41 protein-coding genes and 2 pseudogenes are annotated in these 53,842 nt (G+C 69.5%); 21 read left to right on the plus strand and 22 right to left on the minus strand.

Annotation, left to right across the window (positions count from 1 at the left end; all coding sequences use genetic code 11):
* From ON23_RS18700 to efeB, 9 genes are all read left to right on the plus strand, one after another.
* Positions 1 to 300, plus strand: a 300-nt coding sequence (locus ON23_RS18700) for an FAD-dependent oxidoreductase (RefSeq protein ID WP_039779759.1), incomplete at its 5' end; no start/stop codon positions are given.
* Entirely contained in the window at positions 297 to 1,313 is a 1,017-nt protein-coding gene (locus ON23_RS18705) for a polyprenyl synthetase family protein (protein WP_051042859.1), read from the plus strand. The genes ON23_RS18700 and ON23_RS18705, both read left to right, overlap by 4 nt.
* A gap of 2 nt (positions 1,314 to 1,315) precedes the next feature.
* Positions 1,316 to 3,496: a squalene--hopene cyclase gene (gene shc / locus ON23_RS18710; protein ID WP_083904068.1), complete on the plus strand. Its 2,181-nt coding sequence runs from the start codon at positions 1,316 to 1,318 to the stop codon at positions 3,494 to 3,496.
* A 3-nt stretch (positions 3,497 to 3,499) separates the two neighbouring features.
* The gene (gene ispH, locus ON23_RS39700; RefSeq protein ID WP_039779760.1) at positions 3,500 to 4,975 is read left to right on the plus strand and encodes a 4-hydroxy-3-methylbut-2-enyl diphosphate reductase; all 1,476 of its coding nucleotides are present in this window, start codon (positions 3,500 to 3,502) and stop codon (positions 4,973 to 4,975) included.
* Positions 4,976 to 5,977 carry an adenosyl-hopene transferase HpnH gene (hpnH, locus tag ON23_RS18720; protein WP_036503553.1) on the plus strand — a complete coding sequence of 334 codons (1,002 nt, stop codon included), beginning with the start codon at positions 4,976 to 4,978 and terminating at the stop codon, positions 5,975 to 5,977. It begins immediately after the preceding gene.
* A gap of 48 nt (positions 5,978 to 6,025) precedes the next feature.
* On the plus strand, positions 6,026 to 7,819 hold the full coding sequence (locus ON23_RS18725) for a 1-deoxy-D-xylulose-5-phosphate synthase (protein ID WP_051042860.1): 1,794 nt from the start codon (positions 6,026 to 6,028) through the stop codon (positions 7,817 to 7,819).
* Positions 7,816 to 8,943 (plus strand): flavodoxin-dependent (E)-4-hydroxy-3-methylbut-2-enyl-diphosphate synthase, encoded by a 1,128-nt coding sequence (gene ispG / locus ON23_RS18730; RefSeq protein ID WP_039779761.1) that lies wholly within the window; start codon positions 7,816 to 7,818, stop codon positions 8,941 to 8,943. Before ON23_RS18725 ends, ispG begins: the two co-directional genes overlap by 4 nt.
* A gap of 82 nt (positions 8,944 to 9,025) precedes the next feature.
* Complete coding sequence (efeU, locus tag ON23_RS39705) at positions 9,026 to 11,257, plus strand: iron uptake transporter permease EfeU (RefSeq protein WP_039779763.1); 2,232 nt, start codon at positions 9,026 to 9,028, stop codon at positions 11,255 to 11,257.
* Between the two features lie 37 nt (positions 11,258 to 11,294).
* Positions 11,295 to 12,530, plus strand: coding sequence for an iron uptake transporter deferrochelatase/peroxidase subunit (gene efeB, locus ON23_RS18740; protein WP_039779764.1), 1,236 nt, complete (start codon positions 11,295 to 11,297; stop codon positions 12,528 to 12,530).
* A gap of 48 nt (positions 12,531 to 12,578) precedes the next feature.
* Here the strand turns inward: efeB and ON23_RS18745 are convergent, their stop codons facing one another.
* The 4 genes from ON23_RS18745 to ON23_RS18760 form a co-directional block, all read right to left on the minus strand.
* Entirely contained in the window at positions 12,579 to 13,823 is a 1,245-nt protein-coding gene (locus ON23_RS18745) for an MFS transporter (protein ID WP_063821295.1), read from the minus strand.
* A gap of 2 nt (positions 13,824 to 13,825) precedes the next feature.
* Positions 13,826 to 15,046 (minus strand): cytochrome P450, encoded by a 1,221-nt coding sequence (locus ON23_RS18750; protein WP_039779765.1) that lies wholly within the window; start codon positions 15,044 to 15,046, stop codon positions 13,826 to 13,828.
* Positions 15,047 to 15,203: 157 nt separating this feature from the next.
* Positions 15,204 to 15,968: a response regulator transcription factor gene (locus ON23_RS18755; RefSeq protein ID WP_083904071.1), complete on the minus strand. Its 765-nt coding sequence runs from the start codon at positions 15,966 to 15,968 to the stop codon at positions 15,204 to 15,206.
* A gap of 275 nt (positions 15,969 to 16,243) precedes the next feature.
* On the minus strand, positions 16,244 to 17,230 hold the full coding sequence (locus ON23_RS18760; protein WP_039779766.1) for an LLM class F420-dependent oxidoreductase: 987 nt from the start codon (positions 17,228 to 17,230) through the stop codon (positions 16,244 to 16,246).
* Between the two features lie 196 nt (positions 17,231 to 17,426).
* Here ON23_RS18760 and ON23_RS18765 point away from each other — a divergent pair, with 196 nt between their 5' ends.
* Positions 17,427 to 18,665: a serine hydrolase domain-containing protein gene (locus tag ON23_RS18765; RefSeq protein ID WP_039779768.1), complete on the plus strand. Its 1,239-nt coding sequence runs from the start codon at positions 17,427 to 17,429 to the stop codon at positions 18,663 to 18,665.
* Between the two features lie 50 nt (positions 18,666 to 18,715).
* Here ON23_RS18765 and ON23_RS36940 read toward each other — a convergent pair whose 3' ends face one another.
* Complete coding sequence (locus ON23_RS36940) at positions 18,716 to 20,686, minus strand: type I polyketide synthase (RefSeq protein ID WP_083904072.1); 1,971 nt, start codon at positions 20,684 to 20,686, stop codon at positions 18,716 to 18,718.
* 589 nt (positions 20,687 to 21,275) lie between these two features.
* Positions 21,276 to 26,894, minus strand: a pseudogene (locus ON23_RS39320) (type I polyketide synthase); the annotation flags it as partial.
* 298 nt (positions 26,895 to 27,192) lie between these two features.
* Here ON23_RS39320 and ON23_RS39325 point away from each other — a divergent pair.
* From ON23_RS39325 to ON23_RS18795, 4 genes are all read left to right on the plus strand, one after another.
* The gene (locus tag ON23_RS39325) at positions 27,193 to 27,516 is read left to right on the plus strand and encodes an ArsR/SmtB family transcription factor (protein WP_223273207.1); all 324 of its coding nucleotides are present in this window, start codon (positions 27,193 to 27,195) and stop codon (positions 27,514 to 27,516) included.
* Between the two features lie 180 nt (positions 27,517 to 27,696).
* Positions 27,697 to 28,929 (plus strand): MFS transporter, encoded by a 1,233-nt coding sequence (locus ON23_RS18785; protein ID WP_051042863.1) that lies wholly within the window; start codon positions 27,697 to 27,699, stop codon positions 28,927 to 28,929.
* A gap of 2 nt (positions 28,930 to 28,931) precedes the next feature.
* Positions 28,932 to 29,579, plus strand: coding sequence for a nitroreductase family protein (locus ON23_RS18790; RefSeq protein ID WP_218001106.1), 648 nt, complete (start codon positions 28,932 to 28,934; stop codon positions 29,577 to 29,579).
* A 39-nt stretch (positions 29,580 to 29,618) separates the two neighbouring features.
* Positions 29,619 to 29,939, plus strand: a complete 321-nt coding sequence (locus ON23_RS18795) for an ArsR/SmtB family transcription factor (protein WP_039779771.1) — start codon at positions 29,619 to 29,621, stop codon at positions 29,937 to 29,939.
* Here ON23_RS18795 and ON23_RS18800 read toward each other — a convergent pair.
* The 8 genes from ON23_RS18800 to ON23_RS18835 all read right to left on the minus strand — a co-directional run bounded on the left by ON23_RS18800 (position 29,926) and on the right by ON23_RS18835 (position 39,155).
* Positions 29,926 to 30,444, minus strand: coding sequence for a hypothetical protein (locus ON23_RS18800; RefSeq protein WP_039779772.1), 519 nt, complete (start codon positions 30,442 to 30,444; stop codon positions 29,926 to 29,928). The two genes, ON23_RS18795 and ON23_RS18800, sit on opposite strands and share 14 nt — an antisense overlap.
* Positions 30,441 to 31,853, minus strand: coding sequence for an acyltransferase family protein (locus ON23_RS18805; protein WP_063821296.1), 1,413 nt, complete (start codon positions 31,851 to 31,853; stop codon positions 30,441 to 30,443). The genes ON23_RS18800 and ON23_RS18805 overlap by 4 nt, the downstream gene beginning before the upstream one ends.
* Positions 31,854 to 31,968: 115 nt before the next feature.
* Positions 31,969 to 32,979 carry an SGNH/GDSL hydrolase family protein gene (locus ON23_RS18810; RefSeq protein ID WP_051042864.1) on the minus strand — a complete coding sequence of 337 codons (1,011 nt, stop codon included), beginning with the start codon at positions 32,977 to 32,979 and terminating at the stop codon, positions 31,969 to 31,971.
* Positions 32,980 to 33,032: 53 nt separating this feature from the next.
* A complete protein-coding gene (locus ON23_RS18815; protein ID WP_039779773.1) occupies positions 33,033 to 33,905 on the minus strand; it encodes a cyclase family protein in 873 nt (290 codons plus the stop codon).
* Positions 33,906 to 34,040: 135 nt separating this feature from the next.
* Positions 34,041 to 35,621 (minus strand): ATP-binding cassette domain-containing protein, encoded by a 1,581-nt coding sequence (locus tag ON23_RS18820; RefSeq protein WP_039779774.1) that lies wholly within the window; start codon positions 35,619 to 35,621, stop codon positions 34,041 to 34,043.
* Positions 35,618 to 36,475: an ABC transporter permease gene (locus tag ON23_RS18825; RefSeq protein WP_210743704.1), complete on the minus strand. Its 858-nt coding sequence runs from the start codon at positions 36,473 to 36,475 to the stop codon at positions 35,618 to 35,620. Before ON23_RS18825 ends, ON23_RS18820 begins: the two co-directional genes overlap by 4 nt.
* Entirely contained in the window at positions 36,472 to 37,506 is a 1,035-nt protein-coding gene (locus ON23_RS18830; RefSeq protein ID WP_063821297.1) for an ABC transporter permease, read from the minus strand. The genes ON23_RS18825 and ON23_RS18830 overlap by 4 nt, the downstream gene beginning before the upstream one ends.
* On the minus strand, positions 37,503 to 39,155 hold the full coding sequence (locus ON23_RS18835) for an ABC transporter substrate-binding protein (RefSeq protein ID WP_039779776.1): 1,653 nt from the start codon (positions 39,153 to 39,155) through the stop codon (positions 37,503 to 37,505). Before ON23_RS18835 ends, ON23_RS18830 begins: the two co-directional genes overlap by 4 nt.
* Positions 39,156 to 39,548: 393 nt before the next feature.
* On the opposite strand from ON23_RS18835, the gene aroF reads away from it, so the two are divergent.
* From aroF to ON23_RS18860, 5 genes are all read left to right on the plus strand, one after another.
* Complete coding sequence (gene aroF / locus ON23_RS18840; protein WP_051042866.1) at positions 39,549 to 40,604, plus strand: 3-deoxy-7-phosphoheptulonate synthase; 1,056 nt, start codon at positions 39,549 to 39,551, stop codon at positions 40,602 to 40,604.
* Positions 40,601 to 42,229 (plus strand): HAL/PAL/TAL family ammonia-lyase, encoded by a 1,629-nt coding sequence (locus tag ON23_RS18845; protein WP_051042867.1) that lies wholly within the window; start codon positions 40,601 to 40,603, stop codon positions 42,227 to 42,229. The genes aroF and ON23_RS18845 overlap by 4 nt, the downstream gene beginning before the upstream one ends.
* A gap of 11 nt (positions 42,230 to 42,240) precedes the next feature.
* Positions 42,241 to 43,680: a phenylacetate--CoA ligase family protein gene (locus ON23_RS18850; protein ID WP_039779778.1), complete on the plus strand. Its 1,440-nt coding sequence runs from the start codon at positions 42,241 to 42,243 to the stop codon at positions 43,678 to 43,680.
* A 14-nt stretch (positions 43,681 to 43,694) separates the two neighbouring features.
* The gene (gene asnB / locus ON23_RS18855) at positions 43,695 to 45,518 is read left to right on the plus strand and encodes an asparagine synthase (glutamine-hydrolyzing) (protein WP_039779779.1); all 1,824 of its coding nucleotides are present in this window, start codon (positions 43,695 to 43,697) and stop codon (positions 45,516 to 45,518) included.
* Between the two features lie 79 nt (positions 45,519 to 45,597).
* Positions 45,598 to 46,296 carry a DUF8020 domain-containing protein gene (locus ON23_RS18860; protein WP_039779780.1) on the plus strand — a complete coding sequence of 233 codons (699 nt, stop codon included), beginning with the start codon at positions 45,598 to 45,600 and terminating at the stop codon, positions 46,294 to 46,296.
* 51 nt (positions 46,297 to 46,347) lie between these two features.
* On the opposite strand, the gene rlmN is transcribed toward ON23_RS18860, so the two are convergent.
* Positions 46,348 to 47,457: a dual-specificity RNA methyltransferase RlmN gene (rlmN, locus tag ON23_RS18865; protein WP_039779781.1), complete on the minus strand. Its 1,110-nt coding sequence runs from the start codon at positions 47,455 to 47,457 to the stop codon at positions 46,348 to 46,350.
* Positions 47,458 to 47,592: 135 nt separating this feature from the next.
* On the opposite strand from rlmN, the gene ON23_RS18870 reads away from it, so the two are divergent.
* Positions 47,593 to 47,955, plus strand: coding sequence for a LapA family protein (locus tag ON23_RS18870; protein WP_039779782.1), 363 nt, complete (start codon positions 47,593 to 47,595; stop codon positions 47,953 to 47,955).
* A 9-nt stretch (positions 47,956 to 47,964) separates the two neighbouring features.
* Here ON23_RS18870 and ON23_RS18875 read toward each other — a convergent pair whose 3' ends face one another.
* From ON23_RS18875 to pyrH, 3 genes are all read right to left on the minus strand, one after another.
* Positions 47,965 to 48,852, minus strand: a complete 888-nt coding sequence (locus tag ON23_RS18875) for a phosphatidate cytidylyltransferase (RefSeq protein WP_051042868.1) — start codon at positions 48,850 to 48,852, stop codon at positions 47,965 to 47,967.
* A gap of 103 nt (positions 48,853 to 48,955) precedes the next feature.
* Positions 48,956 to 49,513 (minus strand): ribosome recycling factor, encoded by a 558-nt coding sequence (gene frr, locus ON23_RS18880; RefSeq protein ID WP_039779802.1) that lies wholly within the window; start codon positions 49,511 to 49,513, stop codon positions 48,956 to 48,958.
* Between the two features lie 63 nt (positions 49,514 to 49,576).
* A complete protein-coding gene (gene pyrH, locus ON23_RS18885) occupies positions 49,577 to 50,311 on the minus strand; it encodes a UMP kinase (RefSeq protein WP_030513088.1) in 735 nt (244 codons plus the stop codon).
* A gap of 197 nt (positions 50,312 to 50,508) precedes the next feature.
* On the opposite strand from pyrH, the gene ON23_RS18890 reads away from it, so the two are divergent.
* Positions 50,509 to 50,826 (plus strand): hypothetical protein, encoded by a 318-nt coding sequence (locus tag ON23_RS18890; protein WP_039779784.1) that lies wholly within the window; start codon positions 50,509 to 50,511, stop codon positions 50,824 to 50,826.
* Between the two features lie 60 nt (positions 50,827 to 50,886).
* Here the strand turns inward: ON23_RS18890 and tsf are convergent, their stop codons facing one another.
* The 4 genes and pseudogenes from tsf to ON23_RS39710 all read right to left on the minus strand — a co-directional run.
* Positions 50,887 to 51,711: a translation elongation factor Ts gene (tsf, locus tag ON23_RS18895; protein ID WP_036503639.1), complete on the minus strand. Its 825-nt coding sequence runs from the start codon at positions 51,709 to 51,711 to the stop codon at positions 50,887 to 50,889.
* Positions 51,712 to 51,834: 123 nt separating this feature from the next.
* Positions 51,835 to 52,701: a 30S ribosomal protein S2 gene (gene rpsB, locus ON23_RS18900; RefSeq protein ID WP_039779785.1), complete on the minus strand. Its 867-nt coding sequence runs from the start codon at positions 52,699 to 52,701 to the stop codon at positions 51,835 to 51,837.
* Positions 52,702 to 52,968: 267 nt separating this feature from the next.
* Positions 52,969 to 53,334: a DUF202 domain-containing protein gene (locus tag ON23_RS18905; RefSeq protein WP_051042869.1), complete on the minus strand. Its 366-nt coding sequence runs from the start codon at positions 53,332 to 53,334 to the stop codon at positions 52,969 to 52,971.
* A pseudogene (locus tag ON23_RS39710) lies at positions 53,331 to 53,651 on the minus strand (YidH family protein); the annotation flags it as partial. The pseudogene ON23_RS39710 and the gene ON23_RS18905, both read right to left, overlap by 4 nt.
* Positions 53,652 to 53,842 lie beyond the last annotated feature (191 nt).

A 53,842-nucleotide genomic window follows, 5' to 3' on the forward strand; every position in this document is an offset into this window, starting at 1 on the left:
GCCCGGACGGCACAGGTAACCGACTTCTTCGTCACGCGCGAACGCCATGCGACGTTCCGGCCCGCGCCGGGCAGCGCGCGGCTGCGTCCGCCCGCGGCCACCGCGCTGCCCGGCCTGACGCTGGCCGGGGCGTGGACCGACACCGGCTGGCCCGCGACCATGGAGGGCGCCGTGCGCAGCGGGGAAGCCGCTGCGGCCGAAGTCATTTCGCATCTGGCGGGGTTGCGTCCCCGCGCCGGTGCCGCCGAGCGCACCGGTACGCCCGAACCCCGCACGCGGATATCGGAGGTGATCAGATGACAGTGACAACCCTGTCCACGGTCGATGCCGACGGTCATGCCGTCCGGTCGGCGCTGTCCGACGCCGTCGGACGGCTCGACGATGCGATCCGGCCGGTGGTCGCCTATCACCTCGGCTTCTGCGACGAACACGGCCGCCCGGTCGTCGCCGACGGCGGCAAATCGGTGCGGTCACGGCTGACCATGCTCGCCGCCCACGCCGCCGGCGGCGACGGACTCTGCGGAATCCCCGGTGCGGTGGCGGTCGAACTCGTGCACAACTTCTCGCTCGTGCACGACGACCTGATGGATCGCGACGCCACCCGCCGGCATCGTCCGACGGTGTGGGCGGTGTGGGGAGATCCGGTCGCGGTGCTGGCCGGTGACGCGATGCTCTCGCTGTCGCACGAGGTGCTGCTCGATTCCGGCTCGCCGCATGCGATGGCGGCGGCCCGGCTGGTCGGGAAGGCGACCCGGGATCTGATCATCGGCCAGGCCGCCGACGTCGACTTCGAACATCGCAACGACGTGGGCCTGGCCGAATGTATCCGCATGGCCATGGGCAAGACCGCGGCACTGCTCTCGGCGAGTGCCGCGGTCGGTGGCGTGCTGGCCGGGGCGCCACCGGCGACGGTCGCGGCGCTGCAGGCCTACGGCGACAACATCGGTCTCGCCTTCCAGCTCGTCGACGATCTGCTCGGCATCTGGGGTGATCCGGCGGTGACCGGCAAACCGGTGTTCTCGGATCTGCGCTCGCGCAAGAAGTCGCTGCCGGTCACCTGGTGCCTGGAATCCGGCCGCCCGGCCGGGCAAGCGCTCGCGCAGTGGCTGGCGCAATCCGGCGAACCGAGCGAGCACGATCTGCGGGCCGCCGCCGACATGGTCGAGACCGCCGGTGGCCGGCGCTGGGCACGGGCCGAGGCCCGTCGGCGGGTGCGCACCGCCCAGCAGGCCCTCACCGCGGTCACCCTCACCCCCGAATACCGCCGAGAGCTCTGTGACCTGGCGGATTTCATCGTGGAACGGAGTGCATAGGAATGACAGTCACCCACACCGGCAATGCGGCAGCGAACCGGCGGGCAGCGGCCGATCCGGCGCCCGACGCCGACGAACTGAGCGCGGTCCGGGCCGCCACCGACGCGGCGGTGCGGCTGCTGCGCTCGTCCCAGCACGAACAGGGCTGGTGGAAGGGCGAATTGGCGACCAATGTGACGATGGACGCCGAAGATCTGCTGTTACGGGAGTTCCTCGGCATCTCCACCCCGGACGTGACCGAGCCGGCGGCGCGCTGGATCCGATCGCAGCAGCGCGCCGACGGAACCTGGGCGACCTTCCACGGCGGACCCGGCGACCTGTCGACCACCGCCGAGGCGTGGGTGGCCCTGCGGCTGGCCGGTGACGACCCCGCCGCACCGCATATGCGCGCCGCCGCCGACTTCGTGCGCGCCGAAGGCGGAATCGAGGCATCCCGGGTCTTCACCCGAATCTGGTTGGCGCTGTTCGGGTTGTGGTCCTGGGACGATCTGCCGAATCTGCCACCGGAACTGGTGCTGTTCCCGTCCTGGTTTCCGCTCAACATCTACGACTGGGGATGCTGGGCCCGCCAGACCGTGGTGCCGCTGACCGTGGTGGCCACGCTGCGGCCGTGCCGCCCGCTGCCGTTCGGCATCGACGAATTGCGGACCGGCGCGCCCCCGGCCCGCCGCGCGCCCCTCACCTCCCTCGCAGGAGTATTCCAGCGTGTCGACACGGTGCTGCACACCTACGCGCGACTGCCGCTGAATCCGTTGCGCGATGTGGCGATGCGGCACGCCGCGGAGTGGATCCTGGCCCGCCAGGAGGCCGACGGCGGCTGGGGCGGGATCCAGCCGCCGTGGGTGTATTCGCTGCTGGCTCTGCACCTGCTGGGCTATTCGCTCGATCATCCGGCGATGCGGGCGGGCATCGCGGGCCTGGACGGGTTCGTGGTCCGCGAGCAGACACCGCAGGGCGAGGTACGGCGGCTCGAGGCCTGCCAGTCACCGGTGTGGGATACCGCATTGGCGACGGCCGCGCTGCTGGACGGCGGAGTGGCACCGGACGATCCGGCGGTGCTGCGGGCCACCGACTGGCTGCTGGGTGAGCAGATCACCGCCGGCGGCGACTGGCAGGTGCGCCGGCCACGCCTGGAACCCGGCGGCTGGGCGTTCGAATTCGCCAACGACGTCTACCCGGACACCGACGACACCGCAGAGATCGTCCTTGCGCTGCACCAGGTTTCGCATCCGGATCGCGCCGCACTGGATACCGCGATCGAACGCGCGGTGCGCTGGACGGTCGGCATGCAGTCCGCCGACGGCGGGTGGGGCGCCTTCGACGCCGACAACACCTCGATCCTGCCGACGAAACTGCCGTTCTGCGATTTCGGCGCCGTCACCGATCCGCCCTCGGCCGATGTGACCGCGCATGTGGTGGAGATGCTGGCGGTGCTCGGCCGCAGCGGTGATCGCGCCTGCCGGCGCGGCGTGCGGTGGCTGCTCGACCACCAGGAGTCCGACGGCTCCTGGTTCGGCCGCTGGGGCGCCAATCATGTCTACGGCACCGGCGCGGCAGTCCCCGCGCTGGTCGCGGCGGGCACGAGCCCGCGGTCGACGGCGATCCGCGCGGCGGTGCGCTGGCTGGAAGCCCATCAGAACGCCGACGGCGGATGGGGTGAGGATCTGCGCTCCTATCGCGAGCCGGAATGGATCGGCCGCGGCGAATCCACCGCCTCGCAGACCGCGTGGGCGCTGCTGGCCCTGCTGGCCGCCGAGGAACACGACTCCCCTGCCGTGCGCCGCGGCGTCGACTGGCTGGTGCGCACGCAGCGCCCCGACGGCGGCTGGGACGAGGACCTGTTCACCGGCACCGGATTCCCCGGCGATTTCTATATCAACTACCACCTGTACCGGCTGGTGTTCCCGATCTGGGCGCTGGGGCGCTACCTGCGGCGACAGACCACATCGGGCGGGAAGGTCACCGCGGCTGCGCTATCCGCACCGGTCATATCGCCGGCAACCGACGAAGCGGCCGGGCGCCAGGGCCGGCACGCACGCGCATTCGGCGAGAACCCACTCGGCGGCAGCACCTTCACCGGCTCGCCCGGCGCGAGCACTCACACCGGCTCGGACGGCGAGGACCGCAGCGTTGACACCCCGCGCTCGAACGGGACCGGTCCTGCCGGCCGGGACGGGAGCTGACGTATGACACGGCCTGGAACCGTCTGTGCCCCTCTGCTTTCGGAGTGGGCAGCGCTGCGGGGCGCCGCCACGGCGCCCGTGGTGCACACCGGGCGCGGTCCGCGGCGGCGCTACGACGCCGCCGCCTCGGGTCCGGTCGCGGTGGCGGGTGTGGCGGGTGCGCTGACCACGGAGCTGCGTCCCGGCGATCTCGTGGTGGCCGGCGAGATCCGGCGCAACGGTACCGAATTGCCCAGTCCCGCAGCGGTTCTGCTGCACGGGGAACTACTGCGACTCGGACTGCCCGCACGCCTGGGGCCGGTGTATTCCGCAGAACACGTCGTCACCGGCCGGGCGCGCGCCGCGCTGGCGGAGTCCGGCGCGCTCGCGGTCGATACCGAAACGGCGTTCCTCGCCGCCGATGCCCCCGACGGGCAGGCCGTCGCACTCCGGGCGATCGTCGACACTCCCGACGCGCCGCTGCTGAGCCCGGGCACGTTGTGGCGTGGCGTGCGGGCACTGCGTTCCCTGCGCGCGGCGGCTCCGGCGCTGGACCGGTGGTCGGCGGCGACCGGCGAGCGCGAGATCCTGCTCGCCGGTCCGCGCTCGTTCTGCGCCGGGGTCGAGCGGGCGATCGAGATCGTCGAGCAGGCCTTGGACCGCTTCGGCGCACCGGTGTACGTGCGGCGCCAGATCGTGCACAACAGCCATGTGGTGCGCGAATTGGCCCGGCGGGGAGCGGTTTTCGTCGAGGAGCTCGATCATGTGCCCGAAGGCGCGGTGGTCGTGCTCGCCGCGCACGGAGTGGCCCCGGAGGTCCGCCGCCAGGCCGAACGCCGCCGCCTGCGCGTGGTCGACGGCACCTGCCCGCTGGTGTCGAAGGTGCACGCGGAGGTGCGCGCCTTCGCCGCCGCGGACAAGACGGTCTTCCTGATCGGGCACGCCGAACACGAGGAGGTGGTGGGCACCCGCGGCGAGGCGCCCGAGAACGTCGTCGTGGTCGCCGATCCGGAAGAAGCCACCCGGGTGTCGCCACCGGCTCCCGACCGGGTCGCCTACGTCACGCAGACCACCCTGGCCGTCGCGGAAGCCGAGGCCACGGCCGCCGTACTGCGGCAACGGTTTCCGGCGTTGAGCGGACCGCGCAAGGACGACATCTGTTACGCCACCACCAATCGCCAGCAGGCGGTGCGCGCGGTGGCCCGCGAATCGGACCTGGTGCTGGTGCTGGGTTCGCGCAACTCCTCCAATTCGCTGCGGCTGGCCGAGGTCGCCGCGGCCGAGGGTGTGGCGGCACATCTGGTGGAAGACGCCGGCGAGATCGAATTGAACTGGCTGGCCGGCACCCGCCGCATCGGCGTCACCGCCGGGGCGTCGGCACCGCCGCATCTGGTGGACGACCTGGTCGAGGCCCTGTCCGGGCTCGGCGCCCTCCGGGTTCGCCACACCACCGTGACCGAAGAGAGTGTTCGATTCAACCTGCCTCGGGAGGTGAGCTGAATGGCCATGCCATTCCGTCAATCCGTACGTCTGGGAGCGTATCTCGCAAAACAGAAGCTGCTGCGGCGCGAGAAGTTTCCCATCCTGGTCGAATTGGAGCCGCTGTTCGCCTGCAATCTGAAATGCGCGGGCTGCGGCAAGATTCAGCATCCGCACACGCTGCTCAAACAGCGCATGCCGGTCGAACAAGCCGTCGGCGCGATCGAGGAATGCGGTGCCCCGATGGTGTCGATCGCCGGTGGCGAACCGCTGATGCATCCGCAGATCGACGAGATCGTGCGGCAACTGCTCGACCGCAACAAGATCGTCTTCCTGTGCACGAACGCGGTACTGCTGCCCAAACATCTGCACAAGTTCGCCCCGCACCGCAATTTCGCGTGGATGGTGCACCTGGACGGACTGCGCGAACGCCACGACGCCTCCGTCTGCAAGGACGGTGTCTTCGATCAGGCCGTGGCCGCCATCCGCGAGGCCAAGGCCGCGGGATTCCGGGTGATGACGAATACCACGTTCTTCGATGTGGATTCGCCGCAGGACGTGATCGACGTCCTGGATTATCTCAACGACGAGCTCGAGATCGACCACATGCAGATCGCACCCGGCTACGCCTACGAGAAGGCGCCCGATCAGGAGCATTGGCTCGGCGTGAAGGAAACCCATCAGCTGTTCGCCAAGGCCTTCGCCGACGGGCGGCGCAAGAAGTGGCGGCTCAACCACTCCCCGCTGTATCTGGATTTCCTGGAGGGCAAGGTCGACTTCGACTGCACCGCCTGGGCGATTCCGTCGTATTCGCTCAAGGGATGGCAGCGGCCGTGTTATCTGCTCGACGACGGATATGTGGCCACCTATCGGGAATTGATCGACGACACCGACTGGAACGCTTTCGGCCGCGGCAACGATCCACGCTGCTCGAATTGCATGGCGCACTGCGGATACGAGCCGACCGCGGTGGTCGCGACCCTGGGTTCGTTGAAGGAGACGATCCGCGCCGCCGTCAGCTGAGTCGAACCGACACCGGGTCGAATTCCCACACCGGAAGGTGAGCCACGCATGAAACCCTCGCCGCGCGGGCCGGACCCGCTCGCCGCCCTCACCGGACCCGACGCGCTGGCCGCGTTGTCCGACGACGACCTGCCCGCGCTGGCGCAGCGGTTACGCGATCGCCTCGTCGAGACCGTCACCGGAACCGGCGGCCATCTCGGCGCCAGCCTGGGGACGGTGGAACTGACCATCGCGCTGCATCGCGTATTCCGTTCGCCCACCGATGTTCTCGTCTTCGACACCGGACATCAGAGTTATGCGCACAAGTTGCTCACCGGGCGGGCATCCACCTTCGACACACTGCGGCAGGCCGGCGGCGTCGCCGGGTATCCGAACCGCGCCGAATCCGCGCACGACTGGGTGGAGAACTCCCACGCCTCGGTCAGCCTCGCCTGGGCCGACGGCATCGCCAAGGCCTTCCACCTGCGCGGCGAACACGATCGCCGGGTGGTGGCGGTGATCGGCGACGGGGCGCTGACCGGCGGTGTGGCGTGGGAAGGTCTGAACAATCTGGGTGCGGGCGGGCGGCCGGTCGTGGTGGTGCTCAACGACAACGGCCGCTCCTACGATCCGACCGTCGGTGCGCTGGCAAGCCATCTCGCCGGGCTGCGCGACGGCGACATCGCCTCCGGAAATCTGTTCGACGCCTTGGGTTTCAGCTATCTGGGCCCGGTGGACGGTCACGATATCGGCGCGCTGTGCACGGCCCTGCACAAGGCCGCCGCACTGGCCGAACCCGTTGTGGTGCATGCGGTAACGGTCAAGGGCCGCGGCTTCGGCCCGGCCGAGGCGGACGAGGCCGACCGCATGCACGCGTGCGGGGTGATCGATCCGGTCACCGGTGTGCCGCGTAGCCAACCCGCCCCCACCTGGACCGATATCGTCGAATCGGAACTGGCCGATCTCGCCCGCGACCATCCGGAGGTGGTGGCCCTGACCGCGGCGATGCGGCTGCCCACCGGACTCGGCGAATTCTCCCGCAGCGCACCGGAGCGGGTGTTCGATTCCGGGATCGCCGAACAGCACCTGCTGGCGTCCGCGGCGGGATTGGCGGCGGCCGGTATGCATCCCGTGGTGGCGGTGTACTCGACCTTCCTCAACCGCGCCGTCGACCAGGTCCTGCTCGACATCGCCCTGCACGAACTACCCGTCACCCTGGCGCTGGACCGCGCCGGCGTCACCGGCCCGGACGGACCGAGCCATCACGGCATGTGGGATCTGGCGCTGCTCACCTGCGTGCCGGGGATGCGGATCGCCTGTCCGCGCGATCCCGGCCGGATCCGCGAACTCCTGCGCGAAGCCGTCGCCACGCCCGGCCCCACCACCGTGCGTTATCCGAAAGCCACTGCCGGAGAAGACATTTCGCCGCTGGCGCGGATGGACGGGATGGATATCCTGTATCGCGGGCCGCACAGTCCGCTCGACATCCTGCTGGTGGCGGTCGGCCCGATGGCCGGGCCGTGCCTGCGCGCGGCGCAACTGCTGACCGACAGCGGTTTCGGCGCCACCGTCGTCGATCCGCGCTGGGTGTGGCCGATCAATCCGGGACTGCCGGCGATCGCGGCACGGCATCGGCTCACCGTCTGCGTGGAGGACGGTATCGCTTCCGGCGGGATCGGCACCCACCTGATGCACGCGGTCGCTCGCGACAACGGCGCCGCCCCGGTCCGCACGCTGGGCCTGCCGACCGCATTCATCGCCCACGCCTCCCGCGACAGCATCCTGGCCGAATACGGCCTCACCGGCGAGGGCATCGCCGCGGCCTGCACGCAGTGGTTACCCGCGACCGAGAGGATCCGATGACCGCCGTATTCCTGTCCGAGCCCGCGGCTCCGACCCTGCGACCACGCCGGGAGAGCCGGCGCATCGACGTCGGCTCGGTGCCCGTCGGCGGCGGCGCACCCATCTCGGTGCAATCGATGACCACCACCGTCACCGCCGACGTCGAGGCGACGCTACGCCAGATCGCCGAATTGACCGCTGCCGGTTGCGATATCGTGCGCGTCGCGGTGCCCACCCAGGACGACTGCGCGGCACTGCCGACGATCGCCCGCCGCTCGGCCATCCCCGTGATCGCCGACATCCATTTCAATCCGCGCTACGTCTTCGCCGCCATCGACGCCGGCTGCGCCGGGGTGCGGGTGAATCCGGGCAACATCCGCACCTTCGACGACAAGGTTCGTGAGATCGCCGCCGCGGCCTGTGCGGCGGGGGTGCCGATCCGCATCGGGGTCAACGCCGGTTCGCTCGATCGGCGCATCCTGGACCGGCACGGCGGGCACGCCACGGCCTCCGCTCTGGTCGAATCGGCGCTGTGGGAGGCCGGACTGTTCGAGGAACACGGATTCACCGCTCTGAAGATCTCGGTGAAACACAACGATCCGCTGACGATGATCCAGGCCTACCGGCTGCTCGCGCAGCGCTGCGACTATCCGCTGCACCTCGGGGTCACCGAGGCCGGTCCGCCACTGCAGGGCACCGCGAAATCGGCCACCGCGTTCGGGATCCTGCTGTCCGAGGGGATCGGCGACACGATCCGGGTCTCGCTGTCGGCGCCGCCGGTCGAGGAGGTCGCGGTCGGTCACCACATCCTGGCCGGACTCGGGCTGCGCCCCCGCACCCTCGACATCGTGTCCTGCCCGACCTGCGGCCGCTGCCAGGTCGACGTCTTCGAGCTCACGAAGAAGGTCGAGGCGGCCTTCCGGGATTTTCCGGCGCCGCTGCGCGTCGCGGTGATGGGCTGCATCGTCAACGGCCCGGGTGAGTCGCGGGAAGCCGATATCGGGGTCTCGGCGGGCAATCACAAGGGTCAGATCTTCGTCCGCGGTGAGGTGGTGCGCACGGTGCCGGAGTCGATGATCGTGGAGGCGTTGCTGGAGGAAGCACTGACACTGATCGAGGACGCGCCGGAGACCCAGTCCGGCTAATCCGGACATACCTCGCATACCGCCCCACCTGCGGCAATGAGCACTCGCTACAGGCATGCAGGATTGGACCTGCGGTATAGGTATGCCTTACCTTTGGACGGTGAGCTGGGCCGAGGCTGTACCGAATCTACTGATCTGCCTGCGGGAGGGTCTCGAGGCGGGACTCGTGGTGACGATCCTGCTGGCTGCCGTGCGCAAGACGTCGACCCCGCAGCGCCCGGTCTCCGCGACTCCCGTCTGGCTCGGCCTGCTCGGCGCGGTGTCGGTGGCGGCCAGCTTCGCGGCCGTGCTCACCTACTCCACGAGCGTGCTCTCGAACTCCGGTCAGGAAATCGTCGGCGGCACCCTCAGCGTGATCGCGGTCGGACTGGTGACGGCGATGGTGTTCTGGATGCGGCGCACAGCCGCGTCGCTGTCCGGCCAGCTTCGCGGTGAGGTCGCCCGCGCCACCGCGATCGGGGCGGGCGCGCTGGCCATCACGGCCTTCATGGCGGTCGGGCGCGAGGGTCTGGAATCCACGCTGTTCGTCTGGACCGCGGTCAAGGCATCCGGCACCACGGTCGCACCGCTGGCCGGCGCCGCGCTCGGTTTCGCCGCCGCGGTGGTGCTGTGCTGGTTGCTGTACCGGCAGTCGGTGAAACTCAACCTCGGCGTGTTCTTCAACCGCACCGCGCTCGCGCTGATCGTGATCGCCGCCGGTGTGCTGTCCTACGGCCTGGGCGATCTGCAGGACGCCGGAATTCTGCCCGGACGCCACTGGGTCGCCTTCGACCTGTCGGCGCATATCGACCCGAACTCCTGGTGGGTCTCGATCATCACCGGCATCACCGAGCTCACCCCGCGGATGACCGTGCTGCAGGTCGTGGCGTGGCTGGTCTACCTGGCCGTGGTGATCCCGCTGTTCATCCGCGCGGGACGCCAGGCGCCCGCGAAGGCCCCGGCGAAGCGTCCGGAGCAGTCGGCGCCCACCACCACGGCAGGCACCGCAGCCGCGGCGGCGGAATCCGAGGCCACCGGCTCCAATGCGAGCTCGAAGGATGCCGGTACGACTCCGGCATCGGCAGCCGCGCCGGCCCCGCTGGCGGCGTCGACCGCGGCGCACGACGGCTCCGAGCACACTCCCGACTGGTGGGAGCGAATCGCCGGGCCGCGGCCGTTGCTGGTCGGCGCGGTGCTGGTGGTCGTTCCCGCCGTGGCCGCCGGCGTGGCGATCGCGCTGCTGCCGTCGAGCGGCTCCGGTAAGGCGCAGGCCGTGTCGGTCACCGACGGCTCGTGCGCCTCGGAATGGAAGTCCGGGCGGGCCGGAACACAGACGTTCGAGGTGCAGAACAAGACCTCCAAGGCCGGGGAGATCAACCTGGTGAACTCCGGCGGCGCGGTCGTCGGCGAGATCGAGACGATCGGCCCGGCCACCACCGCCAACCTGACCGCGACCCTGAGCAGTGGCACCTACACCATGCAATGCCTGATGTCCGGTAAGCCGGTGACCTCGTCGGCGGCGGTACAGGTCAGCGGCGAGGCGGGCCAGACCCCGCCGGCCGTCAAACGCGTCACCGAGGACGATCTGCGCGGCCCCAACGACGCCTATCAGGCCTACGCCGCCGGCGTGCTGACCCGGCTCTCCGGCGCCGTGACCGCGATCGGCAACGATCTGCGTGGCGGCAATATCGCTGCCGCACAAGCGGATTGGCTCAACGCCCAGCTGGAATGGGAACGGGTCGGCGCCTCCTACAACAGCTTCGGCGACGCCGGTACCGCGGTCTCGGGCCTGCCCGACGGCCTGCCCGGTGGTGTGAACGATCCCGGATTCACCGGTCTGCACCGGCTGGAATACGGCCTGTGGCACGGACAGCGGCCCGATCAGCTGCTGCCGGTGGTCGATCGGCTCGGCGGCGATATCGCGAACATCCGCAAGAACCTCGGCAGCGACGACCTCGCCGGCGATCCGAAGAATCTGCCGCGGCGCGCACACGAAATCCTGGAAGACGCCCTGCGCGATCATGTTTCGGGCATCGACGACCAAGGCGCGGGTGCGGCGTATCCGATGACGCTCGCCGACATCGACGTGACTCGCGCGGTCCTCGATCAGCTCGGCCCGCTGATCGATCCGCGGGCGCCGCAACTGCGCACCACCCTGCGCACCCGCCTCGACGAGTTGCAGGCGGCACTGCTCGCCACCCAGAACCACGGACAGTGGCAGTCGCCGGATCGGACCCCGCCGGCCGCGCGGCAAGCCGTCAACGCGCGTCTCGGCGCCGCCCTCGAGGAACTCGCCAAGGTGCCGCGGTTGCTCGAAGTGCCGATCTCCCACTGACCATGCCGAATCACCGACCGACCAGTAAGGCTTCACGATGAACGTCAGCCGCCGCCGCTTCCTCTCCGGCGCCGCCGCCGGTGCCGCCGGAACCGCGCTGACCGCGGGCATTCTCGCCGAGGGCGCCCGCAAGGACGCCGACGCCGCCACCGTGGGCACCCCGAAGGCGGAGGCGAGCTACCCCTTCCACGGCGAGCATCAGGCCGGCATCCTCACGCCGGGCCCGTCGGCGAAACAGAACGCCGCCTGCTTCGCCGCCTTCGACGTCACCACCACCCACCGCGCGGAACTGGTGGAGGCGATGAAGACTCTGACCGCGCGCGCCCGCTTCCTCACCGCCGGCGGCGCCCCGACCGACCTCGGCCTCGGTCAGCCGCCGTCCGACAGTGCGGTGCTCGGGCCGGAGGTGATCGCCGACGGGCTCACCGTCACCACCGGTGTGGGCGCGAGCCTGTTCGACGGCCGCTTCGGGCTGGCCGCGGCCAAACCCGCCAAACTCACGCCGATGCGGACCTTCCCCAACGACACCCCGGATCCGGCCTGGATGCACGGCGATCTGCTGATCCAGCTGTGCGCCCACCACCCCGACACGGTCCATCACGCGTTGCGCGACATCACCCGCCAGACCCGCGGCGCACTGCAGCTGCGCTGGAAGATCGACGGCTACAACTCTCCGCCGCGTCCCTCCGGCACCGGCCGGAACCTGCTGGGCTTCAAGGACGGAACGGCCAACCCGACCGGCGCCGACGCCGAATCGCTCATCTGGACCGACGGCGGCGGCGAACCCGAATGGACCCGCGGCGGCACGTACCAGGTGGTCCGGCTGATCCGCATGCTCGTCGAATTCTGGGACCGGGTCTCGATCAACGAGCAGGAGAACATGTTCGGGCGCCGCCGCGATTCCGGCGCCCCGCTCGACGGCAATCAGGAATTCGACACCCCCGACTACGCCGCCGACCCGGAGGGCTCGGTCATCCCGCTGGATTCCCATATCCGGCTGGCCAATCCGCGCACCCCGGAAACCGCCCGCCAACAGCTGGTCCGCCGTTCCTACAACTACGACCTCGGGGTGGAGCGCAACGGCAATATGGCCTCGGGCCACATCTTCACCTGCTTCCAGCAGGATGTCGCCCGCCAGTTCGAGGCCATCCAGACCCGGCTGATCAACGAACCCCTCACCGACTACGTCCAGCCCTTCGGCGGCGGCTACTTCTTCGCGCTGCCGGGGGTGCGTGACGAGAAGGATTGGTACGCGCGGGCTTTGCTGAGCTGAGCGGTCCTGCGGCCGGAAGCGCCGCGCGGCACTCCCGGCCCGGACAGCCTAGGAACCCGCGGGAGTCGGCTGCGCCCCGGAAGACTCCGGCGTCGCGACCGCGGTCCTGCGGCCGAGCAGCAGCGTCACCACCGGGAACACCAGCAGACTGCACACGCCGCACAGCAACCCGACCGACCAGAACGCGGAACCGCCGTCGAGCAGTGCGGCGGCCGCCGCGGTACCCGCCATCATCCCGCCGTACTGCACCGAATAGTTCAGTGCCAGAACGGTTCCGCGCGCATCCGGGCTGAGTTCACTGGCGAGGGTGGTCAGCGCGGACTGGCCGAAACCGACCGCGCCACCCCAGACGATCTGCACCACGATCGCCAGCACGAGCGATCCGGTCGAGAGCGAGAAGGCCAGCACCGACGCCGCGGCTACCAGCGCCGCCACCGCGATGACCCGGCGACGGCCGACGGCATCGGCGAGGCGGCCACCGTAGATGTTGCCCACGACGCTCATCGCCCCGCCGCCGGCCAGCGCCAGCCCGACCCATCCGGTCGTCAGCCCGAAGTTGCTCGCGTAGAACAGTCCGCCGTTGGCGAACATGCCCTGCAGTCCCGCGGTCCACAGGAAGGTGCACAGCAGCGTGAACAGCACCGCCGGATTGCCGAGTGCGGCGCGGAACTGCTGCGCGAAGATGGCCAGCGGCCCCGCGGGTGCGGCGGCGGCCGGCGCACTGTGCGGGACGAACCTGGTCAGCGGCACGAGCAACAGCGCCGCGGCGATGCCGATACCCCAGAATGTCCACTCCCAGGACACGATTCCGGCCAGGAAGGCGCCCGCCGGCACCCCGAGCACCGAGGCGCCCATCATCGCGCCCACGATCACCCCGATCGCCGCGCCCCGGCGTTCGGCCGCCACCGCGCCGGAGACGAAGGCGAGGATGGCCGGCACCAGGATCGCCGCGCCGAGTCCGGAGATCGCGCGGAACACGATGATCGCCGCGAAGCCGGAGGCGAATCCGGTCAGTACCGTGCCGGCCGCGAAGACGGTGAGTCCCGCGGTCATCAGCCGCTTGCGCCCCCAGCGGTCCGAGAGCGGACCGAAGATCGGCGCGGCGATCATGTATGCCAGCGCGTAGGCGGTGACGAGCAGACCGCCGAGCCGGGGCGAGACATGCACGGAATGGGTGATCTGCGGTGCCAGCGGCGAGACGACCAGCGCGTCCAGCCCGACGAAACATCCGCAGATCGCCAATACGGTGAGCCAGCGCCGCTCGGAGACGACGGCGGAATCAGGTTCGGTCACGCTCACCACTCCACCGGAAAAGTGTTGGGCCGCAGCGTGAGCAGGCCACTGGACCAGTCGATGTTCTCCGGCGCGACCGCCAGGCGCAGATTCGGCAGCCGCCGCGCGAGTGTCGCCAGCCCGATCTCCAGTTCCAGCCGTGCCAGTCCGGCGCCGGGGCAGAAGTGACTGCCGTGGCCGAAGGCGACGTGTTTGACATCCTCGCGGGTGAGGTCGAGGCGGTCGGGTTCGGTGACGTGGCGGGTGTCGCGACCGGCGGCGTGCATGATCGGGATGACGCCCTCGCCCTGGCGCACGACGACGTCGCCGATTTCGAGTTCCTCGGTGGCGACCCGGATGAAACCGATTTCCGACGGCGGGGCGTAGCGCAGCAGTTCTTCCACCGCGTGCCGAACGACCTGGCGGTCGTCGACCTGATCGACCAGCAGTCGCCACTGGTCCGGATGCCGCAACACCATGAACGCCGCGCGGCTGAGCGCACTGACCGTGGTGTCGTGCCCGGCGACGAGCAGATTGATCGTCAGCCAGACCAGTTCCTGTTCGGAAAGACGGTCGCCGTCGTCGCGGGCGGTGATCAGATCCGAGAGCAGGTCCTCACCGAGCGCCTCTCGCCGCTGCGCGAGCAGGGAGACGACGTAGGCGGCGGATTCCTCACGCGCGGTGAGTCTTTCGTCGGCGGTGTGCGCGGTGATGCTGACCAGATGGTCGGTCCAGCGCTGGATGTCGGCGCGCCGTTCCCGCGAGGCGCCCAGCAGATCGGTGATCACCCAGATGGGCAGCAGGGCGGCGAAGTCGTGATGCAGATCGGCCGGGCGCGGTCCCGCCTCGAGCTCGTCGACCAGTTCGTCGGCGATCTCCTGGATGCGCGGGCGGATCTGCTCGGCGCGTTTGGGCGTGAACGCGGGCGAGATCAGCCGCCGCAGGCGCCGGTGGTCGGCTCCGTCCTGGCTGAGCAGATTGAAGGGGTTGTCGGCGAAGTCGGGACCGTTGATCACCCGGGGCGCGCCCGGTTCCCGCAGAGCGGCGCGCGACAGCCGAGAATCGGACATCGCGGCGACCACCTCGTCGTAACCGGTCACCGCCCACGCGGTGTCGCCGCTGGGTAACCGCACCTTGGTGACCGGGCACTGGGCGCGCAGTTCCGAGAATCGCTCCGGTGGTTCGCCGAGCGGTCCCAGTGGAAACGGATAGTAGTCGAGCGTCTCGTCGATGGAATTCGACATGGGGATTCCCCCTCCTGGATCGGAAAATGCGACGACGAATGGGAAACTGCCTCGAACGGTGAGTGAGAAGTTCAAAGTTCGATACTTGGCGAACTTTCGAATACCAAGATAACAGCCGATCTTCGACGAGCACAAGAGATCGGCCCCGCCGGAAGACTCAGCCGGCGCGCGAGGCGATGGTCACCGTCGGCCGCAGGTACACGATCGCCTGCGCCCGGGTCCGTACGGACAGTTTGCGCAGGATGTTGGAGACGTGGAACTTCACCGTCTTGTAGCTGACGTGCAACACCTGGGCGATCTCACTGTTGGACAGCCCGTCGGCGACCAGGATCAGGATCTCGTGCTCGCGCTGGGTCAGGCTGTCGAGCGCGGTGACCGGTTTGTGCGCCACCGCGGGGAGGTACGGAGCGGTGGCGTCGAGGACCAGCCGGGTGATCGACGGTGACAACATGGCCTGACCGCGCACCACCGCATCCACCGCGCTCACCAGGTCGACCGCACTCGAGCGGCGCGAGACCAGCCCGCGCGCACCCGCCTGCAGATATCGCAGCAGCAGTGCGCTGTCGGTGCCGTCGGACACCACGACGACGCCGACCTCGCCGCCGGGACGCACCGCGGTCAGGCGCTGAGTCAGGCCGGGGCCGTCCCAGCGCGGCGAGGGGCAGTGGTCGAGCACCACCACATCCGCCTTGTCGGCGGCGACCATCTTCAGTGCCGCTTCGCTGTTGACCGCCGGTCCGACCCAGCCGACATCCGGCATTCCGCGCAGGACGGAGATCAGCCCGCTGCGCATGATCTGCTCGCCGCACACCACGAGAACCCGGGCACGGCCCGAATCCCGCCCGTGGGCGTCGCCGAATTCTCTGGCCGTATTCGGTAGTTCGGTCACGGTCATCAAGGCCCCCAAATTTCCATGGGCCATGAATACAGTGCAGGCCCGGCAGGTGACGAGAGGTGTGGCGGGATGCTCCTATCACAACTCGGGAACAAACCCGACAAATAACGCTAACACCTGGGAACCATTGCGGCAATGTGAGCTGGATTCACGTGGAGTCGAATTCGAGCGCAAACAATTCGCGAACCGGAATAACCGGATTCGAACAGTAACCGGCGAAATACTTGACAAATCCGCGGCGGCGGGAAACCGCACGTAAAATCAGTTGTTCGTCACTTGTGGAAGTACCCTCCCCCCGCGGCTCACCCCCGCGGCGCCAGGTCACGCACGACCTGCAGAACCGCCTCCGGGCCGCCGGCGAACAACTCCGGGGTCGACTGGATCATCAGCACCGGAGTGTCGACCCCGGCCTCGACGTAGCGGTCGATCTGCTCGCGGCAGCGTTCCGGGCTGCCGTGTACCAGGACGCCGTCCACCACGTCGTCGGAGATCGCCTCCCCCGCGCGCCGAAGATCGCCCGCCGCAACATGTTTGCGGACCTGCTCGACCTGATCGCCGCGACCCAGCCACTCGTGGAAGGCGCCGTAGGTCGGCCGGGTGAACAGGTGGGTCAGCATCCGCCGGCCCGACTCGCGCGCGTAGTCGAGATCCTCGGTCGGGCAGACGAAGATGCGGGCGACCAGCTCCCCGCGATCGCGGTCGGCCCCGAGGCCGCGAATCACCGTCGAAATATCCTCGGCGGTGAGGAAATTGGTGATGGCGCCCGCGCCCTCCCGGAAGCCGAGCCGCAACATACCGGTGCGCAGCGCGCCGACCATGAGCTGCGGCGGAATCTCCGCCGGTCGCCCGAGTTCGAAATCCTCGATGGTGAAGGTGTCGAAACGTCCCGCCACCCGGCCGTGTTCGTAGGCGTGACGCAGGAACCGCAGCGTATCGCGCACCCGCCGATAGGGCTCGTCCATCGCGATCCCGTTCATCCCGGTGACCAGCTGCGCTCCGGAGGATCCGATACCCAGCACGACCCTGCCGGGGGCGAGTTCGGCCAGCGCGGCGCCGGTCTGGGCGATGACCGCGGGCCCGCGGGTGTACACCGGCACGACGGCGGTGCCCAGCCGCAGCGACGGCGAACCCCATGCCGCGGCGAGCACCAGCGGTGTGAAGGCATCCACCCCGGCGTACTCCCCGGTCCACGCGTCGGTGTAACCGAGATCGGCCAGCTCGCCCAGTATTCCGCGATGGCGCGGGAGTGGGACGAACGGCAAGGGCAGGGTGATCCCGTAGCGGGACATGACAACCAACTCCACTTCATCTGCGTCGACGACGGCTCGGGCGAGGAGAATTCACCGGCGCGAATTCACCACCGGCACAACATAGTTCGATAGTTGTACATCTATCGAACTAAAGCTACTATTCACGGTGTCGGCTGGCAAGAATCTCGCCGAAAATTCTCTTCTCCGCACTCCGGAAACAGGCAGGGGCCACATCATGAGTGAGATAAAGATCGAAATCGACGCGGCCGAGGCCGGATTGGACCCGGACCGGCTGCGGCGGTTCGACGACTACCTCGACGGCCTGGTGGAAGCGGGCCGCATGCCCGGCTGGGTCGGCATCATCGCGCGCGACGGCAAGATCGCCCACATCGGCACCGGCGGCCACCGCGACCGCGAGGCCGGCCTCGCGATGGAAGCCGACTCCTTGTTCCGCTCCTGGTCGCTGACCAAACCGTTCACCTCCGTCGCGGCGCTGGCACTGTACGAGGACGGGGCCTTCGGGCTCAATGATCCGGTCGCCGACTACATTCCGTCGCTGCGCGATGTGCGCGTGTACACCCGCGGCGGCGGCGCGAACCTGGAGTCGCGGCCCGCGCGCGAACCCATCCGGATCTGGCATCTGCTCACCCACACCGCCGGATTCACCTACGGCTTCCATCATTCCCATCCCGTGGACGAGCTGTACGTCCAACGCGGCTTCGAGTGGAGTGCGCCGCCCGGAATCGACCTGGCGACCGCCGTGGACACCTGGGCTTCGCTGCCGCTGCTGTTCGAACCGGGTACCGCGTGGAACTACGGCGTGAGCACCGACGTGCTCGGCCGGTTGATCGAGGTGGTCTCGGGCAAGTCGCTGGATACCGTTTTCGCCGAACGCATTACGCAGCCGCTCGGATTGCACGACACCAAGTTCTGGATCGAGCCGGAGGAGACCCAGCGGCTCGCCGCGATCTACATGGCCGATCCGGCGACCGGTCTGGCGGTCCGCAACGACGCGATGGGCGGCGACCCCACCCAGCGCCCGACCTGGCTGTCCGGCAGCGCCGGACTGCTCACCACCGCCGCGGACTTCCACACCTTCCTGCAGATGCTGCTGGCGGGCGGAACCTGGAACGGCGCACGGGTGCTCTCGCCGGCCACCGTGCGGTACATGACCACCAATCAGCTGCCCGGCGGCGCCGACCTCGGGAGCTTCGGCCGGCCGGTGCTGCCCGCGCTGACCACGATGGCCGGTCTCGGGTTCGGATTCGGCTTCATGACCGTGCTCGACCCGGCCGCGAGCAAGGTGATCGCGAATCCCGGTGAGTTTTCCTGGTATTCGGCGACCAGCACCTACTTCTTCGTCGACCCGGTCACCCGGATCACGGCACTGGCCTTTCCACAGTTGTTCCCCTCCAAGGCGCTGCCGCTGTTCTCCCGGCTGCGCCAGCTGGTACACGCCGCCGTCATCGAGTGATCGGCGTGGTGACACGAAGGGCGCCGGCCGTGGCCGGCGCCCTTCGCGCGTCAGCGGTCCAGCCATTCGCCCACCGCGCGCGCGGTCGAGGCGGCGTGCTCCTCGAGGATGGTGAAATGGTCGCCCGGCACATCGACGACCGTATGCGGCAGCGTCCACGCCGACCGCCAGTCCAGATCCTCGAGCGCCGCGCCGGTGTGGTCGCGCAGCGGCTCGGACGCCCGGACCAAGAGCGTCGGCGCCGTGATCGGCTCCGGCCGCCAGTGCGCGAAAAGCGGTATGTACCAACCCATCGCCGACAACCGCACGCCGTCGGCGAGCCCGAATCCGGCCTGCCGATCCAGCACGCCACCGATCACCCGATGCTGGGCACGCCGCAGCAGATCCGCATCGGGCAGGTAGGTGTCCAGCAGCACCACCCCGGCGACGCGAAGTCCGTCGCGTTCGAGCCGTGCGGCCACCGCGTGCGCCAGCCAGCCGCCGGACGAGGTTCCGGTCAGCACCACCTCCGCCCGGGCGGCGATCGGCCGGACGATCTCGGTCTGCAGATCGATGACCGCCTCGATCGTCGCGGGCAGACTGTCACCGCTGACGAAGCCGGGAGCGGGTAACGCCGAAACCTTGCGCTGCCCGCGGAATTCGTCGGCGAAACGGGTGTACACCTGCGCACCGGTCATCGCCACCAGCGCGGAGAAGCAGATCACCTGGGGGCCGCCGTCGCCGTCGGCGAGGGTGACCGGATCCGGATGCGGCACCGTGGCCGCGCTGTCGAACATCGGCCGCAGCCGCGCCGCCTCGCGCAGCAGCGCCATACCCTCCGCGAATTTGCCCGATTCGAACGCCTGGTGGAACAGCATGCTGACCGGGTCGGCCGGGGCGACCGGCGGCTCGTCGGTGAGGGCGAGTTCGGATCCGAGCGCCTTGGCCAGCTCGCTGGCGGTGGCGTGGTCGAACAGGAAGGTCACCGCGATCGACAGCCCGGTCGCGGCATTGAGCCGATTGCGCAATTCGACCGTGGTCAGGGAGTCGAAACCCAGCTCGAGCAGATTGCGATCGTCGTCGTCGGCACGCGGGGCGTCGTAGCCGAGCACCGCGGCGATCTCGGCGCGAACCAGTTCGAGCAGGGCGCGGTCGGCCTCGTCCTCGGGCAGGGCGGCGAGGCGTTCGGCGAAATTCCGGCCCGTCGTGGCCTCCGCGGGCTCGGCGGCCGGCTGCGCCTCGGGCAGCTCCGCCAGCAGCGGGAGCGGTCGCGCGGCGGTGAGTACCGGCGCCAGGCGCGTCCAGTCGATATCGGCCACGAGCAGCCCGCTCTCCCCCGCGCGCAGCGCGCGTTCGAGATGGTCGAGTGCCGCGTCGGGGTCCATCGGCAGGACTCCCTGCCGCCGCCACCGCTGCGCCGCACCGGGTTCGGCGGCCATACCGCCGCCGTCCCACGCACCCCAGGCGATCGAGGTGGCGGGCAGGCCGAGTCCGCGCCGATGTGCGGCCAGCGCATCGAGATAGGCATTGGCCGCGCCGTAGACGCCCTGGTCCGCACTACCCCAGACGGCCGCGCCCGAGGAGAACAGGACGAAGGCGTCCAGCTCACCGGTCAGTTCATGGAGATACTGTGCCGCAACGGCTTTCGGCCCGATGACGCGGGCGATGTCGGCGGCGGTCACCTCGGTGACGGGCGTGCTGTCCACGACGCCCGCGGCATGGACGACCGTGCGGAGGTCGGCGATGTCGCCGATCACCCGGGCCAGTGCCGCGCGGTCGGTGATGTCGCAGGCCACGATGGTGACCGCCGATCCGAATTCCGCGCGCAGTGCTGCCGCGTTCGGCGCGGCGGGACCGCTGCGGCTGAGCAGGACCACGTGGTCGGTGCCGGTTCGCAGCAGCCACCGGGCCACCCGGGCGCCGATCGCGCCGGTTCCCCCGGTGACCAGCGCCGAACCCCGGGAACGCCACGGCGCGCGGTCGTTCCGCGCGTGGGCGCGCACCAGCCGGCGCGCGAACAGACCCGACGGGCGCACCGCCATCTGATTCTCCGTCGCGGTGCTCAGGGCATGCTCGAGCGTGGCGACGAGATCCGCGTCCAGTGGTGTCGCGGGCAGGTCGATCAGGCCGCCCCAGCGGTCCGGGCGCGCCAGCGCGAGGCTGTAGCCGAGACCCCACAGCACGCTCTGCGCCGGGTCGGCGAGCGGCTCCCCCGCCACGCCCACCCGCCCCGCGCGTGATCACATACAGCGGAACGGATTCGGGGAGCCCACGCAGCAGTTCCAGGGTTTCGCCGATATCGCTGCGGAACGACAGCGCACCGCGCAACGGCCCGGAGTCGCGGTCGTCGGTGACCTCGAGCCTCGATCGCGACAGCGCGTCCCGCACCTCGTCCGGCGCGCCGACGAGCAACCATCGTCCGGCCGGGCGCGCCGTGGCCGGCGGCAGTGCGCGCCAGTCGACGCGGTAGCGCCAGTCGTCGGCGGTGCGCGCGCGAGGCGGTTCGGCGGACAGCCAATAGCGTTGGCGCCGGAAGGTGTACGTCGGCGCGTCGGCGTCCGGTGCGGCGCCGATGACGCGCGGCCAGTCGACAGGCAGCCCGCGCACCCAGCCGTCGCCGGCCGCGGTGAGCAGCCGGTCCAGCCCGCCCTCCCCGCGTCGCAGCGATCCGACCACGACGCCGTCGGCGCCCACCGTCTCCTCCACCGCACCGACCAGGCCGGGGTGCGGGGAGGATTCGACGAAGAAGCGGAATCCGTCGGCGGCCAGCGCCGCCACCGCTCCGGCGAAGTCGACGGGTTCACGCAAGTTCCGGAACCAGTAGGCCGCATCCAATTCGGCGGTGTCGAGCAGGCCACCGCGCACCGAGGAGTAGAACGCGACCGCGGAGCTGCGCGGACGCAACGACACGAGCCGGTCCACCAGTTCGTCGTGGACCGCCTCCACCGCGGGGGAATGGGAGGCGTAGTCGACATCCACCCAGCGCACCCGAACACCCTCGGCCTCGACACCGTCGGCGACCGTGCGTAAGGGCTGCGAATCTCCGGACAGCACAACGACTTCGGGCCCGTTGACGGCGGCGACGACCACGCCGTCCACGAGCCGCGGCCGGATCCGCTCGGGCGCGGCCCACACCACGGCCATCCCGCCGGAGCCGCTCAGTTTCCGCGCGATCAGCCGCGACCGCGTCACGACGATGTGCACGGCGTCCGCGAGGGTCAGACCGCCCGCGACGAACGCCGCCGCGACCTCCCCCTGGGAATGGCCGGCCACCGCCTCCGCGCCGATCCCCCACGACGCCCACACCAGCGCCACCCCGACACTCATCGCGAACAGCGCGACCTGCACCACGTCGACGCGGTCGAGCGGTTCGGCCCCGTCCCGATCGAGCAGCACGTCCCGGACGGACCAGCCGGCCGCCTCCCGCACCACCACGTCCAGGGTCGACACCCAGGCGCGGAAGACCGGCGACGATTCCCACAGCTGCGCTCCCATCCCCGCCCACTGGCCGCCCTGGCCGGGGAACAGCACGGCCACGCCCTCGACCGGCTCGAATCGAAACCCGAACGCCGCCAGCAATTCCGGGAAGGTCAGCGCGGCAGTGCCGAGCGGCACCGGCTCGTCCTCGTGCGAGGCCGGCGTCGGCACGGCCGCGACCACCCGCGTCGGTGCGTCGGCGATCCGGTGCAGTGCTTCGGCGAGGTCCTCCGGGGTGCGCCCGATCACCACGGCGCGCTCGGCCAGCGTGGCGCGGGTGGCGAGCGCGGCGGCGACCGAGCGCGGATGCGGTGCGTCCGGCCGCCGGGCGAAATCGGCCAGCGCGGCGGCATGTTCGCGCAAACCGTCGGCCGAGGCCGCCGACACGATCCACGGCACCGGCCCGCTGCGCGCCACGGGTGCCGAGTCCGCGACCGCCGGCGCCTGTTCCAGCACCACGTGCGCATTGGTTCCGCCGATGCCGAACGAGGACACCGCCGCGCGCCGCGGGCGGCCGCTCGCCGGCCAGGGCTCGTTGCGGGTCAGCAGTTCCACCTGCCCTGCGGCCCAATCGATCAGCGGTGACGGGCGGTCGGCGTGCAGAGTGCGCGGCAGCACGCCGTGCCGCAGCGCCTGCACCATCTTGATCACGCCGCCGACGCCCGCGGCCGCCTGACTGTGCCCGATATTGGATTTCAGCGATCCCAGCCGCAGCGGATGCCCGCCCGCCCGGTCGCGGCCGTAGGTCGCCAGCAGCGCATGGGCCTCGATCGGATCACCGAGCGCGGTTCCGGTGCCGTGTCCCTCCACCACATCGACGTCCGCCGTGGTCAACCCGGCATCGGCCAGGGCCCGGCGGATCACGCGCTCCTGAGAGGGCCCGTTCGGCGCGGTCAACCCGTTGGACGCCCCGTCGGAGTTGACCGCGCTGCCGCGCAGCACGGCCAGCACGCGGTGGCCGTGGCGCCGCGCATCCGACAGACGTTCCAGCAGGAGCACTCCCACGCCTTCGGCCCAGCCGGTGCCGTCGGCGCCCGCACCGAAGGCACGGCAGCGGCCGTCCGGTGAGAGTCCGCGCTGCTGGGAGAATTCGATGAAGATGCCCGGTGTGGACATGACCGTCGCACCGCCGGCCACGGCGAGCGAGCATTCGCCGCGACGCAGGGCGGCCGCCGCGAGGTGCAGGGCGACCAGCGAACTCGAGCACGCGGTATCCACCGTCAGCGTCGGCCCGGTGAAGCCGTAAACGTAGGAGATCCGGCCCGAGGCCACGCCTCCGGTGGTGCCGGTCAGGACGTATCCGGCAGCCCGTTCGCCGGCCTCGCTCATGCGCGGCCCGTAGTCGGGCGCCATCGCGCCGATGAAGACGCCGGTATCGCTGCCGCGCAGCGCGTGCACGTTCAGCCCGGCGCGTTCGAACAGCTCCCACGAGGTCTCGAGCAGCAGGCGCTGCTGCGGATCCATCGCGGCCGCCTCGCGCGGTGAGATCCCGAACAGTTCGGCATCGAATTGCGGTGCGTCGTAGAGGAATCCGCCCGCGCGTGCCGACGACTTGCCGACCCGGCCGGGCTCGTCGTCGAACAGCCCGGCCAGATCCCAGCCTCGGTCGGCCGGGAACGGGCCGATCGCATCCCGCCCGGCAACCACCAGGTCCCAGAGTTTCTCGGGGGTGTCGGCGCCCCCGGGATACCGGCAGGCCATCGAGACGATCGCGATCGCATCGGCATCGTCGGTGCTGGTGTCCTGGATGCCGTCGCCGGCAAGAGGGGTCGGAAGTTCCTGGGCGGGCGAGTCGTTCAGGAGATTCGTGAGGTGGTCGGCGAGCCGGTCGGGGCTGGGGTGGTCGAACAGGACCGACGCGGGCAGCGACAATCCGGTCGCGAGCGACAGCCGGTTGCGTAGTTCGATCGCCATCACCGAATCGAATCCACTGCCGGTGAAACTCACCGCGGCGTCGGAGATGTCCGCGGCACCGACCGCCGCCGCCTCGGCACGAATGAGCCCGAGCAGTTCCCGGCGGCGACGGGCCGGCGGCAGCGCGTGCCAGCGTGCGCCGGGGTCCGGACGGCCGGGCTCCGCGGCGGTCGCCGCACCGGGCCAGAAGGTGGTGCGGCGGAACGAGTATTCCGGTGCGCGCCGCCGCGGCCCCGGCCCGACGACCGAGGCCCAGTCGACGCCGACGCCGGCGACCCATGCCTGGGCCAGCGACTCCAGCAGGCGGTTCGCCCCACCGTCGTCCCGGCGCAGCGAACTCAGCACCACGACCCGCGGGCCCGCCGCATCCTCCACTGCCCCGGCCAGACTCGGATGCGGCGAGCATTCGACGAAGGTCCGGAGTCCGTCGGCGAGCAGGGCATCGACAGCGCCGGCGAAATTCACCGGTTCCCGCAGGTTGCGGAACCAGTACTCGGCGTCCACTCCGGCCGCGTCCAGGCGCGCACCGGTGACCGAGGAATAGAACGGCACCTGCGTGCGGCGGGGCCGCACCGCGGCCAATTCGGCCACCAGCTCCGCGCGCACGGGCTCGACCTGGGGCGAGTGCGACGCGTAGTCGACGTCCACCCAGCGCACCCGCACGCCCTCGTCGTCGTAACGAGACACCAACGCCGCCAATGCCTCCGGCGCACCGGTCAGCACCGTCGTCGCCGGGCCGTTGATCGCGGCCACCGACACCGCGCCGACCAGACGGGCCCGCACCGCATCCGCCGGTGCCCACACCACGGCCATGCGTCCGGCGCCGCTGAGCCGCCGCGCGACCAGTGCCGAGCGGCCGGCGACCACGCGCACGGCGTCGCCGAGGGTCAGCGCGCCCGCTACGAAGGCCGCCGCCACCTCGCCCTGGGAATGGCCCACCACGGCGTCCGGCGCGATCCCCCAGGACGCCCACACCAGCGCGATTCCGACCATCGTCACGAACAGGGCCGGCTGCACCACGTCGACCCGGTCCAGCGACGGTGCGCCGTCCACATCGAGCAGCACCTCCCGCACCGACCATCCGGCCTCGGCCGCGATCACCTCGTCCGCCACGCGCACCCAGGCGCGGAACACCGCGGAGGTCTCCCACAGACGCGCTCCCATACCGGCCCACTGACCGCCCTGCCCCGGGAAGACGAAGGCGACGGATTCGGCCGCGGCAGCAGGGAAGTCCCACAGCTCCGTCAGCTCCCGGAAGGTCACCGACGGGCCTGCCGGGACGGGCAGCTCGCGATCGTCGGACCAGACGTCCCGCGCGGGGACCACCCGGGATTCGCTCTGCGAAACCTGTCGCAGCCCAGCGGAAAGCTCCTCCGCGTTCGGCGCGAAGACGACCGCGCGTTCGGTCAGGCCGGAGCGAGCGGCGAGCGTGCGTGCGATCTCCGGCAGCGCGGCATCCGAATCGGGGATGCCCGCCCGCAGATCCGCGGCCAGCGCCCGCAGTCCCGCGTCCGAGACCGCCGAGAAGACCCAGGGCACCGGCCGGGGCGCGACAGCCGGACCGGAGGGAGTGTGGCCGCTCGCCGGTCGATCCGCCACGGCCGGCTCCGGAGCCGCGACGACCACGTGGCAATTCGTGCCACCCATACCGAAGGCCGAAACCCCCGCCACACGTTCGCCGTCCGGCCAGGCGCGCCGGTCGGTCACCACCTCGAGTCGCCAATCCTTCCATCGCACAGCGGGATTCGGGGTCCGAAAGTTCAGACTCGGCGGTAGTTCACCGTGGTGCACGGCAAGCACCACCTTCAGCAGGCCGGCGATTCCGGCCGCACCTTCGAGATGCCCGATGTTGGTCTTCGCCGATCCGACCAGCAGCGGGGTGCGGCGCGGCACACCCAGTTCGGTGCCGAGCGCCTCGGCCTCCACCGGATCACCCACCCGCGTCCCGGTTCCGTGCAATTCCACATAGGCCACCGCGGCCGGGTCGACACCGGCCGCACGGTACGCCTCGCGCAGTACGGCACGCTGCCCGTCGACCGTCGGCGTGGTGAGATCCTTTCCCGCGCCGTCGTTTCCGAGCGCACTGCCGCGCAACACGGCGTAGATCCGATCCCCGTCGGCGAGCGCCTGCGGCACCGTCTTGAGGACCACGAAGCCGCCGCCCTCGCCGCGGACGAAACCGTTGGCCCGGGCGTCGAAGGTGTAGCAGCGACCGTCCGGCGACAGCCCGCCGAACCGCGACATCCGCACCGCACTGTCCTCGACCAGATTCAGTTGCACCCCACCCGCCAGCGCGGTGGTCGATTCGCCACGCCGCAGGCTCTCCATCGCCAGATGGACCGCGACCAGCGACGAGGACTGTCCGGTGTCGACGGTCAGGCTGGGACCGCGCAGGCCGAGCAGGTAGGAGATCCGATTCGCGATCACGCCGCGACTGGCGCCCACACCGGTGTGGTGTGCGATCGCCGCATCGCCGCGGCGCTGCTGCACGATGCGGTAGTCGTCGGCCATCGCGCCCACGAATACTCCGGTGCGGCCGACCCGGCGGCCGAGGGCGTCCTCGAACGCCTGCCAGGCCAATTCCAGCATCAACCGCTGCTGCGGGTCCGTCTCGATCGCCTCACGCGCGGAGATGCCGAAGAAGGCGGCGTCGAAATCCGTGACGGTGTCGAGGAATCCGCCTCGCCGCAGCGATTCGTCGGCGGAGCGCCACCGCTCGGGCGGGGTGTCGGTGATCGCGTCGGTGCCGCTGCGCAGCAACTGCCAGAAGGCCCGCGGGTCGGGCGCCTGCGGTAAGCGGCACGACAGTCCGACCACGGCGATGGCGGTCCGGGACGGGGGTAGGGGAACCATGCTCATTCGGCCACTTCCGTTGCTGTGCGAACGACCGCGAGGTCTGTGCGAGCGTCGGCCGGCATCGTCGCCAGGGCCGCGGGTGAGGCCCGGAGGTCCGGCGACTGGACAGCGCCGGTCTGTGCACCCTCGGGCGGCTCGGCTCAGTCTGTCCGAGCAGGGAGGGGCGCGTCTTCGGCCGCAGGCACGGATCGGCGGCCGCGGTACCGGTCCGGGGCCCGGCCCGGCCTCCGGGGCCGCGGACCGGGTCGCCACCTCGTTCGACTATCATCGAAATAGCAGAGGTGAGCGGAAGGCGGTCGTGGTGGCTCGAGTCGTTAATCAGCCGGCGCGCGAGGACATCGAATTGACCGCGGTCTTCCATGCGCTCAGCGATCCGGCACGGTTGCGCATCGTCTGCGATCTGGCCGACCGCACCGACGAGATGTCGTGCAGCGAACTGACGGTCGAGATGTCGAAATCGACCCTGTCCCACCATCTGAAGGTGCTGCGCGAGGCGGGACTCACGGTGACCCGCGTCGACGGTACGCGGCGGATGGTGTCGCTGCGCGCGGACGATCTGGACGCCCGCTTCCCGGGCCTGCTGCGGACCGTCGTCACGGTCGCACCACGCCCCGTTCGCGCCTAGACCGCGAAAAACGTTCCGCGGCAGCGGAAGACAGCCCGGCCGGAAACGCCGGATCTGCCCTCGTCGCCTGGGCACGCGTTCTCACAACCGTTGACGCCCCTACGGGCCTGTGTCACCATGTGAATCACATTTCGATTGTTTTCGAAGTCTCTTACAATCCCCCGAAGTAGGTGTACACGCATGGTTTCACCGACCCCACCCGTCATCGACGATCCGGATCGCGCCACGCGCCGGCTGCTGATCGTCGGTTCCATCTGCGCGGCGCTCGTCGGCCTCGACGCACTGGTCGTCGCGCCCCTCGCCCCCACCATCACCCGCTCCACCGGCGCCTCGATCGACTCCGCCGGACTGCTGGTCACCACCTACGCACTGGTCTACGCGGTGACCGGCCCCCTGTTCGGCCCGGTCTCCGATCGCTGGGGCCGGCGCAATGTGATCCTCACCGGCCTGGTCGCCTTCAGCCTGGGCACGGCGCTGACCGGTGTGTTCTCGAATTTCGCTGTGCTGCTGGTGTTTCGCGGTGTCGCCGGGCTCGGCGCCGCGATGATGGTGCCGAGCATCTTCGCCGCCGTCGCCGACGTCGTCGCGCCGGAACGCCGCGGCCGCGCGATCGGCATCATCATGGGCGCGCTCACCGGCTCCTCGCTGATCGGCGTCCCGCTGGGCTCCTTCGCCGCCGACGCCCTGAGCTGGCGGGTGACGTTCTGGGTGATCGCCGCGCTGGCGGTGCTCGCACTGGTGGCGGTCCCGCTGTCGCTGCCGCAGCTGCCGCCCGCGGCCGCCGACTCCGACGTGAGCCCGCTGCGCGCCTATGTGGGCAAGTTCCGGGCCGCGTTCAGCAATCCGACGGTGATCTTCGTGCTGCTGTCGACGTTCTTCTGGACGGCGGGCAACCAGGGCATGTGGGCCAATATCGGGGTCTATTTCCATACCAACTTCGATCTCTCCACGACCGCGATCGGCCTGGTCCTGCTGGTCATCAGCGCGGTCGGGGTGCTGGGCAACTTCCTCGGCGGACGGCTCACCGACCGATACGGCAAGCGTGCGGTCATCGCCGCCGCCGGTGTATCGGTCGCGGTCGCGCTGGTCGCGTTCTCGAGCCTCAGCGGCGCCCTCGTTCCGCCCGTGGTGATCGCCGCGCTGTGGGTGCTGGCGTTCAACATAGGAGCGTCCTCGATCACGACGCTGGTGAGCGAACTCAGTCCCAGCGCCCGCGGAACCGCTCTGGGCTTGAATTCCTCCGCACTGTACGCGGGTTCGACGATCGGCACCTCGGCATCGGTCGCGGTGTTGTCGGGCACGCACAGCTTCGTCTGGCTGGGCGTCGCCTGCGCGATCTCGTGCCTGCTGGTCTTTCCGATCGTGGTGTTGCTCGTGCGTGAGCGCGCGGTGGCCGAGGCGGTGGCGGCGTAATGGTGACGAGGCTGAATCTCACGACCGACGAACTGCTCACCACCACCCGGGCGGTGCGCAAACGACTCGACCTGACCCGCCCGGTCGAGCGCGAGGTGCTCGAGGAGTGCCTGCACCTGGCCACCCAGGCGCCCACCGGGCGCAATCGGCAACGCTGGGCGTTCGTGGTGGTCACCGATCCGGAAAAGCGTGCGGCCCTGGCGAATCTGTACCGCAAGGGGCTGATGGCGCCGACCGAGGCGGTCCCCGAGGACGGCATCGACTGGCGCGACGACCCGGCTCAGATCCAGCGCGGTCACGACAGCGGCCATCATCTGTTCCGGTATCTGCACCAGGTGCCGGTTCTGCTGGTGCCGTGTGTGCACATCGTGCGGCGCACCCGTCCCGGAGCTGTCGACCTGGCCAACAGTTTCGGCTCGATCCTGCCGGCCACCTGGAGCTTCATGCTGGCCGCCCGGGAACGCGGCCTGGGCACCGTGTGGACCACACCGCATCTGCAGTACGAGCGGGAGGCGGCCGAATTGCTGGGCATACCGTACGAATCGGTGCTGCAGACCGCGCTGATTCCGGTGGCCTACACCATCGGCACCTCGTTCCGCCCGGCGGCGCGCACCGACCTGGACAACGTCGCACACTGGGACACCTGGTGAGCGCGGCCGAGCCGTACGCGACGCCGGTAGACTCGCACAGTGCGCGCGCTCGAACATCCCTCCGTCGACTCGGTCGCCCTGCCCACTCTGCTGCAGGCCCTCGCCGATCCGGTGCGCCTGGACATCGTTTGCAAACTGATGCAGCGCGAGGCGATCACCTGCGGCGGATTCGATGTCCCGGTGAGCATGTCCACCCTGTCGCACCATCTGAAGGTGCTGCGGATGGCGGGTCTGCTGCGCGTCATCCAGGAGGGCAGCTACCGCCGCAACGAACTGCGCTACGACGAGGTCGAGACCCGCTTCCCCGGAGTACTGAGCTCGATTCTGCGCAATGTGCACGAGGGCATCACGGCTTCCTGAACGTCCGCACCAGCGGCCCGGTCGTGCTGGTGACACCGGTCGCGGTGGCACATCCGGCCAGATCGGGCGTCAGGTAGACCCCGGCGCCGTCCACCTGATCACCGAGGAATTCGCCGTCGACGACCGTGCCGGATACGACGATCACCGTCTGCCCGGCCGGTCGGTCGGCGAAGACCGTGCGGAAGCGAAACGTGCTGTGACGTCCGTTGTTCCACTCGATACGGGAGGTGCCGACTCCCGCCGCCGGACCGCAGCCGATCTCCGCCCGGCCGCCGGCGTGGGTGGTGCCGCCGGTGATCGACGCATCGCTCGAAGTGCACGACAGCGTCGCGTCGGTGACGATGGTCGTCGGCCGCGCGGTGGCGGTGAGCCCGGGCGTGTAGGTGACGGTACTGGTTCCGGCGCAGCTTGTTTCGATGTCACCGGCGCGTGCGGACGGCGCGGTGCACAGGGTCACCGCCACCGTCCATGCCAGAACCACCGCCGTGACGATCAGCGCTCTCATCGCTCCACTCCGTCCACCGCAGGCGACTCCCGCACAGCCGCAGGCGGGTCGAGCACCGCCGCGGGCGAGTCCGGCACCGCGGGCGAATCGAGCACCGCCACGGGGGAATCGACCACCGCCGGAGGCGAATCGATCTCAGCGACAGGCGAATCCGACACCGCCGCAGGCGAATCGACCACCGCGATCGACGGTGCGGCGGCACCACCGCGGGCACCCGCTGCGTCCGCCGACCTTCCGGTGTCCGCCGCCACCCCGGCGAGCGAGGTCAGCGTCGCGGTCGATACGGCCGGTAGCGACGACTCCCGCCGGCGCGGACGACTCCACCGGCGCACGATCGGCGATTCCACCGCCGAGTACAGGCCCCAGGCGAGCAGGACATCGACCACCAGCAGCCCCAGCACGACCGCGAGCGCGACCGGGGTGGACCAGGCCGCCTGGATACCGAACAGCCGGACCCGGTAGTGCAGTACCAATTCGTGAATCATGTAGAACGCGAACGAGATATCGCCCAGCCACACCACGAAGCGCGCCCGCCACAGCGACGGGGTACCCCGCACATCGGCGCGCGCGCCCGCCAGGATCAGCAGCGCGATCGGCACGATGGTCACCGCGTCGAGCGCGAACAGGTACGGCGCGTACAGCAGACCCACATATCCCAGCACCGCCAGGCCGGTCGCCGGCGCGAGGGACAGCGGCGCGCGCCGGCCCGACAGCAGCAGTTTCGCCAGCAGGATACCGAGCAGGAAGTCCAGGGTGCGCACCGGCGGGAACAGGTAGACGAACCAGAACTGGTACACCGGCACATCCGGTGCGAACGGAACCCGCGGCCGATCGGGGAGCAATTGCGCGATCAGCGGGAGCACGACGATGACGGCGATCACCGCGATCGTCGCCGCCCAGAGCCGTTCGGCCCGAATCCGGTTCACCGCGGCCAGCAGCCAGGGGAACAGCAGATAGAAGAACGCCTCGCAGCACAGCGACCAGGCGACGGTGTTCATACTGGCGAAGTTCTGCACGATCGGCAGCCAGGTGTGCACGAGCAGCAGATTGGGAATCGCCACCCCCGCGGTGACCGTCTTTCCCGTCCACAGCAGCAGCGCGAACGCGATCGCCCAGGTGAGCACGTGGTTGGGGTAGATCTTCACCGCGCGGCGTCGCCAGAAACCCACCGTGGTGTCGCCGGGTCGCGCCGACCACGCCAGCACGAAACCGCTGAGCACGAAGAAGAATCCGACACCGGCCCACCCGGCCCGTTTCACCAGGAACGAGGCGGTGTCGGCGGCGCCGGCATCGGCGAAGAACCCCTCCAGCGATACATGCGTGCAGAACACGAGAAGTGCTGCGGCGAAACGCATTCCGGTCAGTGTCGGCAGGCGGGGAACCTTGGTCGGTTGCGATGTGTCGGTCACGGAGCACCCTCCTGACGGGCGAAGGAAACGACGGCCCATCAAGTGTCGAAAAGGGTTGTCCGGTCGTCTTCGGGCAACGGACCGGTTCGCCGGCCCGCCCTCGGTCCGGTCCGCGTCAGGACCGGACCGGTGCCGTAGTGGCCAGCGCCGCGGCGAGCCGGGGTCCGAAGCGCTCGGCGATCAGCGCGTCGCCCGCCGCATCCGGATGCAGGCCGTCGACGGTGAGCGCGGCATCGCCGGCCCCGAACAGTTCCGCGCCGGAGACGAGATGCAGATTGTCGTCGCCCAGCCGCTGCAGGACCGCCACCACGTCCTCGACCAGCGCCCGGACGTCGCGCAGCGTGAGGCCGTGTGGATTCGGTTCGTTCTCGCGCTGCACCCACACCGGCGGCGAGAACGCGACCACCGGAACATCCGGATGCGCCGCGCGGATCGTCTCCAGGAATCCCGCCGCGAGCCCGCCCAGGGACCGGGCGGTGAACGGTCCGCGGATGTAGAGGTTCGGCCCCAGTTCCACCGAGATCAGGTCCGCGGGCCGGGCCGCGATGGCACGGGCGACGAACGGGTCCAGATAGGCCTGGGCGGCGAATCCCAGATTCAGCATGCGCCAGCCGTGGGTTCGCGCGATCCGGGCCGGCCAGGTATCGCTGGGCGCCTCGGTGATCAGGCACTGGGTGAGGGAGCTGCCGTAGGTGATCCAGCGCGGACCGTCGGATTCCCAGGGTTCCACGGTCGCGCCGGCCGGCACCGACGGGGCTCCGACCCGCGTCACGGCGCCGCGGTGCGGCAACCACAGCTCGACCCGGGAACGCGTGCCGGGCAACGCCACAACCATATCCTCGGCACCCGAGCCCACCGGGACGCGCTGGGTGAGCCGCCCGTCGACGAAGACGTCGACGAACCGCGGCCGCGGCTGCCAGATCGGAGTGGAGTGCACGGGCAGGGTCACCTCGGCCGCATCGGTCACCAGTCCGAGCCGCACTCCCGTCGCCACGGCCGCGTGCTCGGCCAGTTCCGGAGAGAACGCGGCCGCCAGCCGGTCCGGAGGCAACCGCCACGGCTGCCGCCACTGCCCCGCGTCGCTCACCGCGACCACGCCGTCCCAGTTCACCAGATCATCGGTCACATTTCGATTGTCGTCGAAATCATGAAGAAATGTCCAGTACCGGTGCGGGCCGATCAGAACAGCGCGAAAACTCGTGCGGGCCCGCCGGTTCCGCCGCCGTGTTTGGGCGCGCCCACGATCAGCGTCGCGCCCGCGTCGGGTACCTGATCCAGGTCGGCGAGCGATTCGACGCCATAGCGCCCCGCCGGCAACCAGCTGCGATGCACCGGAACCGCATGGTCGCTACCCCGGTCCAGACCCGTGGAATCGACACCGATACCGACCACCCGGCGTTGCCGGATCAGGAAATCCGCGGCCTCGGCACTGAATCCGGGCCAGCGATACACATTGCGCCGCTCGTCGTAGTTGAGATAGGCGCCGGGCACCGAAATGCGCCGCGACCACCCCGAATCCATCGCCACGAAGGCGCCGTCGGGCAGGGGGCCGTGCGTCGCCTCCCAGGCCCGGATGTCGGCCACGGTCACCGCCGCGGACGGATCCCGCGCCGCCCGATCGGCGATCCGCAGCACCGCCAGCGGCGCCACCAGCTGGTCGGCGGGAATCCGGTCCACCGACAAACCCCCGTCGCTGAAATGCAGGGGTGCGTCGACATGGGTGCCGACATGTTCGTAGGTGACGATCTCGTCGCCGTTGTATCGGTTCTCCGCCATCCGGGCCACCGGAATCAACTGCGGCGGTTTGCTCACCTGTGTCCACACCGGAAAGTCCGGGGTCACGGTGTGGGTCAGATCGACGACCCGGCCGAATCCGCGACCGCGCCCGGACGCCGCCTGCACCGGCGACGCACCCGTCGTGACGACCCCGGCCGCACCGACCACCAGACCCGTGGCCAGCGTCTTCAGGAATCCCCGGCGAGCCGGACGGGGCGGGGCGGCGACCAGGCCGCACGGCGACGCCACACTGTCGATCAGTTCCGGAGCACACACAGCCGATCTCCTTTCGCGACGGTGCCCCCAGTGTGCTGGCGCGCCGGGGCCGCGTCTTCGGCCCGTGGTCCGGATCCACGCCCCGGTCCACGGCCCAGGATCGCCCGGCCTCCAATGGCTTTCGAACCGCCCGTGTCAGTCTCGCACCACCGGGAGCGTCGGCACCGCGGCGAGCAGTTCGCGCGTGTACGGGTCACGCGGGTCGGCGAACAGTTCGTCGGCCGGGCCGGATTCGACCACCCGACCCGCCCGCATGACCAGGATCTCGTCGCTGACGTGGTGGACGACACCGAGGTCGTGGGAGATGAACACCAGTGCCACACCGAGTTCGGCACGCACCCGCAGCAACAGATCCAGGATCTGAGCCTGTACCGACACATCCAGCGCCGACACCGGCTCGTCGCAGACGATCACATCCGGACCGGGGGCCAGTGCCCGCGCGATAGCGACCCGCTGCTGCTGACCACCGGACAGTTCCAGCGGACGACGGGGCAGCACCGTCTCGGACAATCCCACCGCGGCCAGGAGCCGTCGGGCGTGGCCGTCGCGGGCGGCGCGCGGCACCCGGCCCGCCTCCAGGGCCTCGGCCAGGACCCGGCGCACCGTGAAGCGCGGATCGAACGATCCGAGCGCGTCCTGGAAGACCGCCTGGACACTGGTGCCGGGAGCGACCGTCAGGGAACCGGAGTCGAGCCGCTCGAGCCCCAGCAGCACCCGGGCGAAAGTGCTCTTGCCCGAACCCGATTCGCCCACCACACCGACCACCCGGCCCGGCGCGACCACCGAATCGACCCCGTCGAGCGCGACGGTGACCCCGCCGTCGGGCTTACCGAAGCGGCGGTGCGCGCCCGCCAGTCGTACGAGCGGTTCCGTCGTCGTCACCGCCGCCCGGGCGGGCAACTGTGCGGCGAGATCGAATTCGACCGGCGAGAGCCGCGCGCCCCTGGTGTGCGCCGAGGGCACCGCGGCCAGCAGCAGCTTGGTATACGCGTGTTCGGGACGGCCGAGTATTTCGGCCGTCGTGCCCTCCTCGACGATCCGGCCGTCACGCATCAACACGATGCGATCCGCCACCTCCGCGACCACCGCCAGGTCGTGGCTGATCAGCAGCACACCGGTGCCGGCGTCGCGGATGTCACGCAGCAGCGTGAGGATCTGGCGCTGGACGGTGGCGTCCAAGGCGGTGGTCGGTTCGTCGGCGATGAGGAACTGTGGTTGCGCCGCAAGAGCACTCGCGATCAGGACGCGCTGGCGCAGCCCTCCGGAAAGCTCGTGCGGATATTGCCGCAACCGGTTGACCGGATCGGGAACTCCCACCCGTCGCAGCAGCTCCAGCGCACGGTCGGGAATCGAGGCCGCGGGGACGCTGCGGTGCACCCGCAACGCCTCGCCCAGTTCCTGCCCGACCCGCCGCAACGGATCCAACGACGCCAGCGCGTTCTGGGTGACATAGCCGACGGTGCTGCCCCGCACGTTGCGCCAGCGCCGCTGCGACCACCCGCGCGCGTCGTGGTCGCCGATGCGCAGCCGCGCCGCCCGCACGCGGCCGTCGCGCTGAGTGAGCCCGATCAGAGCCCGCGCGGAAACGCTTTTGCCGGAACCGGATTCGCCCACCACGGCCACGCATTCACCCGCCCGCACCCGCAACGAGATGCCGTGGACGACCTCGGTCTCGCCGAAGGAGACGGTGAGATCCTCGAATTCGAGCGCTGTCATCGCGCGGTCCTTCCTTCCGCCAGGCGCTGCCAGTACCGGCTCAGCACCGTGATCGAGACGACCGAGGCGACCACGAACAGACCGGGGAACACCCCGATCCACCAGGCCCGGCCGACGAGATTGCGTCCCTCCGACAGCATCGAGCCCCATTCGGGCGTCGGCGGTATCACGCCCAGGCCGAGAAAACTCAGGCCCGCGCCCGCCACGATCGCGGTGCCCACGCCGAGCGTCGCCAGCACCACCAGCGTCGTCAGCGCATTCGGCAAGACATGCCGCAGCGCGATCCGCGATCGACTCTGTCCCAAGGTACGCGCGGCCTCCACATATCCGCTGTGGCGCACCTCGAGCGCCTGCGACCGAACCAGCCGGGCGTAGTACGGGATGGTGGCCAGCCCGATGGCGATGGCCGAATTGCGCGCTCCCGGCCCGGATACCGCGATCACCACGAGCGCCAGCAGCATCCCGGGAAAGGCCAGCATGGTGTCGGTGAGCCGCATCAGCACCGCGTCCAGCAGCCGCGACGGGCCCGAGGCGAGCAGTCCGATCACCGCGCCCAGGCCGAATCCGATCGCCGTCGCCGCCACCCCGATGCCCAGTGAAATCCGCGTGGCGTGCACGGTTCTGGCGAAGACGTCCCGGCCGAGTTGGTCGGTGCCGAACAGGTGCTCTCCGCTCGGCGGGCGCAGGGTCTGACGACGGGCCATCGCGGTGGGGTCCACCCCGGTCACCAGATGCGGCGCCAGCGCGGCGACGACCAGGAAGGCGAAGACGATCGCGGCGATCCACACCGGCCACGGCACCGATCGCAGTCGGGCCCCGGGACTTTCCCGCAGGACTTCGGACCATCTGCTCACGGCGTTCCCTTTCCGACGGGTTCGGCATCGGCCACGACCGCGCCCGAAACGGCGACGCTCGCCGGCGCGAGGGCCGGCGTGCGCACCGGACGCGCGCGGGGCGCACGCAGCCGCGGATCGAGAACCAGATACAGCAGATCCACCACCAGATTGATCACCACGAACAGCACCGCTGCCAGCAGCACCACCGCGCTCACCACCGGAAAGTCCTTGGTGGTCACCGCGTTCACGGTGATCCGGCCGATGCCGGGCCGCGCGAACAGCGTCTCCACCAGCACGGTCCCGCTGAACAGCGTGCCGAGCATCCAGCTGGTCATGGTGACCGTGGCCAGCGATCCGTGGCGCAGCGCGTGGCGCACGCGCAGGCCGGGCTCGGACAGTCCGCGCGCCCGCAGTGTCGCGACGAACGGCTGTTCCAGGGTCCGGTCCAGATTTCCGCGCAGCACCTGCCCCAATTCACCCGCCATCGGTACCGCCAGGCTCAGCGCCGGCAACACCAGACTCGCCGACCCGTGGTCACCGGCGACCGGGAAGATGTGCAGACGGAAGGCGAATGCCGTGATCAGCAGCAATCCCAGCCAGAACGGCGGCAGAGATACCGCGAGCAGTTCCGCGCCGGACACCGCCGCGCGCACGAACCGCCCCCGGCCGGCCGTCGAGGTCGCCGCGAGCACGGCGACCAGGACGGCGGGCACCAGGGCGCACAGCGCCAGCTCCGCGGTGGGCCGAAGTTGGCTCAGCAGCAGGCTTTTCACGTCCTCCTGCAACTGATAGGAACGGCCGAGATCGCCGGTGAGCGGACGCAGCACGGTGTGCAGATACTGCCGCCACACCGGCTGATCGAGTCCCAGATCGGCGGCGATCTGCGCCCGCACCCGCGGCGACGCGCTGGTCTGGGCACCCAGCAGGGTGTCGACCGGATTTCCCGGCGCCAACCGCAGAGCGAAGAACGTCAGCGTGACCGCGCCCAGCAGTACCAGCGCACCGGTCCAGATCCGGTGGACGAGGATGCGAACCACCTGCCCGGTCACGAGTGCTCCACCCAGGTGTCGTAGAAGTTGCTCCAGCCGTTGGCGTCCAGGCCGAAGCCGTGCACCCGGGCGGCCGCGGTGTAGACACCGGTGAAGACGTAGATCGGCAGGGCGTACGCCTTGTCGAGGATCAGCTGCTGCGCCTGCTTGTAGGCGGCGGCCCGCTGCGCGGGATCGGCGGTGGCACGGCCCTGCTGCAGCAACGCGTCCAGTTGCGGGTCGGCCACCTTTCCGTTGTTGGCGCCACCCTTGGCGACCGAGCGGTCCGACTGGTACAGCGTGGCGAGCACATCCGCATCGGATCGGCCCCAGCTCGCGCCGACCAGGTCGTAGCCGTTGGCGGCGATGATCGTGGTGTAGGTCCCGTAATCGACCGGGGTGAGCCGCAATTCGATGCCGACCTTCTTCAGATCCTGCTGCACCGCCTGGGTGACCAGATCCCGGGACTCCCGCACCAGATTCGAGGCGTAGGGCAATACCAGGCCGAACCGGTGACCGTCCTTGATGCGATAGCCCTGGGCGTCGCGCCCGGTGTAGCCCAGTTCGTCGAGCAGGCGGTTGGCCTTCGCCACGTCGTAGCCCGGCCGCTTCTCCACCGAGGCGTCGTAGCCGGGAGTCGAGGCGGACAGCGGTCCGTACGCGCGCGGGTAGACCCCCAGATAGATGCTGTCGACGATGCCGTCGATATCGATCGCCGCACTCACCGCCTGTCGCGCCCGGATATCGGAGAACGGCTCCTTCGACTGATTGAAGAAGAACGTGTACGGCGCCCCGGGCGCATCACCGCGAACGATCCGGTACGCCGGATCCTGCTGCAGTGCTTGATAATCCGCCGGCGGCGTACCGGCGATCACATCGACCTGCCCACCGCGCAGCGCGCCCGTGCGCACCGCGTCCTCGGTGAGATACCGGACCGACAATTTGTCCAGATACGCCGGACCGGTGTGCCGCGCGGTCGCCGGCGGCCAGGCGTAGTCCGGATTCCGCTCGAATTCGATGCCCTGGCCGTGGGTCACACTCAACTCCCGGAACGGCCCGCTCCCCACCGCATAGCGGCCGCCTCCGCACAGCTCGTCCGGGTGTTCGGCCAGCACCTTCGGTGAGTAGAACCCCAGGTAGGCGGTGCTGGCCGCCTGCAGGAACGGCGAATACGGCTGGGTGAAGCGGACTCGCACGGTGTGGTCGTCGATGATGTCGGTGCCGGCGTAGGGCCCGAGCAGACTCGCCGCGTACTGCGATTTGGTGGCCGGCGCGAGAATGTGTTCGAAGTTGGCCTTCACCGCCGCGGCATCGAATGGGGTGCCGTCGAAGAATTTCACATCCGGGCGCAATGTGAAGACATATTCTTTACCGTCGGCGGAAATCTTCCACGCGCTCGCCAGCCACGGAGCGAAGGTGCCGTCGGATTTCTGCGCGACGAGCGAGTCGAATACATTGCGCTGTAGTTCTCCGACGATGTCACCCGGACTGACATGCGGGTCCATGCACGTCGCGTCGCGGTAGGAGGCGTAGGTCAGCGTACCGCCGGAAACCGGCGTGGCGGATTCGTCGTCCGCGCCGGAACCGCCGGACGAACAGGCTGTGACCAGCGCGACCACCGCCATTACTCCCGCGATCGATCCGGAAATCGACCGACTCTTTTTTCGCATCACACATTCTTTCGTCGGCGCGCCGGGCGCGCATCGGACGGGCTACGGGGAATTTCAGTGAAGTCGACGACAGGTCGGCACACAGCTTTTCGCCGAAGGCGGATTCCAAACATTGACAAAAGCTAACCGCTGGGAGCGCGGTAATTCGACCGGCAAAAGTCCAGTACAGAAATGCGGAGACGGACCCCAGCCGGGGACCGAACCCGGTCTCCGGTACGGGTCGATGCCCGGAAAACACGCCACTGGACCCGAACGCAATAGGGCCGTGGCCGGAAGACCGATATTCCCGGCCGAAACAGAATGATGTGCGATCGCAATTCGATCGTTTTCTTCCCGCCTGGCTCGCACCAATGCTGCTGCCCCAGGGTTCGGCGACCCGAGGAGGCCGACACGATGACCGTCTACGTAGCGCACACCCGCGGCGATATCGATGAAAACCGGTTGCAGGACCTGCTGTCCCGGATCCGGCAACTGCCCGCCGCCGCGACCACCCGGCGCACCCGCGACGGCTTCCTGATCGTGGCGTGGGGCGCCTCCGGTCCCGTCCTGGAGGCCGAACTCACCCGCAGTGAGTACGTGACCCGCGTCCTGCCGGAAGGGACGTCGTTTCCGCTCGCGGCGCGGGCACATCGGCCGGAGGGGTCGGTGGTGCATGTCGGCTCGGTGCCGGTCGGCGACGGCCGGCCGGTGATCATCGCCGGGCCGTGCTCGGCCGAAACCCCGGAGGTGCTGCTGGAAACGGCCCATCGGGTCAAGGCCGCCGGCGCGGCCATGCTGCGCGTCGGCATCTTCAAACCGCGCACCTCCCCCTACAGCTTCCACGGCCTCGGGCACATCGGGCTGCCGCTGCTGCGCGAGGCGCGGGCGCAGACCGGACTTCCGATCGTCACCGAAATCCTCGACGCCCGCGATATCGAGCTCGTCGGCGATGCCGCCGACGTCCTGCAGGTCGGCGCGCGCAATATGCAGAACTTCAGTCTGCTCACCGAATTGGCGCTGACGGGGCGGCCGGTACTGCTCAAGCGCGGCATGTCGGCGACCGTGCACGAGTGGCTCAACGCGGCGGAATATCTGCTCGCGCACGGCAACGACAACGTGATCCTCTGCGAGCGCGGGATCCGCACGTTCGAACGCTCGACGCGGTTCACGTTGGACCTCAACGCGGTTCCGGTGGTCAAGGAACTGTCCCACCTGCCGATTCTGGTCGACCCGAGCCACGGCACCGGCGCGACGCGATATGTGCCGCCGATGTCGGCCGCCGCCCTCGCCGCCGGCGCCGACGGACTGATCGTCGAGGTGCACCCGCGGCCGCACGAGGCGCTCTCCGACGGCGCCCAGTCGCTGGATCTGGCGCAGTTCGACCGGTTCGGCGCGGATCTGCGCGGGCTCGCGAGCGCTCTCGGCCGTGAATTCGTCTCCGCCCCCGAGCTGCTGGCCGAACTGTCATGACCACCACGAGTACCGAACTGGTCCTGGACGGCAACGGTCTGCGACTCACCGACGTGGCGGCGGTGGCGCGCCGCGACGCGCCGATCTCGGTGAGCATCGCACCGGTGGCCCAGGCCGGGATGTCGGAGTCGGTGCTGCTGAAGAACGAACTGCTGGAAACCGGGATACCGATCTACGGCGTCACCACCGGCTTCGGCGACAGCGTCAACCGGCAGATCGCACCGTCGAAAGCCGCTGCGCTGCAGCGCAACCTGATCCTGTACCACCTCAACGGCGTCGGGCCGATCGCGACCCCGGAGGTCGCCCGCGCCACCATGCTGATCCGGGCGAACTGCCTCACCCGCGGGCCGTCCGCGATCCGCCCCGAGGTGGTGGCGACGTTGCTGCGGCACCTCGACGAGGACATCCTGCCGCTGATTCCCGAACGCGGATCACTCGGCGCCAGTGGCGATCTGGTGCCGCTGTGCTATGTCGCGGCGGCGCTGATCGGTGAGGGTGAGGTGCGCTACCGCGGCGAGACCCGGCCGGCGCTCGACGCCTTGCGGGAGGCGGGCATCGCACCGGTCGCGCTGGGCCCGAAGGAGGGCCTGGCGCTGATCAACGGCACCTCGTTCACCGCGGCCTTCGCGGCGCTGGCGCTCGCCGACGCGGCCGAGCTGGCCTACGCCGCCGACGTAGCCACCGCGATGACCTGTGAAGCACTGCTGGGCAACGCTTCACACTTCCATCCGTTCGTACACGCCAACAAACCTCATCCGGGCCAGGGCGCGAGCGCCGCGCTGATCCGGGAACTACTCGCCGGCTCGAAGCTCACCACCAGCTACGAGGAGATCCTGGTCCGCCGCGACACCCTGGACGGCCGCGGGTTCCTGCTGCTGGACCACCGCATCCAGGACAAGTACTCGGTGCGCTGCGCACCGCACGTCAACGGTGTGCTGCGTGACAGTCTCGAATGGACCCGCAGATGGGTGGAGACCGAGATCAACTCCTCCACCGACAATCCGCTCTTCGCTTGGGAGACAGGCGAATTGCATCACGGCGGCAACTTCTACGCCGGCCACGTCGGGCAGGCGATGGACAGCCTGAAGGTCGCCGTGGCCAGTCTCGCCGATCTGCTGGACCGCCAGCTCGCGCTCGTGGTGGACGAGAAGTTCAACGCGGGGCTGACCGCCAATCTCGTCGCTCCGCTGCCGGAGTCCGACCGGCAGTCCGGTCTGCACCACGGGTTCAAAGGCATGCAGATCGCCGCGTCCGCGGTCACCGCCGAGGCACTCGGCCTCAGCGGTCCGGCGACCGTGCTGTCGCGCTCGACCGAATCGCACAACCAGGACAAGGTCAGCATGGGCACGATCGCCGCCCGCGACGCACGGACCATCATCGAGTTGACGCGGCAGGTCACCGCCATCCACCTCATCGCGCTCGCGCAGGCGATCGATATCCGCGGCGCCGCGCAGGCCGCGCCCGCGGTGCGCCGAGTCCACGAACTGATCCGCGCGCACGTCCCCTTCACCGACCGCGACCGCCGCATGGACCGCGATATCGAGCGGGTCGCCCGGCTGATCGCCGACGGATCGGTGCGCGCCGCCGCCGGCGTCGCCGATCCCCTGTTCACTCCCCACGGTTAGGAGCCGTACCGATGTTGCTGTTACGCGATGCGCGCACGCGCGCGAAGAACGAGGCCCTGCTCGACGAACACACCCGCCTGGTTCGCTCGGTTCTCGACGGCACCGCCGACCTCGACGGGGTCCACGCGGCGAAACTGCTGCGAACCGTCCGGGCCGCCGCCGGCTCGCCCATGTACGAGGGACGGCTGCCGGCCGATCTGCTCGCCGAGATCGACTCGGGCACAACCATTTCCGACGAGCGAGTGCTCACCGAGATCCTGCCGTCGCTCCCGCTGCTCGGCAAGCGCGAACTGGGCCGGTTCGGGGCCGAGGCGTTCACCCGGCCGCTGAACGAATTCCTGCACTACTACGAATCCTCCGGCACCACCGGCGATCCCGCCGCCGCACCGAAGGCGCTGGATGATCTGCTGGTCAATACCGTCAACATCGGCGAGATGTGGGCCCGGCTGCTGCAGCCGAAGGATATCGCGCTGATCCTGATCAACGCCCCGTTCGCCCCCGCCGCCTACCAGTTCGAGAAGGCGCTGGAATACCTCGAGGTCATGTCGTTGCGGCCCTGGGTGGACAACATCACCGGCGACTACACCCGGGTGCTGCGGCTGGTCGACCAGCTCGGTGCGAACGTCTTCGTCGGACCCCCGTCGCGGCTGCTGGAAATGGTGCAGTTCGCCCACCGCAACGACCTGCCCGCTCCGCGCTTCGATCGGCTGCTGCTGATGGCCGAGCAGACCGGTCCCAGTTTCCGCCGTCACCTCGAACGCCTGACCGGCGCGCAATCGTACGTATCCTCCTACGGCTCCTCCGAGACCGGAACACCCGCGGTCACCTGTGAGCAGGGTCAGCTCCACCTGCAACCGCAGAGCTTCCTGCTGGAGTTGGCCGACGACAACGGAATTCGCCGCATCGGCAACAGCTCCGATCGCGGTGAACTGGTGCTGACCACGCTCGATCTGCCCGCCCGGCCGCTGCTGCGCTACCGCACCGGCGATCTCGTCGAGATCGACGCGACCCCGTGCCCGTGTGGGGTCCGCACCCCGGTCCTGCTCACCCAGGGACGTTCCCAGGACCTTCTGGTGCTGGACCGCAACGGTATTCGGCAGAACGACCTCGAGGCGGCGGTGTGGGAACAGCCGCTGCCCGCGGCGACGGTATTCAACTACATGGTCGTGGTGCGCGGCCGCCAGGTCGTCTTCCTGGTCACCTACGACGGCGACCCCGCCGGTCCGTGGACCGACGTGCTGACCGGCCGGCTGCGGGAGCTGTTCGGCCGCGAGGAAGTGACCGTGCGCCCGGTGCCGGTCCTGCCGCCGCTGGCCTCGCTCGGCCAGTACCTCGGCTGGAAGCTCTCGCGGGTCCTCGACCTCGACGACGAGAAGAACTGGGACCGGCTGCCCGCCCCGATCGACGCCGTGGTGCGGCAGACGATCGCCGAACTCGCCCCCGGTGCCTGAGGAGACGACGACTCATGTCCGCAATCACCGGCTGGCTCGACCGAGACCGCGATCTGCGCGAACACACCGCGACGGTCCGGGCCATGTCCGACACACTCGCCCACCGCGGTCCCGACGGCGGCGGCATCTGGCTGGAACAGCGAATCGCGCTGGGCCGCAACGTCCTCGCGGTGGCCGATCTGCTCGACAACGGGCAGCCCGTCGTCACCGGCGAGGCCGGACGGCCGATCGCGGTGCTCACACTGTCCGGCGAGATCTACAACACCGCCGAACTCCGCCACGAACTGAGCGTCCGGGGCCACGCCTTCACCGGTGCGACGGACCCGGACGCCGAGGTGGTGCTGCACGCCTACCTGGAGTGGGGCGCCGACGCGGTGCGCCGCCTCGACGGCATGTTCGCCTTCGCCGTCTGGGACGTGCGGCGCGGTGAACTGCTGCTGGCCCGCGACCGGCTGGGCATCGAACCGCTGTACTACGCCGAACACCCCGGCGGGCTGCTGTTCGGCTCGGAACCGAAAGCGCTGCTGGCCAACGAGTTGTTCCGGCCACAGGTCGATGCCGAGGGACTGATCGACATCTTCACCGTGGCGATGCGGCGACCCGGCGACGCGGTCTATCGCGGGCTGCGCGAGGTGCGCCCGGGCTGGATCGTGCGCGCCGACCACAACGGCCTGCACCACCACCGGTACTGGCAGCCGGTCAGCGCACCGCACACCGACGATGTCGACACCACGATCGCCACGCTGCGCGAGTTGCTCACCGATATCGTCGAGCGGCAGACCCGCACCGGCACGGCCGCCGGGCTGCTGTCCGGGGGTCTGGATTCCAGCGTCATCACCGCCTTGGCGGCGCGGGCGCGCGGCGACGCGAAACTGGCCACCTATTCGGTCGACTTCGCCGGCAGCGACACCGATTTCACGCCCGACGCCCTGCACGTCAGCCGGGACGCGCCGTACGTGCGGGCGGTGGTGGACCATGTCGGCACCGACCACACCGAGGTCCTCCTCGACGCGCCCGCCCTGCTGGACGAGATGGGCGAAACGCTGCGGGCGCGCGACATCCCCGGCGTCGGTGATCTGGACGTCTCGCTCTACCTGCTGTTCCGGGAGGTGCGCCGCTACGCGGACGTGGTGCTGTCCGGAGAAGGCGCCGACGACATCTTCGGCGGATACCCGTGGTTCGCCGCCGAGGCCACCGCGTCCAGCGGCAGTTTCCCGTGGGCCGCGGGCAACACCGACCGCAACGCGATGCTGTCGCCCGAACTGCGCGCCCATCTCGACCTGGACGCGGCGGTGGTGGACCGGCACCGCGAGGCCGTCGCCGAACTGGCCCCGCTCGCCGGTGAGGAGGGCCCGGACCGGCGCATCCGGGAGGTCTTCCATCTCGAACTCACCCGCTTCCTGCCGTTCCTGCTCGACCGCAAGGACCGGATGAGCATGCGCACCGGCCTGCTGGTCCGGCTGCCGTTCTGCGATCACCGGCTCGTCGAATATCTCTGGAACGTGCCGTGGGATCTCAAGCGCCACGGCGGCCAGGAAAAAGGGATCCTGCGCGCGGCGGCCGAGCCGTGGCTGCCACCACAGGTCGCCAAGCGACCCAAGAGCGGTTTCCCGTTCGGCCAGAGCCCGCACTATCTCGCCGCGGTGCGCGAGGCCACCCGCGCCATGCTGGCCGATCCGAGCGCCCCCGCGCTGGCGCTGCTGAACACCGGCGCGCTCGCCGAACTCGCCGAGGGCGATCGCTGGCACAGCGGCACCTTCACCCCGCCGCCCTGGCTGCCCCGCGCCCTGCAGCTCAACACCTGGCTGCGCGACTACCGCGTCGAGGTGCGGCTGTAGCCGCATCCGGCACGTACCCACCACCGGCCCCCGTCGAGAACCGATGGTGCGGACCGGTTTCGGGAGAGGAAAGGAAAAGATGAGGAAAATGATCGCGGCGAGCGCACTGCTGGCCACCACACTGAGTGTGGCGCCGGCGCTCGCCCACGCCGATCCGGCCGAGGCCGGGGCGGTGAACTACACCGCCACCACGACTCCGACGTCGACGATCATCCGCACCGACAGCGGTTCGCTGACCGACGAGGCCGGCGTCTTCAGGATCAAGGCGGCCGACGGCACCGTGCTCGCGGGCACCGAATTGTCCTTCCGGGTGGACGATTTCGTCTTCCCGATCGCCGCGGACATCTCGGGCCACACCGCGACCCTGACACCGCAACTGGACCTCGCGCATGCGACATACCGCCCCGTCGCACTGCCGTATGAGGATCAGGCGCCGTGGAAGACGCCCTACGATCGCGAGCAGGCCGCCTGGACCCGCCTGACCAGCACGATCGGTGCGGGTGCCACGATCGGCACCCTGATCGGCGGGCTCAGCGGCGGCGCGATCGGCTGCCTGCTCGGCGGCATCGCCGGAGCCACCGTCGCCTCCGCGACGATCGTCGGCCTGTTCGGCCCGTTCGTTCCGGCGGCGGTGGTGGGCTGTGTCGGCGGCATCGTGGCGATCGGCGCCCTCGGCACCCTGATCGGTCAGCTGCTGGTGACGGCGCCGGTGGCGATTCTGGCCGCGGCGCAATACTTCACGACCATCAACCAGCCGTTCACCAAACCGGCGAGTTAGGCGGCGCGGGCGGGCTTCCGGATCGCCGGAGGCCCGCCCGACGGCCGGTGTCTACCCCTCCGCCGCCAGCTGTCCGCACGCCGCGGCGATTTCCTGCCCCCGGGTATCGCGTACGGTGCACGGCACACCTTGTGCCTCCACCCGCCGAACGAATTCGCGCTCAACGGGTTTCGGTGAGGCGTCCCACTTCGAGCCCGGGGTCGGATTCAACGGGATCAGGTTCACGTGGACGCGGGCGCCCAGCGCCTTGTGCAGCTTCTGGCCCAGCATGTCGGCGCGCCACGGCTGGTCGTTGATATCGCGGATCAGGGCGTATTCGACCGAGACCCGGCGACCGGTCTTGTCGGCGTAATACCGTGCGGCGTCGAGAACTTCGGCGACCGACCAGCGATTGTTGACCGGCACCAACGTATCTCGCAATTCGTCGTCCGGCGTGTGCAGGGAGACGGCCAGCGTCACCGACAGGCCCTCGTCGGCCAGTTTGCGGATCGCGGGGGCCAAGCCGACGGTCGACACGACCACGTTGCGCTGCGAGATACCCAGGCCGTCCGGCGCGGGAGAGGTGATTCGCCGGACCGCGGCCACCACCCGCTTGTAGTTGGCGAGCGGCTCACCCATACCCATGAACACGATGTTCGACAGGCGACCGGCACCGCCGGCCACCTCGCCGTCGCGCAGCGCCGCGGCGGCCGCGCGCACCTGGTCGACGATCTCGGCAGTGGAGAGGTTGCGGTTCAGTCCGCCCTGTCCGGTCGCGCAGAACGGGCAGGCCATACCGCAGCCGGCCTGACTGGAGATGCACAGCGTATTGCGGTCGGGATAGCGCATCAGCACACTCTCGAGCAGGGTGCCGTCACCGGCGCGCCACAGGGTCTTGCGCGTGGTGCCCGCATCACACACCACCTGCCGCACCTCGCTGAGCAGCGGCGGGAACAACGCCTCGGCGATCTTCTCCCGCATCGGCTCGGGCAGATCGGTCATCTGCCGTGGGTCGGCCTGCAGCCGCCCGTAGTACTGCCGGGCGATCTGATCGGCCCGGAACTTCGGCAGTCCGAGTTCCTCCACCGCCTGCCGCCGCTGGGCCGAATCGAGGTCGGCGAGATGCCGCGGCGGCATTCCACGGCGCGGAGCATCGAAAACGAGCGGCAGGGAGGTAGTCATAACCCTTCCAGTGTCGCATTGCCGGTACCGGCCCGCCGCCCGCGGGCAGGGATAACCCGATCACAGTTACGGCGCGGGCGAACGGGTATTCCGCAGATACGCATATCCGCCATAGCGATCGGGAATGATCGAAATATGACCAGCGACGCAGTACCGAGCCAGGGACCGGATCCGGTCCCGCACACCGATCCCCCGCACACCGATCCCCCGCGCGTCGACACCCCGCCGTCGACCGCACCCGCCCGCCGCAACCGAGCGCTGAAAACCCGCGCGGGCTACACCTGGGTGGCGCTCGTCGCGGCGGCGGTCATCGGGGTTCTGCTGTTGATCTTCATTCTGCAGAACCTCGATCAGGTCCGGATCCACCTGTTCTTCTGGCAGTTCAACCTGCCGCTCGGCGTCACGCTGCTGCTGTCGGTGATCGCCGGCGCGCTGGTGATGGCGCTGGCCGGCGGCTGGCGGATCATGCAGTTGCGGCGCGCGGCGAAGCGGCGCTGAGCCGGGCGGTCAGAGCAGGGCGGTCAGCACCAGCCAGGAGACGAACGCCGAGGGCAGCATCGAGTCGAGGCGATCCATGATGCCGCCGTGCCCGGGCAGCAACGTGCCCATGTCCTTGATGCCCAGCTCGCGCTTGATCTGCGATTCGATCAGATCACCGCAGGTCGCCACGAGCACGACCGCGACGCCCAGCAGCACGCCGATCATCGAATTGGCCTGCAGCAGCAACGTCACCGTGAGCAGTCCGCCGATGATGCAGAACACCAGCGATCCGGCGAAACCCTCCCACGATTTCTTCGGGCTGATGGCCGGCACCATCGGATGGCGGCCGAACAGCACGCCGGCCACGTAACCGCCGACATCGGAGCAGACCACCAGGATCATGAAGGTCAGCACGCGGAGATTGCCGTCGTCCTGCTGCAGCATCAGCACCGCGAACGAGGCCAGCAGCGGGATCCAGGACACCACGAACACCGTGATCGCGGTGTCGCGCAGGAAGTTTCGCGGCGTGGCCGCCAGGCCGTGGTCGAACAGTCGCCACACCATGCACACCAGCGCGGTCGCCGCGAAGGCGCCCGCCACGCCCTGGGTGCCGTAGGGCCAGGCCAGCCAGATCATCGCCTGTCCGCCGACAATGAGCGGCACCCGCGGCACCAGGACGTCGGCCTCGCGCAGCCGCTTGGCGACCTCCCAGGTGGCGATCGCCATCGCGACCGCGATGACTCCGATCAGAACCTTCGGAACGAACAGCAGGATCGCGATCAGCGATGCGCCGAGGCCGACACCGACCGCCAGCGCCGCCGGTAAATTGCGACCGGCGCGGGAGGGCTTACCGCTCGGCTGCGCCGAGGGCGTGTCGGGAGCCGGTGTTGCACCGGCCGGGTCGCTCGCCGGCATCGTCTCGCCGGCTGCGGCTTCTTCGGCCACGATTGTCCCGTCGCTCACTTATTCGTCCACTCCGTCCCCGGGCCCGTGCCGCATCGTCGCGCCGGGCCGAGTCTCACACCTCGAGCAGTTCCGATTCCTTGTGCTTGACCAGCTCGTCGATCTGGGCAACGTATTTCTGGGTGGTCTTGTCCAGTTCCTTCTCGGCGCGACCGACCTCGTCCTCGCCGGCCTCGCCGTCCTTCTGGATGCGGTTCAGCTCGTCCATCGACTTGCGCCGCACATTGCGAATGGCGATCTTGGCCTCCTCCCCCTTGGATTTCGCCTGCTTCACCAGTTCCCGCCGGCGTTCCTCGGTCAGCTGCGGGATCACCACGCGGATGATGGTGCCGTCGTTGGTCGGATTCACGCCCAGATCCGAATTGCGGATCGCGGTCTCGATCGTCTGCAACTGCCCCTGCTCGTAGGGCTTGATGACGACCATGCGCGGTTCGGGCACGGTGATGCTGGCCATCTGGGTGATCGGCGTCGGCGAGCCGTAGTACTCGACCACGACCCGGTTGAACATGCCCGGGTTGGCGCGGCCGGTCCGAATACTTCCGAGGTCGTCCTTCGCCACCGAGACAGCCTTTTCCATCTTCTCCTCGGCGTCGAAGAGCGCTTCATCAATCACGACCGTTTCCTCCACAGCATCGTTTCGGGGCCCGGAATTCGCGAGGACCGATCCCCGCAGGGTTCAGGACCGAACCAGTGTGCCGATTTTCTCACCGGCCACCGCGCGGGCAATATTGCCCTTGATCAACAAATTGAACACCAGCATCGGCATCTGGTTGTCCATACACAAACTGAACGCGGTGGCATCGGCCACCTTGAGTCCGCGCTCGAGGACTTCCTTGTGCGTGATCTCGGAGAACATGATCGCCTCCGCCTCGACCTTGGGGTCGGCGGTGAAGACGCCGTCGACGGCCTTGGCCATCAGCACCACCTCGGCGCCGATCTCGAGCGCGCGCTGCGCCGCGGTGGTGTCGGTGGAGAAGTACGGCATGCCCATACCGGCGCCGAAGATCACCACCCGGCCCTTCTCCAGATGCCGCTTCGCCCGCAGGGGCAGATACGGCTCCGCGACCTGCCCCATGGTGATGGCCGTCTGCACGCGGGTGTCGACGCCCTGCTTCTGCAGAAAGTCTTGCAGCGCAAGGCTGTTCATCACGGTGCCGAGCATACCCATGTAATCGGAGCGGGCCCGCTCCATGCCGCGCTCCTCGAGTTCGGCGCCGCGGAAGAAGTTGCCGCCACCGATGACCACCGCCACCTGCACGCCGGTCGAGACGACCTCGGCGATCTGCTCGGCTACGGTCTGGACCACATCCGGGTCGAGCCCGACCTCGCCGCCGCCGAACATCTCCCCACCCAATTTGAGGAGTACTCGGCGATAGCCCTTGCGGTCGGGCGCCGTATCCGGGTCCGTCATCGGTCTCCTAGTCCTCGGCAGTCGAGCGAGCGCACGCACGGGAAATTACCCTCCCGGGCGCGATTGTTCGCGCGGGACGGTAACACGCTGCGTCCATCCTGCACCACGAGCGGTCACGCCGGTGAGCCGACCCTCGAATACGCGACAATTCCCTATCCCACTGCGAAACGATGTTGTTTCAAATAAGGTGCGGGCGCATGACGATCACTCGCCGGACGGTTCACATCCTCTGCGCCGCGGCACTACTCGGCGCCGCGCCCCTCGCCGTCGACTCTGCCGCCACCGCCGCGGTCGTTCTCCTGATACCGGAGGCCGCCACGGCGCCGGACAGGGTGGATTCGGCGGCACCGACCGGTTTCACCGGACCGATTCCGACCGGCAGTACCGATGCCGCGTTCGGCAGCGTCGACAGCGGCACGCCGATCATCAGCCTGCTGCCGGCGATCCCGTATCTGGCGAACTGGGCCGTCACGGGCAGCAGCGGATGCATCAACCCCGGCGGCTGCGGCGGCTGATCGATGCCGAAAGGCCCCCGGCGCAACGGAATTCGTCGCACCGGGGGCCTTTCCGGCAGATCAGGCCTGACCGACCTCGAAGCGGGCGAAGCGGGTGATGGTGACACCGGCGTCGTCCAGCAGCTGCTTGACGGTCTTCTTGCTGTCGGTGACCGAGGACTGCTCCAGCAGGACGACGTCCTTGTAGAAGCCGTTCACGCGACCCTCGACGATCTTCGGCAGCGCGGCCTCCGGCTTGCCCTCTTCCTTGGCGGTCGCCTCGGCGATCTCGCGCTCCTTGGCGACGACCTCGGCCGGGACATCCTCGCGGGTCAGGTACTTGGCCTTCAGCGCCGCGATCTGCATCGCGGCGGCGCGAGCGACCTCGGCCGCGGCGTCGCCCTCACCCTGGTACTCGACCAGCACGCCGACGGCCGGCGGCAGGTCCGAGGACCGCTTGTGCAGGTAGGTCGCGACCGGGCCGTCGAAGGACACGACGCGACGCAGCTCCAGCTTCTCGCCGATCTTGGCGGCCAGCTCCTGCACCACCTGGTCGGCGGTCTTGCCGTTGACGTCGACCGCCTTGAGCGCCTCCAGGTCGGCCGGGCGCACCTTGGCGGCGGCGTCGACGATGTCGCCGGCGGTGTTCTGGAACTCGTCGTTCTTGGCGACGAAGTCGGTCTCGGAGTTGAGCTCGATCATCACGCCGTTCTGCGCGGCGACCAGGCCCTCGGCGGTGGCGCGCTCGGCGCGCTTGCCGACATCCTTGGCGCCCTTGATCCGCAGCACCTCGACGGCCTTGTCGAAGTCGCCGTCGGTCTCCTCCAGGGCCTTCTTGCAGTCCATCATTCCGGAGCCGGTGAGCTCGCGGAGCCGCTTCACATCCTGGGCGGTGTAGTTCGCCATCGTGGCGAGCCTCCTCGAAGATTTACGAAAGTTGTCAGGTCTCTTAGCACCACCATGCCGACCGCTTCCGAACAGGAAGGGCCGGCAGGGTGAACAGACAATCGCGGTGGGAACCGCGCCGGATCAGAAGTCGGCCGGGGTCTTGGTGGCCGGCTCTTCCTTCAGCTCCGCCTCGGCGGCGGTCTCCGGAGCGGCCTCGCCACCCTCGGCGGCCGGGGTCGCCTGCGCCAGCAGCTCCTGCTCCCACTCGGCGAGCGGCTCGCCGGCGCCGGCTTCGGGCTTCACATCGCCCGAGGCGCGGGAGGCACGGGCCTGCACGCCCTCGGCGACCGCGGAAGCGACAACCTTGGTGAGCAGCGCGGCCGAGCGGATCGCGTCGTCGTTACCCGGGATCGGGTAGTCGACCAGGTCGGGGTCGCAGTTGGTGTCCAGGATCGCGATGACCGGGATGTTCAGCTTGCGAGCCTCACCGACGGCGATGTGCTCCTTGTTGGTGTCGACGACCCAGATGGCCGAGGGCACCTTGGCCATATCGCGGATACCGCCGAGGGTGCGTTCCAGCTTGTTCTTCTCGCGGGTCAGCATCAAGATTTCCTTCTTGGTGCGGCCCTCGAAACCACCGGTCTGCTCCATCGCCTCGAGTTCCTTCAGGCGCTGCAGCCGCTTGTGCACGGTGGAGAAGTTGGTGAGCATGCCACCCAGCCAGCGCTGGTTGACGTAGGGCATCCCGACGCGAGTCGCCTCGGCCGCGATCGACTCCTGAGCCTGCTTCTTGGTGCCGACGAAGAGAACGGTGCCACCGTGGGCGACGGTCTCCTTGACGAACTCGTAGGCCTTGTCGATGTAGGTCAGCGTCTGCTGCAGGTCGATGATGTAGATGCCGTTGCGGTCGGTGAAGATGAACCGCTTCATCTTCGGGTTCCACCGCCGGGTCTGGTGACCGAAGTGTGCGCCGCTGTCGAGCAGCTGCTTCATGGTTACGACAGCCATAGCTGCGTACCCGCCTTTCTGAGCCGGTTGACGCAGAAATCGAGGGTCGATCTCTGCCCTGGCGTCCGTGGCCGCCGGACCTTCCGGAAAAATTCGGGAGGACCAGCCGACGGCACCGTGGTCGGACGCGCGAAGTCGATCCGCGTACAGCGAACCGCGTTGCCAGTCTACGACCAGCGCAGGTGAGAACATAAACGGGGTGGTCAGCGCCCGCTTTGCACCCCCAGCTCAGCGGACGCCGGGCAACCTGCCGATCCGCAGATCAGCTCACAGATGCCAACCGGGCGTCGACTCCAGCAACGCCACCACGAGTGCCGCCGACGCCACGACACAGATCGCCGCGCTCGTCGTCGCCATCGCGAGCCATCCGTCGCTCCATCTCCCCCACGCATGGGCGTGCAGGGTGCGGCTGCGCGCCACACAGACGGTGGTGATCACGGCCAGCGCACCGATCGCCACCAGCGCGAGCACGGTGGCGGCACGGTCACCGCTGGTCAAGGCGACGTGCAGGAACAGCAGCGCATTGGCCATCGCGCCCACCGCGGTCCGCCACCAGGACAACGCCGTCCGCTCGGCCTGCAAACCACGGTCGGCCGGGACGGCGGGCGGACGATTCGGCGGGATCGCGGTCATGACAGCAGCAATCCGATGCCGGCCAGCATGGCGATGACGGCGATCCCGATCGCCAGAATCGGCACCATCACCGTATTCGGGAGCGGACGGCCCTCCCGCATCGCCGCGCCCACCAGCCGCCAGCGGCCGAACGCGCCGAGCGCGATGACGGCCGACAGCACGATGCAACTGATCGCCAGCACCGATCGGATGTCGTGATGTCCGAACGGCTGTACCAACTCGTGCACCGCGACCCCGCCCGCGAGCAGGCCGAGGGCAGTGCGGATCCAGGCGAGGAAGGTGCGTTCACCGGCGAGGGTGAAGCGATAGTCGAGCTCGGGGCGCTCGGCGGCGGACGGCGACTGGGCCGCGGGTGCAGGCGACGACTCAGCTGCGGGTGTAGGCGACGACTCGGCCGCAGGCGTGCGCGACGACTCGGCCGCAGGCGTACGCGACGACTCGGCCGCAGGCGTACGCGACGACTGGGCCGCGCCGGTCGGCGACGACTCGACATTGCGGCCGGCGGACG

It is taken from the genome of Nocardia cerradoensis NBRC 101014 (genome assembly GCF_000308535.1).
Lineage (GTDB): Bacteria > Actinomycetota > Actinomycetes > Mycobacteriales > Mycobacteriaceae > Nocardia > Nocardia cerradoensis.

What these genes read in the sequence shown, in the direction of transcription:
- ON23_RS18850 (WP_039779778.1), top strand. Translation starts at nt 42,241, where the DNA reads ATGTTGCTGTTACGCGATGCGCGCACGCGCGCGAAGAACGAGGCCCTG.
- ON23_RS36940 (WP_083904072.1), bottom strand. Translation starts at nt 20,686, where the DNA reads ATGGCGGTGCGCCCGTCGGGTCTGTTCGCGCGCCGGCTGGTGCGCGCC.
- tsf (WP_036503639.1), bottom strand. Translation starts at nt 51,711, where the DNA reads ATGGCGAACTACACCGCCCAGGATGTGAAGCGGCTCCGCGAGCTCACC.
- efeU (WP_039779763.1), top strand. Translation starts at nt 9,026, where the DNA reads ATGCCTTACCTTTGGACGGTGAGCTGGGCCGAGGCTGTACCGAATCTA.
- aroF (WP_051042866.1), top strand. Translation starts at nt 39,549, where the DNA reads ATGACCGTCTACGTAGCGCACACCCGCGGCGATATCGATGAAAACCGG.
- ON23_RS18800 (WP_039779772.1), bottom strand. Translation starts at nt 30,444, where the DNA reads ATGAGAGCGCTGATCGTCACGGCGGTGGTTCTGGCATGGACGGTGGCG.
- shc (WP_083904068.1), top strand. Translation starts at nt 1,316, where the DNA reads ATGACAGTCACCCACACCGGCAATGCGGCAGCGAACCGGCGGGCAGCG.
- ON23_RS18860 (WP_039779780.1), top strand. Translation starts at nt 45,598, where the DNA reads ATGAGGAAAATGATCGCGGCGAGCGCACTGCTGGCCACCACACTGAGT.
- ON23_RS18845 (WP_051042867.1), top strand. Translation starts at nt 40,601, where the DNA reads ATGACCACCACGAGTACCGAACTGGTCCTGGACGGCAACGGTCTGCGA.
- ON23_RS18875 (WP_051042868.1), bottom strand. Translation starts at nt 48,852, where the DNA reads ATGCCGGCGAGCGACCCGGCCGGTGCAACACCGGCTCCCGACACGCCC.
- ON23_RS18755 (WP_083904071.1), bottom strand. Translation starts at nt 15,968, where the DNA reads ATGGCCCATGGAAATTTGGGGGCCTTGATGACCGTGACCGAACTACCG.
- ON23_RS18890 (WP_039779784.1), top strand. Translation starts at nt 50,509, where the DNA reads ATGACGATCACTCGCCGGACGGTTCACATCCTCTGCGCCGCGGCACTA.
- ON23_RS18785 (WP_051042863.1), top strand. Translation starts at nt 27,697, where the DNA reads ATGGTTTCACCGACCCCACCCGTCATCGACGATCCGGATCGCGCCACG.
- ON23_RS18705 (WP_051042859.1), top strand. Translation starts at nt 297, where the DNA reads ATGACAGTGACAACCCTGTCCACGGTCGATGCCGACGGTCATGCCGTC.
- hpnH (WP_036503553.1), top strand. Translation starts at nt 4,976, where the DNA reads ATGGCCATGCCATTCCGTCAATCCGTACGTCTGGGAGCGTATCTCGCA.
- ON23_RS18820 (WP_039779774.1), bottom strand. Translation starts at nt 35,621, where the DNA reads ATGACAGCGCTCGAATTCGAGGATCTCACCGTCTCCTTCGGCGAGACC.
- rpsB (WP_039779785.1), bottom strand. Translation starts at nt 52,701, where the DNA reads ATGGCTGTCGTAACCATGAAGCAGCTGCTCGACAGCGGCGCACACTTC.
- rlmN (WP_039779781.1), bottom strand. Translation starts at nt 47,457, where the DNA reads ATGACTACCTCCCTGCCGCTCGTTTTCGATGCTCCGCGCCGTGGAATG.
- ON23_RS18725 (WP_051042860.1), top strand. Translation starts at nt 6,026, where the DNA reads ATGAAACCCTCGCCGCGCGGGCCGGACCCGCTCGCCGCCCTCACCGGA.
- ON23_RS18905 (WP_051042869.1), bottom strand. Translation starts at nt 53,334, where the DNA reads ATGACCGCGATCCCGCCGAATCGTCCGCCCGCCGTCCCGGCCGACCGT.
- ON23_RS18750 (WP_039779765.1), bottom strand. Translation starts at nt 15,046, where the DNA reads ATGTCGAATTCCATCGACGAGACGCTCGACTACTATCCGTTTCCACTG.
- ispG (WP_039779761.1), top strand. Translation starts at nt 7,816, where the DNA reads ATGACCGCCGTATTCCTGTCCGAGCCCGCGGCTCCGACCCTGCGACCA.
- ON23_RS18835 (WP_039779776.1), bottom strand. Translation starts at nt 39,155, where the DNA reads ATGCGAAAAAAGAGTCGGTCGATTTCCGGATCGATCGCGGGAGTAATG.
- pyrH (WP_030513088.1), bottom strand. Translation starts at nt 50,311, where the DNA reads ATGACGGACCCGGATACGGCGCCCGACCGCAAGGGCTATCGCCGAGTA.
- ispH (WP_039779760.1), top strand. Translation starts at nt 3,500, where the DNA reads ATGACACGGCCTGGAACCGTCTGTGCCCCTCTGCTTTCGGAGTGGGCA.
- efeB (WP_039779764.1), top strand. Translation starts at nt 11,295, where the DNA reads ATGAACGTCAGCCGCCGCCGCTTCCTCTCCGGCGCCGCCGCCGGTGCC.
- asnB (WP_039779779.1), top strand. Translation starts at nt 43,695, where the DNA reads ATGTCCGCAATCACCGGCTGGCTCGACCGAGACCGCGATCTGCGCGAA.
- ON23_RS18760 (WP_039779766.1), bottom strand. Translation starts at nt 17,230, where the DNA reads ATGTCCCGCTACGGGATCACCCTGCCCTTGCCGTTCGTCCCACTCCCG.
- ON23_RS18870 (WP_039779782.1), top strand. Translation starts at nt 47,593, where the DNA reads ATGACCAGCGACGCAGTACCGAGCCAGGGACCGGATCCGGTCCCGCAC.
- ON23_RS18765 (WP_039779768.1), top strand. Translation starts at nt 17,427, where the DNA reads ATGAGTGAGATAAAGATCGAAATCGACGCGGCCGAGGCCGGATTGGAC.